Annotated in this window: 39 protein-coding genes and 1 pseudogene; 21 read left to right on the forward strand and 19 right to left on the reverse strand. The window is 61.2% G+C overall.

Translation table 11 applies throughout. The annotated features are described in order from the left end of the window. Window positions 1-98 (reverse strand): annotated as a pseudogene (locus BLP82_RS31775) (IS110 family transposase); the annotation flags it as partial. Between the two features lie 340 nt (window positions 99-438). On the opposite strand from BLP82_RS31775, the gene BLP82_RS26395 reads away from it, so the two are divergent. Beyond that, window positions 439-1,338, forward strand: a complete 900-nt coding sequence (locus BLP82_RS26395; RefSeq protein ID WP_092175280.1) for a hydroxymethylglutaryl-CoA lyase — start codon at window positions 439-441, stop codon at window positions 1,336-1,338. A 238-nt stretch (window positions 1,339-1,576) separates the two neighbouring features. Here BLP82_RS26395 and BLP82_RS30955 read toward each other — a convergent pair whose 3' ends face one another. Next, entirely contained in the window at window positions 1,577-1,948 is a 372-nt protein-coding gene (locus BLP82_RS30955) for a hypothetical protein (RefSeq protein ID WP_139197955.1), read from the reverse strand. Window positions 1,949-1,989: 41 nt separating this feature from the next. Beyond that, window positions 1,990-3,687 (reverse strand): AMP-binding protein, encoded by a 1,698-nt coding sequence (locus tag BLP82_RS26400; protein ID WP_092175283.1) that lies wholly within the window; start codon window positions 3,685-3,687, stop codon window positions 1,990-1,992. A gap of 194 nt (window positions 3,688-3,881) precedes the next feature. Here BLP82_RS26400 and BLP82_RS26405 point away from each other — a divergent pair, with 194 nt between their 5' ends. From BLP82_RS26405 to BLP82_RS26420, 4 genes are all read left to right on the forward strand, one after another. Continuing rightward, entirely contained in the window at window positions 3,882-5,045 is a 1,164-nt protein-coding gene (locus tag BLP82_RS26405; RefSeq protein WP_092175288.1) for an isovaleryl-CoA dehydrogenase, read from the forward strand. Between the two features lie 98 nt (window positions 5,046-5,143). Next, on the forward strand, window positions 5,144-6,748 hold the full coding sequence (locus tag BLP82_RS26410; protein ID WP_092175292.1) for a carboxyl transferase domain-containing protein: 1,605 nt from the start codon (window positions 5,144-5,146) through the stop codon (window positions 6,746-6,748). A gap of 13 nt (window positions 6,749-6,761) precedes the next feature. Continuing rightward, complete coding sequence (locus BLP82_RS26415; protein ID WP_092175296.1) at window positions 6,762-7,583, forward strand: gamma-carboxygeranoyl-CoA hydratase; 822 nt, start codon at window positions 6,762-6,764, stop codon at window positions 7,581-7,583. Continuing rightward, window positions 7,580-9,529 carry an acetyl/propionyl/methylcrotonyl-CoA carboxylase subunit alpha gene (locus BLP82_RS26420; protein WP_092175300.1) on the forward strand — a complete coding sequence of 650 codons (1,950 nt, stop codon included), beginning with the start codon at window positions 7,580-7,582 and terminating at the stop codon, window positions 9,527-9,529. The genes BLP82_RS26415 and BLP82_RS26420 overlap by 4 nt, the downstream gene beginning before the upstream one ends. Window positions 9,530-9,558: 29 nt before the next feature. Here the strand turns inward: BLP82_RS26420 and BLP82_RS26425 are convergent, their stop codons facing one another. Next, entirely contained in the window at window positions 9,559-10,206 is a 648-nt protein-coding gene (locus tag BLP82_RS26425) for a LexA family protein (protein ID WP_092175304.1), read from the reverse strand. 130 nt (window positions 10,207-10,336) lie between these two features. On the opposite strand from BLP82_RS26425, the gene BLP82_RS26430 reads away from it, so the two are divergent. Beyond that, window positions 10,337-10,678 (forward strand): DUF6124 family protein, encoded by a 342-nt coding sequence (locus BLP82_RS26430; RefSeq protein ID WP_092175309.1) that lies wholly within the window; start codon window positions 10,337-10,339, stop codon window positions 10,676-10,678. Window positions 10,679-11,185: 507 nt separating this feature from the next. Beyond that, complete coding sequence (locus tag BLP82_RS26435) at window positions 11,186-12,337, forward strand: M14 family metallopeptidase (RefSeq protein ID WP_092175313.1); 1,152 nt, start codon at window positions 11,186-11,188, stop codon at window positions 12,335-12,337. A 193-nt stretch (window positions 12,338-12,530) separates the two neighbouring features. Here the strand turns inward: BLP82_RS26435 and BLP82_RS26440 are convergent, their stop codons facing one another. After that, window positions 12,531-13,067, reverse strand: a complete 537-nt coding sequence (locus BLP82_RS26440) for a cytochrome b (RefSeq protein ID WP_060738303.1) — start codon at window positions 13,065-13,067, stop codon at window positions 12,531-12,533. After that, on the reverse strand, window positions 13,064-14,146 hold the full coding sequence (locus BLP82_RS26445) for a catalase family peroxidase (RefSeq protein ID WP_092175317.1): 1,083 nt from the start codon (window positions 14,144-14,146) through the stop codon (window positions 13,064-13,066). The genes BLP82_RS26440 and BLP82_RS26445 overlap by 4 nt, the downstream gene beginning before the upstream one ends. Before the next feature lie 168 nt (window positions 14,147-14,314). On the opposite strand from BLP82_RS26445, the gene BLP82_RS26450 reads away from it, so the two are divergent. Together BLP82_RS26450 and BLP82_RS26455 are read left to right on the forward strand one after the other, a co-directional pair. Continuing rightward, the gene (locus BLP82_RS26450; RefSeq protein WP_092175321.1) at window positions 14,315-14,821 is read left to right on the forward strand and encodes a sigma-70 family RNA polymerase sigma factor; all 507 of its coding nucleotides are present in this window, start codon (window positions 14,315-14,317) and stop codon (window positions 14,819-14,821) included. After that, window positions 14,818-15,570 (forward strand): anti-sigma factor family protein, encoded by a 753-nt coding sequence (locus BLP82_RS26455; RefSeq protein WP_092175324.1) that lies wholly within the window; start codon window positions 14,818-14,820, stop codon window positions 15,568-15,570. The genes BLP82_RS26450 and BLP82_RS26455 overlap by 4 nt, the downstream gene beginning before the upstream one ends. A 132-nt stretch (window positions 15,571-15,702) precedes the next feature. Here BLP82_RS26455 and BLP82_RS26460 read toward each other — a convergent pair whose 3' ends face one another. Next, window positions 15,703-16,539: an IclR family transcriptional regulator gene (locus BLP82_RS26460; protein WP_092175328.1), complete on the reverse strand. Its 837-nt coding sequence runs from the start codon at window positions 16,537-16,539 to the stop codon at window positions 15,703-15,705. 245 nt (window positions 16,540-16,784) lie between these two features. On the opposite strand from BLP82_RS26460, the gene BLP82_RS26465 reads away from it, so the two are divergent. The 8 genes from BLP82_RS26465 (at window position 16,785) to BLP82_RS26500 (ending at window position 25,087) form a co-directional block, all read left to right on the forward strand. After that, complete coding sequence (locus BLP82_RS26465) at window positions 16,785-17,810, forward strand: ABC transporter ATP-binding protein (protein WP_092175332.1); 1,026 nt, start codon at window positions 16,785-16,787, stop codon at window positions 17,808-17,810. Beyond that, entirely contained in the window at window positions 17,807-18,676 is an 870-nt protein-coding gene (locus BLP82_RS26470) for an ABC transporter permease (protein WP_092175335.1), read from the forward strand. Before BLP82_RS26465 ends, BLP82_RS26470 begins: the two co-directional genes overlap by 4 nt. 6 nt (window positions 18,677-18,682) lie before the next feature. Then, window positions 18,683-19,477: an ABC transporter permease gene (locus tag BLP82_RS26475; RefSeq protein ID WP_072405341.1), complete on the forward strand. Its 795-nt coding sequence runs from the start codon at window positions 18,683-18,685 to the stop codon at window positions 19,475-19,477. 7 nt (window positions 19,478-19,484) lie between these two features. Continuing rightward, window positions 19,485-19,775: a (2Fe-2S)-binding protein gene (locus BLP82_RS26480; RefSeq protein ID WP_092175339.1), complete on the forward strand. Its 291-nt coding sequence runs from the start codon at window positions 19,485-19,487 to the stop codon at window positions 19,773-19,775. Between the two features lie 166 nt (window positions 19,776-19,941). Then, complete coding sequence (locus BLP82_RS26485; protein WP_092175343.1) at window positions 19,942-21,297, forward strand: FAD/NAD(P)-dependent oxidoreductase; 1,356 nt, start codon at window positions 19,942-19,944, stop codon at window positions 21,295-21,297. After that, a complete protein-coding gene (locus BLP82_RS26490) occupies window positions 21,294-22,409 on the forward strand; it encodes an NAD(P)/FAD-dependent oxidoreductase (protein ID WP_092175347.1) in 1,116 nt (371 codons plus the stop codon). The genes BLP82_RS26485 and BLP82_RS26490 overlap by 4 nt, the downstream gene beginning before the upstream one ends. A gap of 18 nt (window positions 22,410-22,427) precedes the next feature. Beyond that, a complete protein-coding gene (locus BLP82_RS26495) occupies window positions 22,428-23,489 on the forward strand; it encodes an ABC transporter substrate-binding protein (protein ID WP_072405345.1) in 1,062 nt (353 codons plus the stop codon). A 272-nt stretch (window positions 23,490-23,761) separates the two neighbouring features. Beyond that, window positions 23,762-25,087, forward strand: a complete 1,326-nt coding sequence (locus tag BLP82_RS26500) for a leucine-rich repeat-containing protein kinase family protein (RefSeq protein WP_092175351.1) — start codon at window positions 23,762-23,764, stop codon at window positions 25,085-25,087. A gap of 202 nt (window positions 25,088-25,289) precedes the next feature. Here BLP82_RS26500 and BLP82_RS26505 read toward each other — a convergent pair whose 3' ends face one another. Further along, window positions 25,290-25,994 (reverse strand): YebC/PmpR family DNA-binding transcriptional regulator, encoded by a 705-nt coding sequence (locus BLP82_RS26505; protein WP_003183149.1) that lies wholly within the window; start codon window positions 25,992-25,994, stop codon window positions 25,290-25,292. A gap of 219 nt (window positions 25,995-26,213) precedes the next feature. Here BLP82_RS26505 and BLP82_RS26510 point away from each other — a divergent pair, with 219 nt between their 5' ends. After that, window positions 26,214-27,617 (forward strand): type VI secretion system Vgr family protein, encoded by a 1,404-nt coding sequence (locus BLP82_RS26510; protein WP_092175355.1) that lies wholly within the window; start codon window positions 26,214-26,216, stop codon window positions 27,615-27,617. A 123-nt stretch (window positions 27,618-27,740) separates the two neighbouring features. Next, window positions 27,741-28,289 carry a cytochrome b gene (locus tag BLP82_RS26515; RefSeq protein WP_092175359.1) on the forward strand — a complete coding sequence of 183 codons (549 nt, stop codon included), beginning with the start codon at window positions 27,741-27,743 and terminating at the stop codon, window positions 28,287-28,289. 7 nt (window positions 28,290-28,296) lie between these two features. Here BLP82_RS26515 and BLP82_RS26520 read toward each other — a convergent pair whose 3' ends face one another. Then, complete coding sequence (locus BLP82_RS26520) at window positions 28,297-29,205, reverse strand: 1-aminocyclopropane-1-carboxylate deaminase/D-cysteine desulfhydrase (RefSeq protein WP_092175363.1); 909 nt, start codon at window positions 29,203-29,205, stop codon at window positions 28,297-28,299. Between the two features lie 183 nt (window positions 29,206-29,388). Continuing rightward, complete coding sequence (locus BLP82_RS26525; RefSeq protein ID WP_092175367.1) at window positions 29,389-31,428, reverse strand: oxidoreductase; 2,040 nt, start codon at window positions 31,426-31,428, stop codon at window positions 29,389-29,391. Between the two features lie 337 nt (window positions 31,429-31,765). On the opposite strand from BLP82_RS26525, the gene BLP82_RS26530 reads away from it, so the two are divergent. Continuing rightward, entirely contained in the window at window positions 31,766-32,896 is a 1,131-nt protein-coding gene (locus BLP82_RS26530) for a carbon-nitrogen hydrolase family protein (RefSeq protein ID WP_092175372.1), read from the forward strand. A gap of 2 nt (window positions 32,897-32,898) precedes the next feature. Further along, window positions 32,899-33,936, forward strand: a complete 1,038-nt coding sequence (locus tag BLP82_RS26535; RefSeq protein ID WP_092175376.1) for an AraC family transcriptional regulator — start codon at window positions 32,899-32,901, stop codon at window positions 33,934-33,936. A 279-nt stretch (window positions 33,937-34,215) separates the two neighbouring features. Here BLP82_RS26535 and BLP82_RS26540 read toward each other — a convergent pair whose 3' ends face one another. From BLP82_RS26540 to BLP82_RS26585, 9 genes are all read right to left on the reverse strand, one after another. Next, window positions 34,216-35,094 (reverse strand): DUF2242 domain-containing protein, encoded by an 879-nt coding sequence (locus BLP82_RS26540; protein WP_092175380.1) that lies wholly within the window; start codon window positions 35,092-35,094, stop codon window positions 34,216-34,218. A 331-nt stretch (window positions 35,095-35,425) separates the two neighbouring features. Beyond that, window positions 35,426-37,297 carry a SurA N-terminal domain-containing protein gene (locus tag BLP82_RS26545; protein WP_092175384.1) on the reverse strand — a complete coding sequence of 624 codons (1,872 nt, stop codon included), beginning with the start codon at window positions 37,295-37,297 and terminating at the stop codon, window positions 35,426-35,428. A gap of 224 nt (window positions 37,298-37,521) precedes the next feature. Continuing rightward, a complete protein-coding gene (locus BLP82_RS26555) occupies window positions 37,522-37,794 on the reverse strand; it encodes an HU family DNA-binding protein (RefSeq protein WP_003183171.1) in 273 nt (90 codons plus the stop codon). Window positions 37,795-37,943: 149 nt separating this feature from the next. Further along, window positions 37,944-40,340, reverse strand: a complete 2,397-nt coding sequence (gene lon, locus BLP82_RS26560) for an endopeptidase La (protein WP_014339302.1) — start codon at window positions 40,338-40,340, stop codon at window positions 37,944-37,946. A gap of 161 nt (window positions 40,341-40,501) precedes the next feature. Continuing rightward, window positions 40,502-41,785 (reverse strand): ATP-dependent Clp protease ATP-binding subunit ClpX, encoded by a 1,284-nt coding sequence (clpX, locus tag BLP82_RS26565; protein WP_024778305.1) that lies wholly within the window; start codon window positions 41,783-41,785, stop codon window positions 40,502-40,504. 107 nt (window positions 41,786-41,892) lie between these two features. Beyond that, window positions 41,893-42,534, reverse strand: a complete 642-nt coding sequence (gene clpP, locus BLP82_RS26570; RefSeq protein WP_003183177.1) for an ATP-dependent Clp endopeptidase proteolytic subunit ClpP — start codon at window positions 42,532-42,534, stop codon at window positions 41,893-41,895. A gap of 93 nt (window positions 42,535-42,627) precedes the next feature. Further along, window positions 42,628-43,938, reverse strand: coding sequence for a trigger factor (tig, locus tag BLP82_RS26575; RefSeq protein WP_060738324.1), 1,311 nt, complete (start codon window positions 43,936-43,938; stop codon window positions 42,628-42,630). 647 nt (window positions 43,939-44,585) lie between these two features. Continuing rightward, complete coding sequence (locus BLP82_RS26580; RefSeq protein ID WP_092175387.1) at window positions 44,586-45,095, reverse strand: lysis system i-spanin subunit Rz; 510 nt, start codon at window positions 45,093-45,095, stop codon at window positions 44,586-44,588. Next, on the reverse strand, window positions 45,092-45,517 hold the full coding sequence (locus tag BLP82_RS26585) for a cell wall hydrolase (RefSeq protein ID WP_092175390.1): 426 nt from the start codon (window positions 45,515-45,517) through the stop codon (window positions 45,092-45,094). Before BLP82_RS26585 ends, BLP82_RS26580 begins: the two co-directional genes overlap by 4 nt. Window positions 45,518-45,702 lie beyond the last annotated feature (185 nt).

Genomic DNA, 45,702 nt, shown 5'->3' on the forward strand with positions numbered 1-45,702 from the left:
GCTTCCAGTCGATCTGTTTCTGCGTGATAAATCACCAACTCATCTTTGGCGACATCAACACCCACGATCGGCTTTGCGACAGAAACCGGCATTGCCATTGAAAATCCTCCGGGCTAAGGTTTGAACACTTGAAGGGTTCACCCAGAGGCGCAGGCTTGTTCCTATCGTCGGTCTAGGCCAGATGCATTCTTTATCGGCGCTTGGGTGAAAGGAGGAGGGGTGAAATCTCCCACGGTCTGTACTGCGGCTAACAGTCAGAATCGAGCTTTGTCCCTCCTCCTCCCTTCAAGTCCTACCATACAAGCGAGCTTGCTCGCGATAGCGTCGGATCAGTTGGAGTTGATGTGGCTGACACACCGCTATCGCGAGCAAGTTCGCTCCCACAATGGGTTCATCATTGCGCTCGACATATTGGCAACTCACCACAGGTCAATCCCCATGTCCCTCCCCTCCTTTGTACGCTTGATCGAAGTCGGCCCCCGCGACGGGCTGCAGAACGAAGCACAGCCCATCAGCGTCGCCGACAAGGTGCGCCTGGTGGATGCCCTGAGCGCCGCCGGCCTGGGCTATATCGAAGTCGGCAGTTTCGTCTCGCCCAAGTGGGTGCCGCAAATGGCCGGGTCCGCCGAGGTGTTCGCGCAGATCCAGCGCAAGCCCGGTGTGACCTATGGCGCCCTGGCGCCTAACCTGCGGGGGTTCGAAGATGCGCTGGCGGCAGGCGTGAAAGAGGTGGCGGTGTTCGCCGCCGCGTCCGAAGCGTTTTCCCAGCGCAACATCAACTGCTCCATCAAGGACAGCCTGGAGCGCTTCGCGCCGATCATGGCGGCCGCAAAACAGCACGGTGTCAGTGTGCGCGGCTACGTGTCCTGCGTGCTGGGTTGCCCCTATGAAGGGGCGGTCAAGCCTGAGCAGGTGGCGTGGGTCGCCCGGGAACTGTATGCGATGGGCTGCTACGAGGTCTCCCTGGGCGACACCATCGGCACAGGTACCGCTGGCGCCACACGCAGGCTGTTCGAGGTGGTAGGCGCCGAGGTGCCTCGGGACAAACTCGCTGGACACTTCCACGATACCTACGGCCAGGCCATGGCCAATGTCTACGCCAGCCTGCTGGAAGGCATCGCGGTGTTCGACAGTTCCATCGCCGGCCTTGGCGGTTGCCCGTACGCCAAGGGCGCCAGCGGTAACGTCGCCACCGAAGACGTGCTGTACCTGCTCGACGGGTTGGGTATCGAAACCGGTGTCGACCTGGACGCACTGATCGCCGCGGGCCGGCAGATTTGTGATGTGCTCGGTCGCCCGACGGGTTCGCGCGTGGCCAAGGCCCGCAATGCACACTGAGGTGTTACCGCCGGCTTTGTAACAGCGGCGAAACGAGTAACACGGAAACAATTTGTCAGGTTTGGTCGGTCAGATTTTTCGGCCAAAAAACACAACTACTTGATTTATATAGACTTTTAAAAGTTGGCACGCCACCTGCTATATCTCTTGCATAACAAGAATAAAAAAACGCAGCAAACCCAATAAAAACAAGACGAAACGACTCTGACATAACAAAAACAACACGGCAGAGACGCAGCTAACAGATTTTTTTGGAGAAGATGTGCTTTTCAGGGTGCTTCCAGGAGCAACCCGCAACCGGGCAGAGAACAATAAAACTACCTTCAGGTAGCTCCCGAATCGGTTGGATCGCCAGGCGAAAAAGCAGATCAGCGCTCAAAAAAATACGTTTGCTCTTGATCCCGGATGGGGATCGCCAAAAACAGCGGTAAAGGGCCACGGCTACCAAAAACAACAACAGGCCGCCCCTCAATAATAAAAAAAGAGCACGCGACGACAAAATTAAAGGGGAGCTTCGGCTCCCCTTTGTGCTTTCTGCCGTTTGGATTTTTCTTGTGGGAGCGGGCTTGCTCGCGAAAGCGGTGTACCACGCAACATAAATGTTGACCATGCCGCCGTCTTCGCGAGCAAGCCCGCTCCCACAGATGTGCCTCAGCCGTCGCTATCGCGCAGCTCTTCGATACTGATTTCGCGCATGCGGAATTTCTGGACCTTGCCGGTGACCGTCATGGGGAATTCTTCGACGAATTTGAAATGTCGCGGCGTCTTGAAGTGGGCGATGCGCTCCTTGCACCAGGCTTGCAGCTCTTGCTCGGTGGCGCTGTGACCAGGATGGAACTTGATCCATGCCACGATTTCTTCGCCATAGCGTGAGCACGGGATGCCGATCACTTGCACGTCCGCCACCGCCGGGTGGGTGAAGAAGAACTCCTCCAGCTCACGGGGGTAAATATTCTCCCCGCCACGGATGATCATGTCCTTGTTCCGCCCGACGATGCAGACGTAACCCTGCTCGTCCATGGTCGCCAAGTCGCCGGTGTGCATCCAGCCATCCGGGTCGATGGCATCGGCGGTGCCCTTGGGGTTGTTCCAGTAGCCGAGCATTACGCTGTAGCCGCGGGTACACAATTCGCCGACAGCGCCCCGCGGGACGAGATTGCCCGCCTCATCGATAATCTTGCTTTCCAGTTGCGGCTGGGTGCGGCCGACGGTGGTTACACGCAGTTCCAGTTCATCTGAAGGACCGGTCTGCAACGACACCGGGCTGGTTTCCGTCATGCCGTAGGCAATCTGCACTTCGGCCATGTGCATTTCGTTGATGACCCGTCGCATCACTTCGATGGGGCATGTGGCCCCGGCCATGATGCCCGTGCGCAGGCTGGACAGGTCGAAGTCGCCCCGCTGCGGCTGGTCCAGCAGGGCGATGAACATCGTGGGCACGCCATACAACGCAGTGGCTTTTTCCTCGGCCACAGCCTTGAGGGTCAGCAATGGGTCGAAGGCATCGTTGGGGTAGATCATGGTGCTGCCATGGGTCATGCAGCCCAGGTTACCCATGACCATGCCGAAGCAATGGTAGAGCGGCACCGGGATCACCAGCCGGTCACCAGCCGTCAGGCCCAGGCTTTCGCCAACCATGTACCCGTTGTTGAGAATGTTGTGGTGGCTGAGGGTTGCGCCTTTGGGAAAGCCCGTGGTGCCGGAGGTGTACTGGATATTCACCGGCTGATCGAACCGCAGGCTGGATTGACGCTCGGCCAGTTGTCCAGGCGTCACCGTCGCGCCCAGGGCGGCCAGTTGCGACCAGGGCAGGAAGCCTGAGGGTGGCTGGGAATCGAGGCTGATCACGCCGCGCAACTCCGGCAGGCGCTCACTCTGCATCTGGCCGATCGGTTGCTCTGCCAGCTCCGGTGCCAACGCTTGCAGCATGGCGTGATAATCCGAGGTCTTGAACGCCCCGGCACACACCAGCCATTGGCATCCGGATTGTTTGAGCACGTATTCGAGTTCGGAAACGCGGTAGGCCGGATTGATGTTGACCAGAATCACGCCGAGCTTCGCGCTGGCGAACTGGCTGATACACCACTGGGCACAATTGGGCGCCCACACACCGAGGCGATCACCGGTTTTCAAGCCTAGCGCCAACAAGGCTCGGGCATGCAGATCGACGGCCTCGGCCAATTGTTGCCAGGTATAGCGCAGCGATTGATGGCGAACCACCAACGCCTCGCCCCCCGGATAACGGGCCACCGTCTGGTCGAAAACCTCGCCGATGGTTTGGGCCAGCAAGGCCTTGGCTGCGGAACCACGCGTGTAGCTGAGCTGCGAATGCGAACCGGGTTGATCCATGACGCCCCCTCTTGTCTTTATTAGTGGGTGTAGCGATAACCTGATGCAACATGCCTTGGTGGGCACTTACTCTGGCTCAAGTTGACGTTAACGTAAAGGGCGATTGACAGCTTCTCGCCGCAGGCTTACGTTAACGTAAAGGTGAGAGCCACTCCCCCGCTCTCCGCACCCGATAAAAAAGCCAAAGGTGTCCCATGAGCTACCCATCCCTGAACTTTGCCCTCGGCGAAACCATCGACATGTTGCGCGACCAGGTGCAGGCCTTCGTCAAGGCCGAGCTGTCACCCCGGGCAGCGCAGATCGATATCGACAACCTGTTTCCCGCCGACATGTGGCGCAAGTTCGGTGACATGGGCCTGCTGGGCATCACCGTACCGGAAGAATACGGCGGCGCTGGCCTGGGCTACCTGGCCCACGTGGTGGCGATGGAAGAAATCAGCCGCGGCTCGGCCTCGGTCGCCCTCTCCTACGGTGCCCACTCCAACCTCTGCGTGAACCAGATCAACCGCAACGGCAATCACGAACAGAAAACCAAGTACCTGCCCAAGCTGATCAGCGGCGAACACATCGGCGCCCTGGCGATGAGCGAACCGAACGCCGGCTCCGACGTGGTTTCGATGAAACTGCGAGCCGACAAGCGTGGCGACCGCTACGTGCTCAACGGCAGCAAGACCTGGATCACCAATGGTCCCGATGCCAACACCTACGTGATCTACGCCAAGACCGATCTGGAAAAGGGTCCTCACGGCATCACCGCCTTCATCGTCGAGCGCGATTGGAAAGGCTTCAGCCGCAGCAACAAATTCGACAAGCTCGGCATGCGCGGCTCCAACACGTGCGAGCTGTTTTTCGATGACGTCGAAGTGCCGGAAGAAAACATCCTCGGCGCGCTCAACGGAGGCGTGAAAGTCCTGATGAGCGGCCTCGACTACGAGCGCGTGGTGCTGTCCGGCGGCCCGACCGGGATCATGCAGGCCTGCATGGACCTGATCGTGCCCTACATCCATGACCGCAAACAGTTCGGCCAGAGCATCGGCGAATTCCAGCTGATCCAGGGCAAGGTCGCGGACATGTACACCCAACTCAACGCCAGCCGCGCCTACCTGTATGCGGTGGCCCAGGCTTGCGAGCGCGGTGAAACCACCCGCAAGGACGCCGCCGGGGTGATCCTCTACAGCGCCGAACGCGCCACACAAATGGCCCTCGACGCCATCCAGATCCTGGGAGGCAATGGCTACATCAATGAATTCCCCGCCGGTCGTCTGCTGCGTGACGCCAAGCTGTACGAAATCGGTGCCGGCACCAGTGAGATTCGTCGGATGTTGATCGGCCGCGAACTGTTCAACGAAACGAAATGAATTTCGTCAGCGACGAGCGACAAGCTTCAAGCGGCAAGCGAACTGCGCTCTTGCTTGCAGCTTGTGGCTTGAAGCTCAAAGCTGCTACGGAGTAGCCCATGATTCTGCACACTCAGCTCAACCCGCGTTCGCCGGAGTTCATCGCCAACCGCGAGGCGATGCTCGGACACGTCGAGGCCCTGCGCACCCTGCTCGCGCAAATCCGCCAGGGCGGCGGCCTCAAGGCCCAGGAGCGGCACACCTCGCGGGGCAAGTTGCTCCCCCGTGAACGCATCAACCGGCTGCTGGATCCGGGCTCGCCGTTTTTGGAAATCAGCCCATTGGCAGCCCACGAAGTCTATGGCGAAGACGTGCCGGCGGCCGGCGTGATTGCCGGCATCGGCCGCGTGGAAGGCGTCGAATGCATGATTGTCGCCAACGACGCGACGGTCAAAGGTGGCTCCTACTACCCATTGACGGTGAAAAAACACCTGCGCGCCCAGACCATCGCCCAGCAGAATCGCTTGCCGTGCATTTACCTGGTGGATTCCGGCGGTGCCAACCTGCCGCGCCAGGATGAAGTGTTCCCCGACCGCGAGCACTTCGGCCGGATCTTCTTCAACCAGGCCAACATGAGTGCCCAGGGCATCCCGCAGATCGCCGTGGTCATGGGTTCCTGCACCGCCGGCGGTGCCTATGTGCCGGCCATGGCGGACGAGGCGATCATGGTCCGCCACCAGGCGACGATTTTCCTCGCCGGCCCACCCTTGGTGAAAGCCGCCACCGGCGAGGTGGTCAGTGCCGAGGACCTGGGCGGTGCCGATGTGCACTGCAAGATCTCCGGCGTGGCGGATCATTATGCCGAGAGCGACGAACACGCCCTGGCCATCGCCCGACGCAGCATTGCCAACCTCAACTGGCGCAAACTCGGCGAGCTGCAGCAACGCCAGCCCATCGCCCCACTGTATTCGAGTGACGAGCTGTACGGTGTGGTGTCGGCCGATGCCAAGCAGCCGTTCGATGTGCGGGAGGTGATCGCGCGCCTGGTGGACGGTTCGGTGTTCGATGAGTTCAAGGCGCTGTTCGGCACGACCCTGGTGTGTGGTTTCGCTCATTTGCATGGCTACCCGGTCGCAATCCTGGCCAACAATGGCATTCTCTTCGCCGAGGCCGCGCAGAAAGGCGCGCACTTCATCGAACTGGCGTGTCAGCGGGGGATCCCGCTGCTGTTCCTGCAGAACATCACCGGTTTCATGGTCGGGCAGAAATACGAAGCCGGCGGCATCGCCAAACATGGCGCAAAACTGGTGACCGCGGTGGCCTGCGCCAAGGTGCCGAAATTCACCGTGATCATCGGCGGCAGTTTCGGCGCGGGTAACTACGGCATGTGCGGCCGCGCCTATGACCCGCGATTCCTGTGGATGTGGCCAAACGCGCGGATTGGCGTAATGGGTGCCGAGCAGGCGGCCGGCGTGCTGGTGCAGGTCAAGCGTGAACAGGCCGAACGCAGTGGCCACCCTTTCAGCGCCGAGCAGGAAGCCGAGATCAAGCAACCGATCCTCGATCAGTACGAAGAACAGGGGCACCCCTACTATTCCAGCGCGCGACTGTGGGACGACGGCGTCATCGACCCGGCCCAGACCCGCGATGTACTGGGCCTGGCCTTGTCCGCGTCACTGAACGCGCCTATCGAACCGAGCCGCTTCGGCGTGTTCCGGATGTAAACGAGGAATGCCCATGGATAATTTCAACACCCTCGAACTGCACAGCGACCCACGGGGCGTTGCCACCCTGTGGCTCAGCCGCGAGTCGAAAAACAACGCGTTCAACGCCGAAATGATCCGCGAACTGATCCTCGCCCTGGACCACGTCAGCAGCGATCCTAACCTGCGCTTCCTGCTGATCCGCGGTCGCGGCAAGCATTTCAGCGCCGGCGCCGACCTGGCCTGGATGCAGCAATCGGCCGAGCTCGACTACCACACCAACCTCGATGACGCTCGGGAACTGGCAGAGCTGATGTACAACCTCGCCAAACTGAAAATTCCTACGCTGGCCGTCGTCCAGGGTGCGGCGTTTGGTGGCGCACTGGGGCTTATCAGTGCTTGCGACATGGCCATTGGCGCCGATGAAGCACAGTTCTGCCTGTCGGAAGTGCGCATTGGCCTGGCACCGGCGGTGATCAGCCCGTTCGTGGTGCAAGCCATCGGCGAACGGGCGGCGCGTCGTTATGCCCTGACGGCTGAACGCTTCGACGGCCAACGTGCGAAAGAGATCGGCTTACTGTCGGAAAGTTACCCAGTCGAGACCCTGGACCAGCAGGTCGAACAGTGGATCGACAACCTGTTGCTCAACAGTCCGGCCGCCATGCGCGCCAGCAAGGAACTGCTGCGTGAAGTCGGCAACGGCGCCCTTACCCCGGCGCTGCGGCGCTACACCGAAAACGCCATCGCCCGCATCCGCGTCAGCCCGGAGGGCCAGGAAGGCCTGCGCGCCTTCCTGCAAAAACGTGCGCCGAACTGGCAAGCCGAGTCGAACCATAACAAGGAGCCGCGTCGATGAGCGCCCCTGCCCTCACCACGTTGCTGGTGGCCAACCGTGGCGAAATCGCCTGCCGCGTCATGCGCACCGCCAAGGCCATGGGCCTGACCACTGTTGCCGTACACAGCGCCACCGACCGTGATGCCCGCCACAGCCGTGAAGCCGACATTCGCGTCGACTTGGGCGGCAACAAGGCCGCCGACAGTTACCTGCAAATCGACAAACTGATCGCCGCAGCGAAAGCCAGCGGCGCCCAGGCCATTCACCCCGGTTATGGCTTTCTGTCCGAAAACGCCGGGTTCGCCCGGGCGATTGAAAATGCCGGGCTGATCTTCCTCGGCCCACCGGCTTCGGCCATCGACGCCATGGGCAGCAAATCGGCGGCCAAGACGCTGATGGAAACCGCCGGCGTGCCCCTGGTACCCGGTTATCACGGCGAAGCCCAGGACCTGGAGACCTTTCGCGACGCCGCCGAGCGCATCGGCTACCCGGTATTGCTCAAGGCCACTGCCGGCGGTGGCGGCAAGGGCATGAAAGTCGTCGAGGACGTCAGCCAACTGGCCGAAGCCCTGGCCTCGGCCCAGCGCGAAGCACAGTCCTCGTTCGGCGATTCACGGATGCTGGTGGAAAAATACCTGCTCAAGCCGCGCCATGTGGAGATCCAGATATTTGCCGATCAACACGGCAACTGCTTGTATCTCAACGAGCGCGATTGCTCGATCCAACGCCGCCACCAGAAAGTCGTGGAGGAAGCCCCCGCCCCCGGTCTGACCCCGCAACTGCGCCAGGCCATGGGGGAAGCCGCCGTGCGCGCCGCCCAGGCGATCGGCTATGTCGGGGCCGGTACGGTGGAGTTCCTGCTGGATGCCCGGGGCGAGTTTTTCTTCATGGAAATGAACACTCGGTTGCAGGTCGAGCATCCGGTCACCGAGGCGATCACCGGGCTGGACCTGGTGGCCTGGCAGATCCGCGTCGCCCAAGGCGAGCCATTGCCCATCACTCAAGCGCAAGTGCCGCTGCTCGGTCACGCCATCGAAGTGCGGTTGTATGCCGAGGACCCGGGCAACGATTTCCTGCCGGCCACCGGGCGCCTGGCGTTGTATCGCGAATCGGCCGAGGGGCCGGGTCGGCGGGTCGACAGCGGGGTTGAAGAAGGCGATGAAATCTCGCCATTCTACGACCCGATGCTCGGCAAGCTGATTGCCTGGGGTGAAGACCGTGAGCAGGCACGCTTGCGACTGTTGAGCATGCTCGATGAATTTGTCATTGGCGGGCTGAAAACCAATATCGGGTTTCTGCGCCGAATCGTCGCCCATCCCGCCTTCGCGGCGGCAGAGCTGGACACCGGATTTATCCCACGTTACCAGGCGCAATTACTGCCAGAGCCCGGCGAATTGGATGACGCGTTCTGGTTCGCCGCCGCCCAGGGGGTCGCCTTGAGCCTGGCACCGCGAGTACGCGGCGATGACGCCGGCTCACCGTGGGCCAGCACCACCGGGATGCGGCTGGGGTTGCCGAGGGAAACCACCTTGCACCTGAGCTGTGAAGGCCGGGATCGTGCGCTGACGCTGGACGTCACAGCCCATTGCGCGGAACTCAAGGGGGAACAACTGACTATCGAGCACCATGGTCTGCGCCGCAGCCATCGGGCCATTCGCCAGGTGGACAGCCTGTACCTGCAATGGGAAGGTGACTTGCGCCGGATCGACCTGCACGACCCGCTGGCCGCCGCCGAAGCCAGCCACAGCCATCAAGGCGGCCTGGCCGCGCCCATGAACGGCAGCATCGTGCGGGTCTTGGTGAGTGTCGGCCAGACGGTGGAAGCCGGGGCTCAACTGGTGGTACTGGAGGCCATGAAAATGGAGCACAGCATTCGTGCGCCCAAGGCCGGTGTGATCAAGGCGCTGTATTGCCAGGAAGGCGAAATGGTCAGCGAGGGCAGTGCCCTGGTGGCGTTCGAAGAATAGGAATCGGCCCGCTCCCAGGGCCGATCCAGTCAGAACCTGATGGTGGCCTGCACCACCACACCGATGATGCGGCATTGCTCGGTGTACAGGTTTTTCGGGTAAGTCGGATTGAGCGGAACCAGGTAACGCTGCCCGCTCTCTTCGATCAATTTGCGAAAGGTCGCGTCACTGCTGCCGGGCAGGCAGGCGACCACCAGTTTGCCGGGCACCGCCTCGATGGCCGGATCCACCAGGATCGACATGCCCTCGGGAATGCTCAACCCACTGGGTGCGGTCATCGCATCGCCCACCACCACCAGCCAGAATGCGTCGCCCTGGGCGTGGTAGTCCGTCAGTTCGTAGCGCGCCTGGCTGTAGGCGCCGGGATCGCCTTCGCGAACCTCGCCAACCTCGTGCCACTCACTGACCGGGTAACGGAAGTACGGATTGTACTTCTGCGCCAGGGCCATGCCTTCTTCGGTGGAGGTGTCCGGCTCGCGGATCACCATGGCCACTTCCAGAAACTCCAGCCCCAGCTCCCGCAGAACCCGGTTCATGTCGTCGACACTGGGCTGCCGGCGCTTGGTCAGCCAATGGCCGACGCCGCCCTGGGACATTCCCAACCGCTCTGCGAGCACCACTTGCGTGATGCGCAGCTCCTTCATTTTGGCCTTGACCAACTCTATCCATTTATCCATGTGCGGCACGATACGTGGGTGGCTCCGACCCGCAAAACACAAATTGTAGTATTTAAATTGTCGTCACAATTACGGTAAGTACTATTCTGGATTCAGGCCTTCAGCCCCTCACACGGAGATTTTCATCACCATGGACACACCCAATACAGACCAGCCCAGCAGCCCTTTCGACGGCACGTTCCCTTCACTGCAGGATTGCCCGGCAGCCAAACGCGCCCTCGATTACTACTTGAAACCAGGTGTTTCGCCAGCCCAGGCAGAACATCGTTTTTTCGAGGTCAGCCACAGCGTCAGCGCAGAGGAAGCCCTGGTCCATGCGTGCGACCTGCTGCGCTGTGCAGCGGCAACCGCCCATGAGTCGGCCAACCAGTTAGACGGTTCGAGCCGTGACTTGGCATTTTCAGTGGTGCACATGATCGATCTGGTCAAGGTGATGCTTGACCGATCCCTGGATAGCTACCCTACTCGCTAGCGGTAACCCTCGGGAATGTCGTGGCGAACGCGGACGACGAGAAAATTTTTTTCCAATCGATGCGATAAAACCATTTGACTTGCAAATGATAATGATTATTATTGCATCAGCTGGTCGCGAGATCAGTCGATAGACCAGAAGACCTTAGGTCGGACTTCTGGAATATCTCCTCATCAGGCTAATCACGGTTTTTGACCCGGCTTTTTGCCGGGTCTTTTTTTGCCGATTTTTCGGCTTATGTCTTCAGGCTAATGAAGTCTTTTAGGGTGCTGCCAATTCGTTGGCGGCGATGATAGCAAATGAATATCCGTTTACAAGCGTCCCCCCGCCACACAGGCGAAAACTATCGACATCCAGCACTTGAGAATCAATTGCAGACTCTCTAAGCTGGCTCGGCGTCCAGGGAGGACGCCCCCTCGTTTACGTGACGTAAATCGCCCCGGTTTCCCCTTTCTTGCGTGTTTCTTGCGTGTAAAGTAACGGCCATGAAAATCCTTTCCAGGAATCGTGACCGTGGCTAAATCTTCCTTTGATATCAGCGCCAATTTCGACAGCGGCAACATCGAAGTCGTCGACATCAGCAACCCGTTGCAGTCGTTGCTCAAGATCAGGCCCGACACCCGCAGCGCCCATTTCCAGTGGTTCCACTTCAAGGCCAGCGGCTTGCACGTCGGCCAGGAATATTCCTTCCGCCTGCTCAACGCCAGTCAATCGTCTTACAACAAGGCCTGGACGGGCTACCAGACCGTCGCCTCCTACGATCACGTCAATTGGTTCCGCATTCCGACCCAGTTTGAAGGCGACGCCCTGCGCTTTCATCTGGAAGCCGAACAACCCCACGCCTGGTTCGCCTACTTCGAACCCTACAGCCGTGGCCGTCATGACTGGCTGATCGAGCAAGCGCAGCACAAGGCCGGCACCGAGCTATTGGCCGTTGGTAAAAGCGTGGAAGGCCGTGACATTCAATTGCTGCGCAAGGGCAGCGGTGCCGAAGGCCGGCGCAAAATATGGATCATCGCCCAGCAGCACCCCGGCGAGCACATGGCCGAATGGTTCATGGAGGGCGTGATCGAACGCCTCCAGCAGCATGACGATGGGCAACTGAACCGGTTGCTCGCCAAGGCCGACCTGTACCTGGTGCCGAACATGAACCCGGACGGCGCGTTCCACGGTCATCTGCGGACCAACGCCATGGGCCAGGACCTCAACCGCGCATGGCAGAACGCCAGTCCAGAAATCAGCCCCGAAGTCTTTTTCGTACAGCAGCAAATGGAAAAGTACGGCGTCGATCTGTTCCTCGACGCTCATGGCGATGAGGAAATCCCCCATGTCTTCACCGCCGGTTGCGAAGGCAACCCAGGCTACACGCCGCGCATCGCCGAACTCGAAGAGCGCTTTCGCAGCCATCTCAAGCACCAGACCAAAGACTTCCAGACCGCTCACGGCTACACCCGCGATGAACCGGGCCAGGCCAACATGACCCTGGCCTGTAACGCGGTCGGGCAGAAATATGACTGCCTGTCCCTGACCCTGGAAATGCCATTCAAGGACCATGACGATCACCCGAACCCGATCACCGGCTGGTCTGGCAAACGTTCGATGCAACTGGGCAAGGATGTGTTGAGCACCATCGAGGCCATGGTTGACGAATTGCGCTGATCCAATGATCTGATCAGAGGCACTGTGGCGAGGGAGCTCGCTCCCGCTCGGCGATGTAGGAGCTGGCGAAGCCTGCGATCTTTTGATCTTTCACTGAGGAATCAAGTGTCAATTGAAAGATCGCAGCCTCGCTTCGCTCGGCAGCTCCTACAAACGCCACCCGGCGGGAGCAAGCACCCTTGCCATGACTTCATCAGCCCTTGCCGCGCAACATACTGTCCAACACCTCATCCCGGCGCACCCACGCGTGAAACAGCGCCGCCGCCAGATGCACCAGCACGGTCAGGAACAACAAGTAAGCCAGGTACCCGTGGGCCTTGCGCAGCAGTGCGAACGTCTGGGCGTGGGCGGGCAGGATCGAAGGCAGTTGCAACCAATTACCGAGCATCACCGGATCCCCCGCCGCCGAAATCATGCCCCAACCCAACAGGGGCAGAACCAGCATCAAGGCGTACAACAGCACATGGGAAACGTTTGCCGCCAGCACTTGCCAACCCGGCAGATCGGCCGGCAGCGGCGGTTGGCGGGTAGTAAAACGCACCACCAGGCGCACGATCACCAACAGCAAAATCGCGATGCCCAATGGTTTGTGCAACTGCAGCAGCCATTCATGGCGCGCGGACACTGAAGCGACCATGCCGGCGCCGATAAACAGCATGGCGATGATCATCAATGCCATCAGCCAGTGCAGCAGCCGAGCCAGCGGTGCGAAGTGACGAGGGGCGCTCATGGGCGTGACTCCTGGGTGGCGGGCAATTGGCTCACTTCGCTGGTACGACGCAGATAGGAACTGGCATAAGCAGCGGAACGCGCGACCAACAGCGGATCGTCAGACCCTTCGATCCCTTGGGGCAGGATCAGCGGGTCATAGTTGATATCGCGGCATTCGCCGTTGTCCTGCGCCTGGGTGCGCTCCAGCACCAGCGTGCCGGCGTTGAGCACCTTGCGGTCAGCGGGCCAGGCCTTGCTGGCGTCGTTCACCGGGTCCCCCGGGTTGGCCAAGGTGATGTTCAGTTGCCAGCGCAATGGCCCGGCGGCGAGACGCTTCGCCAAGTCGTGTTCAAGGAAGTCGGCACCCTGGGGTGGCGTCGCATCGGCAGCGTCCTGGCTCAGTGGTACCACGCCCCAGCGCACGGCCTGGCGCTGCCCGGCGGGGTTGACCAGATAGAAGGCGTTGATGCCGTTGTAGGTTTCGGTGGCATAGCTGGCCGACGGCTTGGCGGTCTTGATCCATTGCAGGAACGGCACGGCCTCGGGATGCCCGGCAAAAAAAGCCGGTACAGCCGCGGGATTCGGTTTCCCTGTGGCAGGGTCCGGCGACTGGGCTTGCTGGAGCTGGTAGAAGGCTTCCGGCGTGCCCACCGGAAACACAGGCATGCTGTTCATGCCGGTGCGCCATTGCTGGCCGTTGGCCTGGGTAAAACGCAGCGCCAGGCTGCGAATCGGCACACTGCCATCCGGTGCATAAGGGTTGCCGCTCGGCAAGGCGAAACGCCCAACCACGGGCGTTTGCGGCAGCGAAAACACCTGGGCGCTGGAATAGGCGCTGACCTCGCCCGAGCTTTGGAAATAACCCGCGACGCAGACTCCTTTCGAGTGGTTGCGTCGAAAGCCCGGGTGAACGCCGTTGTTTTTTTCCAAGACATTGACCAGCGCTTCCGGTGTCAGGCGCTGTGGGTCAAGGCTGCCATTGACGTAGGCAAACAGTCCGGCCAGCGCGGCGACAATCACCGCAATGCCGCTCAGGCGCAGTGTCAGGGCGGCGGCACTCAAGGGCGGCCGGCTCGACGAGGGTGAAGGATCAACCATGAGAAAGCTCCAGGGCTCGAGGCCATTTGTTGGAAATGGATCCGTCAGACGAAGACCTGGCAGGTTTATTCCCACGCCTCGTATTTATTTTTCCTGCACTGGAATAATCTCGTTCGCGGGTCGTCTTTCCAGTCCCGGCGCAGTGACTGCCTACAGAAGCCACCTTCCATGAATGCACTAGACGAACAGTTGCGCGAACTCCTCCCCAGGCTACGGCGCTTTGCCGTGTCGCTGACGCGCAACCCGAGCAACGCCGACGACTTGGTGCAGATGTGCCTGGAACGGGCGTTGTCCAAATGGAACGACAAGCGTCCGGACGGCGATCTGCGAGCCTGGCTGTTTTCGATCCTGTATCGGCAGTTTCTCGACGGCCATCGCCGCTCCCGCCGGTACGCGCGCATGCTGGAGTTTTTCACCGGCCGCGACGATGCCCACCCTTCGGCCGAACGCAGCGTGATCGCACAGTCGTCTTTGCAGGCCTTCGATCAGCTCACGACGGAACAGCGTGCGCTGTTGTTATGGGTGTCGGTGGAAGGCTTGAGTTACCAGCAAGTCGCCGACATCCTCGGCGTACCGACCGGCACGGTGATGTCCCGCCTGTCCCGCGCCCGCCAGGCCCTGCGCCAACTCAGCGATGGCGAAATCACCCGCCCCACCCTGCGGATACTCAAATGATCAGCATGCCCCCCAGCGAAAGCGACCTGCACGCCTACGTCGATCGTCAACTGAGCGAGGCCGACCAGCGCCTGGTCGAGACCTACCTGGCCAACCAGCCCGAAGTCGCCGCCCGTATCCGGGCCTGGCAACAGGACGCACAGCACCTGCGCACGGCCCTGAGCGGAGCCTTGCAACAACCGTCCAACCCGGACCTCGACCCGGCCATGATTCGCCAACGCCTGAAACATCGCTCCCATCGCCACCTGGCCAGCGCCGCGGTGTTGCTGCTGGCGGTCAGCGTGGGAGGCTTCGGTGGCTGGCAGGCGCGGCAAATGACCCTGCTCAGCGCCGTTGCGCCCATGGCCGATGCCCTCCAGGCATACCGGTTGATTGCCCAGCAGGGCATCCTTCCAGCCGATTACCAGAGCGGCGACGAGCAGCACATGCAAGATTGGCTCGACCGCTACTTCACCCAGGCCGACCGGCTGCCCAACCTGTCCGGCGCCGGCTTCAAACCGGTCAGCGGGCGATTGCTCAGCACCGAGCAAGGCGCAGCGGCGATGGTGGTCTATCAGGACCCCAGCGGTCAGAAAATCAGCTTCTACGTGCGCCCACCCGGCCCGAAAAACTTCCTGCTGCCCCGGGGCAGTCGCCGCGATGGCGAGCTGGAAGCCGAGTACTGGTCCGGGCCGGGCTACAACTATGCGATGGTCATACCGAGTGACACGCCGACAATGCAAAGACTTAAGCAGACATTGGACTTCTGAGCATCACCATCCCCTGTGGGAGCGGGCTTGCTCGCGAAGGCGGTGTGTCAGGCGACATCATCTTGGCAGATACACCGCTTTCGCGAGCAAGCCCGCTCCCACAAGGGATTTGTGGAAGGCTTCAAGGTGTGTTCACCCCTGCCCGAACACCTGCGAAGGCCTGCGCAGCAACGGGTCGAACGGGTTGATCCGCGGCCCGATCAGGGCCGCCTCGCGCTTGAGCATGTCCACCACCGTCGGCAGGCGATCGGGCCCCAACCGGTCGCTCACGGTTGCCACGCTCAAGGCGGCCACGGCCCGGCCATCACGGTCCAGGATCGGCACAGCCACCCCGGCCATGCCTTGCAGTACGCCGGTGTTGCGCCCGGCGTAACCCAGCGCGCGCACGTTCTCCACTTCCGAACGCAGGAAGACTTCGTCGTACAGATGGAAATCCTTGAGCCGTGGCAGGTTGTATTGAATCACCGTGTCGCGCTCCTCTTGCGGCAGGAACGCCAGGATCGCCAGGCTGCCCTGCCCCACGCCCAACGCCACGCGGCCACCAATGTCACCGGTGAACGTGCGGATCGGAAACGGTCCCTCGCTGCGGTCCAGGCAAATGGCATCGAAACCACTGCGGGCGAGCAGAAACAGCGAGTCCCCCAAGGACGCCGACAACCGCAGCATGGCCGGGCGCACCAGGTCGCGCAGATTGCCGGTATTGCCGGCGCGGGCCGCCAGGGCGAAGAACTCCAGGCTCAGGCGATAGCGTTTGCTGCTGGCATCCTGCTCGACCATGCCCTCGTCCATCAGGCTGCGCAGCAAGCGATGCGTGGTGGGCTGGGACAGGCCGATGCGCTGGGCCAATTGCGTCACTCGCTCACCGCCTTCGGCGGTGTCACCCAAGCTGCGCAACACGGCAAACAGCCTGGAGACCGCTCCGACACCGACTTCGCCCTTGCCATTATTCCGATGAGTGGAATCAAACATGTAATTTCTCATTATTAAATTTACTCACTGAATGAAACTGAAAATAGTCTTCATCTCAGTGAAATAGTCCATTGAGCCCATCCTATTCTTCGTCCTACTCTTCGTCCAGACAGGGGCGATTCGAACAACAGCGGCAGCCGACTCGAGGTCGAGCGCCAACGCACCCCAGCAGCACCCTTTCGTATCTGCCCATAAAAAAGCGCGCCCTTGCGGCGACGCATAACAATCCCAGGTGGAGCGCAGCGATGGCTTTTGTGCAACTTGAAGGACTTGGCAAACGCTACGGTGACATCGATGCCGTGGTCGCCACCAACCTGTCGGTGGAAAAAGGCGAGTTTGTCTCGCTACTGGGGCCTTCCGGCTGCGGCAAGACCACGACCCTGCAAATGATTGCCGGCTTCGTCGAAGTCAGCAGCGGGCGCATCCTGCTGGACGGGCGCGACATTACCCACGCCAAGCCCGCCAGCCGTGGCCTGGGGGTGGTGTTCCAGAGCTACGCGCTGTTCCCCCATATGACCGTCAAGGACAACGTCGCCTTCGGCCTGCGCATGCGCAAAGTGGCCAACGCCGAACTGCAACAACGGGTGGACCGGGTGTTGAAACTGGTCCGCCTGGACCGCCACGCCGACCGCTACCCGAGAGAACTCTCGGGCGGTCAGCGCCAACGCGTGGCACTGGCCCGGGCTTTGGTGATCGAACCGCCGGTGCTGTTGCTCGACGAGCCACTGTCCAACCTCGACGCCAACTTGCGCGAAGAGATGCAATACGAAATTCGCCGCATCCAGCGCGAAGTCGGAATCACCACACTGATGGTGACCCACGACCAGTCCGAAGCCCTGTCGATCAGTGACCGGGTCGTGGTGATGCAGGCCGGGTGCATCACCCAGATCGATGCGCCGTACACCCTTTACGAGCACCCGCGCACCGAGTTCATTTCCAGCTTCGTCGGCAAAGCCAACCTGCTGCCCGGTGTGCGGGACAGTGCGGGCGTCGTTCAAGCATGCAGCCAGGCCGATGGCGAGCTGACCCTGAGCCTGCGCCCGGAAAAAATCGACCTGTGCGAGGCCGGTTCAGGGCGACTGCAAGGCACCCTCGTCAGCCGTTTTTTCCTGGGCAGCCAATGGCTGTACGGTGTGTCCACCGGCCTGGGTGAACTCTGCGTGGTGCGCCGCAACGACGGCTCGGCGCCCTTGGTCGAAGGCACGGCGGTGGGCCTGGACTGGGATCCGGCACTGCTGCGGGTGCTGAGTGTGGACGAGGTACCGGCATGAAGCTGATCGATGCGATGCGCCGCGGTCGGCAAGGCTACCTGATGTCCGCGCCGGCCCTGGCCTTGTACCTGGGCTTGCTGGTAATTCCCTTGGGCTTGACCTTGGTCCTGTCGTTCAACGTCTTCGACTACAGTTCGGGCATCGACGGCGACGCCTACACGCTTGAGCACTACACCAGCCTGCTGGGTGATCCGTACTTCTACGAGATCTTTTTGCGCACATTCTGGATCAGTGCCCTGACCACTGTTTTGTGCGTGCTGATCGGCGTGCCCGAGGCGTACATCCTAAGTCGCATGGGCGCGCCGTGGCGCTCGATTTTCCTGATCCTGATTCTCACGCCACTGCTGATTTCGGTGGTGGTACGAGCCTTCGGCTGGAGCCTGTTGCTCGGCGCCGACGGCCTGATCAACCAGGCCCTGCAAGCCTTCGGCGGTGCGCCGGTGAAGCTGCTCTATACACCGTTCGCCGTGGTCATCGCCCTGGTCCACGTGATGTTGCCGTTCATGATCATTCCAGTCTGGACCTCGTTGCAGAAACTCGACCCGGCCGCCGAACAGGCCGCGCTGTCCCTGGGGGCGAGCCAGTTCACGGTGATCCGCAAAATAGTGTTGCCGCAAATCATGCCCGGCGTACTGTCCGGCACCCTCATTGTGTTCGGCCTCGCCGCCAGCTCCTTCGCGATTCCCGGCCTGCTCGGCGGACGGCGCTTGAAGATGGTCGCCACGTTGATCTACGACCAGTACCTGTCGGAGCTGAACTGGCCGATGGGGGCAGCCATCGCCGTCGCGCTGCTGCTGCTCAACCTGCTGATCATGCTGTCGTGGAACCGGATGATCGAAGGCCGCTACAAGAAGTCATTGGGATAATTCGTCATGTCCAGAAACGGTCCTTTCGCGCTGCTGTTCCACGCCTTGGTGGTGGTCTTCATGCTCGCGCCGCTGGTGGTGGTCTGCCTCGTCGCCTTCACCCCGGAAAACACCCTGAGCCTGCCGACCACCGAATTTTCCCTGCGCTGGTTTCGCGCGGTGTTCGAGCGCGCGGATTTTGTCGACGCGTTCTACAACAGCTTGGTCCTGGCGTTCTGCGCGGCCTCACTGGCGACGCTGATTGCGGTGCCGGCGGCCCTGGCGATCACGCGGCTGGAGTTCCCGGGCCGGGATTTCTTCAACGGCTTGTTCCTGTCACCGATCATCATTCCGCACTTGGTACTGGGGGTCGCCTTGCTGCGCCTGTTTGCGCTGATGGGCGTGAACGGCAGCTTCGCCTGGCTGATCTTCGCCCATGTGCTGGTGATCACGCCGTATGTGCTGCGCCTGGTGCTGGCCTCGGCCATCGGCCTGGACCGCAGCGCCGAACAGGCCGCGCAATCGTTGGGGGCCGGGCGCTTCACACTGTTCCGGCAAATCACCTTGCCAATGATCCTGCCGGGGGTGGCCGGGGGCTGGCTGCTGGCGTTCATCAATAGTTTCGATGAAGTCACGCTGTCGATCTTCGTCACCTCGCCGGCCACGCAAACCTTGCCGGTGCGCATGTACGTGTACGCCACCGAATCCATCGATCCGATGATGGCGGCGGTCTCGGCGCTGGTCATCGGGCTCACCGCGCTGACCATGATTCTGCTCGACCGGGTCTATGGCCTGGATCGGGTCCTGGTAGGCAAACAATGAGGGTGTCATGGCACTGCTGAAACGACTGGCCGAAGGCGACCGCCCGGCCCTGGACTTCACCCTCGACGGCCAGCCCGCCACCGGGCTGCAGGGGGACACGCTGCTGACCGCCGTGCTGACCTGCAGCGAACACCTGCGCGGCAGTGACTTCAGCGCCGAGCCCCGGGCCGGCTTCTGCCTGATGGGCGCCTGCCAGGACTGCTGGGTGCGCCTGGGCGACGGTCGCCGCGTACGCGCCTGCTCGACCCTGCTGGAAGCCGGGCAGCACATCAGCCGCGAACCGGGGCGCCAGGTATGAACATTGTCGACAGGCCGAGCCTCATCGCGAGCAAGCTCGCTCCCACAGGGGATTTGCAGCGTGCACAAGATAAAGCATCACCCCAAATCAAATGTGGGAGCGGGCTTGCTCGCGATGACCGTTTCGACAACCCCACGAATCCCCCGGCCCTGCCCGTGAGGTGGCGATGAAACCGATAGCCATCATCGGCGCCGGCCCGGCCGGTATCCGCGCCGCGCAGACCCTGGTCGCCCATGGCGTGTATCCCGTCCTGCTGGACGAAGCCGCTCGCGGTGGCGGGCAGATCTATCGGCCTCAACCGGCCAACTTCAAGCGCTCGCCCACCAAGCTCTATGGCTTCGAAGCGCACAAGGCCAGCGCCGTCCACCAGACCCTCGACGAGTTGCGCGAGCAGCTCGATTACCGTCCCGACACCCTGGTGTGGAACGCCGAAGCCGGTGTGCTGGACACTTTGCATGAAGGTCGCGCCGATCGTCTTGAATACGCCAGCGTGATCGTCGCCACCGGCGCCACCGACCGGATCCTGCCCGTACCTGGATGGACCCTGCCCGGGGTGTACAGCCTGGGCGCGGCGCAGATCGCGCTGAAATTCCAGGGGTGCGCCATCGGCGAACGGGTGGTGTTCGCTGGCAGCGGTCCCTTGCTGTATCTGGTGGCGTATCAGTACGCCAAGGCCGGGGCCAACGTGGTCGCGGTGCTCGACAGTTCGCCCTTCAGCGCCCAGGCCCGCGCCCTGCCCGGCCTGCTGGTGCAACCGGCCACCCTCGCCAAGGGGCTCTACTACCGTGCCTGGCTGACCGCCCACGGCATCAGTGTGCACCAAGGCGCGAATCTGTCGCGTATCAGCGGGGAACGCCGGGTCCAGTCGCTAAAATGGCGCAACGCAAAAGGCGAGCAAACCCTCGATTGCGACGCGGTGGCCTTCGCCCACGGCTTGCGCAGCGAAACTCAACTGGCCGACCTGCTGGGCTGCGAGTTTTCCTGGAGCGCCCTCAACCGCGCCTGGCTGCCACTGCGGGACCACGCTGGACGCAGCAGCGTACCGGGGGTTTACCTGGCGGGTGACGGTGCCGGAATCATGGGTGCCGACGCGGCGGAAATGGCCGGTGAACGGGCGGCCCTGGCCTTGCTCGAAGACCTCGGCTACTCGACCGACCCGCAGCGTTGCACGCAACTGGAAGAAGCCCTTGAGCGCATCGGCCGATTCCGGGAAGGCCTGGAGCGCGCATTTGCCTTTCCTGAACACTGGGCCGCCGACGCTGCCGATCACCTGATGATCTGCCGCTGCGAAGAAGTCAGCGCCGGCGATATCCGCCGGGTGGTGGGCGAAGGCCATTGGGAGATCAACCGGGTCAAGGCCCATTGTCGGGTCGGCATGGGCCGTTGCCAGGGGCGGATGTGCGGCGCCGCTGCCGCGGAGATCATTGCCTGCGAAAGTGGCCGCGCTGTCGCCAGCATCGGCCGCTTGCGGGCCCAGGCACCGATCAAACCCGTGCCGTTCGGCCTGGAGGTCGAGCCATGATCGAAGTGGATGCAGTGATCATTGGTGGCGGTATCGTCGGCGCCTCGGCCGCGTTGTTCCTGAGCCAGGCCGGACGCCGGGTGGCGTTGCTGGAGCGCGACTTCTGCGGCTCGCACTCCAGCGGCGTGAACTACGGCGGTGTGCGCCGCCAGGGCCGCCCCCTGTCGCAACTGCCCCTGTCGCAACGGGCCCATGAAATCTGGCGCCAGTTGCCCCAGTTGATCGGCATCGACGGCGAGTACCAGCGCAGCGGTCATCTGAAGCTGGCCCGCAGCGCCGAAGACTTGCAAGCGCTGCACGACTACGCCGTCGCCAGCCAAGGCTTCGGCCTGGATTTGCGACTGCTCGATCGCACGGCCCTGCGCCGGCGTTTTCCGTGGGTCGGCGCCGTCGCGGTGGGGGCGTCGCTCTGCCCGGATGACGGCCATGCCAATCCGCGCCTGGTATCCCCAGCCTTCGCCCAGGCCGCTCGCCGACAGGGGGCGCAAATCCATGAACAATGCACTGTCAGCAACGTGGTGCACGACAGCCAACGCTTTGTCGTACAGACCGCAGCGGGCCTGACGTTCCACGCGCCCTGGCTGCTGAACTGCGCCGGAGCCTGGGCCAGCCAGTTCGCCGCGCAATTCGGCGAAGCGGTACCGATGCACGCCGGGCACCCGGCGATGCTGGTCACCGAACCCTTGCCCCTGGTCATGGACGCCAGCACCGGCGTCGAGGGTGGCGGTATCTACGCCCGCCAGGTCTCGCGCGGCAATTGCGTACTGGGAGGCGGCCAAGGCTTTGCCTTGGATGCCGCTCGCGCCCGGCCCGGCCAGAACGCCGTGCTGGAAATCCTGCGCCAGGCCGTCGAGCTCTACCCGTTTTTGGAGGGCGCCCAGGCGATTCGTACCTGGAGCGGCACCGAAGGTTACCTGCCCGATCGCCAACCAGTGATCGGCCACAGCAGCACCCAGCCCGGTCTATTGCACGCGTTCGGCTTTGCCGGCGCGGGTTTCCAGATCGGTCCGGCGGTGGGCCAGGCACTCACCGAGATCATCTGCAGCGGGGCTTCGACCACGCCGCTGGATGCGTTTTCCATCACCCGGTTTCACTCCATCTCCGTTGCTTGATAGAGGAAGGTCGCGCCAATGAATAACGTCAAACGCAGTGCACTGTTCGGTTTCTGCTCGCTGGGTTCCGCTTGCCTGGGCGCCCTGCTCCCGGTCACCCAGGCGTTGGCCGAGCCGACGCTTTACCTGGGCATGAACGGCGGCACCATGGAGCGGCTCTACGCCGACAAGGTCTTGCCGGCGTTCGAGAAAGCCAACAATGTCAAAGTGGTCATCGTGCCCGGCACCTCCGCCGACATCCTGGCGAAAGTCCAGGCCAGCAAAGGCAACCCGCAGATGCACGTGATGTTCCTCGATGACGGCATCATGTACCGCGCCATCGCCATGGGGTTGTGCGACAAGCTCGAGGACAGCCCGACCCTGGCGCAGATCCCGGCCAAGGGGCGTATCAAGGACCAGGCCGTGGCCGTCAGCCTCGGGGTGACGGGGCTGGCCTACAACACCCGGCTGTTCAAGGAAAAAGGCTGGAATACGCCCACTTCATGGATGGACCTGGCCGATCCGCGCTTCAAGGACAAAGTGGTGTTCCAGTCGATGGCCTCGTCCACCTTCGGCCTGCACGGCTTTTTGATGTTCAACCGGATCCAGGGCGGCAGCGAAACCGACGTCGAGCCAGGTTTCAAGGCGTGGCCGAACACGGTGGGGCGCAACGTGCTGGAGTACATCCCGAGCTCGGCGAAGATATCCGAAATGCTACAGACCGATGAAGCCGCGCTGTTCCCACTGACACCGACTCAGGTGACCGCGCTGAAACTCAAGGGCATGCCCGTCGAATATGCCCAGCCGAAGGAAGGCGCCGTGGTCCTCAACGTCGCCGAATGCACCATCGCGCAAAACACCCAGCCGGAACTGGCACAAAAGCTCGCCGCTTTCCTGCTGACCCCGCAAGCCCAGGCCATTGCCCTGGAAGAAGGCGACCAGATCCCTTCCAACCCCAACACCCCGACCACCGACAAGACCCGTGGCCAGGTGGAGGCGATGAAGCAATACCTGGAAACAGCGATTGCCGTGGATTGGGACCAGGTCAACGAACAACGCCCGGCCTGGAACGCCCGTTGGAACCGCAGCATCGAGCGCTAGAGGGAATTTTGCAGTTATCATGCGGCCATCTCACAATCAATTGAACCGATGACCTGTGGCGAGGCAGCTTGCTCCCGCTGGGTTCTGTAGGAGCTGGCGGAGCCTGCGATCTTTTGATCTTTCACTTGGGCCTCAAGCGCTAGGGGAAAGATCGCAGCCTCGTTGCACTCGGCAGCTCCTACATAGCTCCTACAGCGCCCCCCAGCGGGAGCAAGCTCCCTCGCCACAGGTGTGTCCGCGTTTTTTCTTCTTGATCAACAGCGAACCCTGCCATGCACACCCTCGCCCAACTACGCGCCGGCCAGCTCTCGGGCATCACCCGGCTGGACCTGGCCTGCGGCTTGACGGAGTTTCCCCGGGAAATCTTCGAGCTGGCCGATTCCCTCGAGATCCTCAACCTCAGCGGCAATCAGTTGGACACGTTGCCCGACGACCTGCATCGGCTGGCTCGCCTGCGTGTGCTGTTCTGTTCCGACAACCGCTTCACTGAACTGCCCGAATGCCTGGGCCGTTGCAGCGCATTGACCATGGTCGGTTTCAAGGCCAACCGCATCACCCGCGTCACGGGCGCCGCGCTGCCACCACGGCTGCGCTGGCTGATCCTGACCGACAACGACGTCAGCCACTTGCCGGATGAGCTGGGCCAACGCCCGCACCTGCAAAAACTGATGCTGGCCGGCAACCGTTTGCAGCAGTTACCGGCGAGCCTGGGCCAGTGTCATCGCCTGGAACTGCTGCGCATCGCCGCCAACCAATTGACCGAACTGCCGCAATGGTTGCTGGAGCTGCCGAGCCTCGGTTGGCTGGCCTACGCCGGCAACCCACTGGAAACCCAGGCCGATGCCGCAGCCTTGAACACCACGACCCCCATCGACTGGTCGCAACTGACGCTGCAACGACAACTGGGCGAAGGCGCCTCCGGAGTGATTCACCAAGCGATCTGGCAGGCGCCCGGCCAAGTGGCGCGAAACGTCGCGGTGAAGCTGTACAAAGGCCAGATGACCAGCGATGGCTCCCCCCTGCATGAAATGCATGCCTGCATCACCGCCGGTCGACACCCGAACCTGATTGACGTGTTGGGCCAGGTCGCCGGGCACCCCGAGCAACAGGCCGGGCTGGTCATGGCACTGATCGAGCCCAGCTATCGCAACCTCGCCGGGCTGCCGAGCCTGGCGTCATGCACCCGCGACGTGTATGCCGATGAACTGCGCCTGAGCGCTCCGGTGGCCTTGCGCATCGCCCACGGCATCGCCTCGGTGGCGGCGCACCTGCACCGCCAGGGCATCACCCATGGGGATCTGTACGGGCACAATATCCTGTGCAATGACCAGGGCGATTGCCTGCTGGGGGACTTTGGCGCGGCGTCGTTCCACGCCACTGCAGACACCTTGCAAACCCGCGCACTGCAACGCGTCGAGATGCGGGCCTTCGGGATTCTGCTGGGGGAATTGCTGGCACGGATCGAACCGACGCCCAGTGCGCAGGATCTTGCATGGCTGCTGGATTTGGAGGCGCGCTGCTGTCAGCCGGAGGTGCTGGCACGGCCGGGGTTCGATGAGATTGAAGGCTTGCTGCGCGAGTTCAAACACAGCGGTTGAGCCAGCAGCACCAACCCGTCAAGCACACCACCTATTGTGGCGAGGGGATTTATTCCCGCTGGGCTGCGCAGCAGCCCCCTAAATCCTGCAGAGTCAGCCAGACATACTCAAGTCGTCTGGTTTTAGGGCCGCTTCGCGGCCCAGCGGGGATAAATCCCCTCGCCACATGTCCATCATGTCCCTGACCCAAACAGCGTGGTGCTTAACCCGCCAACCCGACAAACATGTCCTGCACGTCATCATGGTTGTCGAGGCCTTCGAGGAAGGCTTCGACTTCAGCCATCTGCTCGTCGGTCAAGCCGCTGACCGGATTCTTCGGCTGATAGCCCAGCTTGGCCGACAATACGGTGAAGCCCTGCTCCGGCAAGGCCTTCTGCACGGCATCGAGGTCGGCAGGATCGGTGAGAAACAACGTCGCGCCGTCTTCGCCCGGCTCGAAATCCTGGGCACCGGCCTCGATGGCGGCCATTTCCGGATCGGCGTCCGGGCTGTCCGGCGCGGCTTCGATCATGCCGACATGGTTGAAGTCCCACGCCACCGAACCCGAGGCACCCAGTTGGCCCTTGCGGAACGCGACACGAATTTCGGCGACGGTACGGTTGATGTTGTCGGTCACGCATTCAACGATCAGCGGCACCTGGTGCGGCGCGAACCCTTCGTAGGTGACGCGGTGGTATTGCACGGTTTCACCGAGCTGGCCGGAACCTTTCTTGATCGCACGTTCCAGGGTCTCGCGGGGCATCGAGGCCTTCTTCGCCTGCTCGACCACCAGACGCAAGTGCGCGTTGGTCGCGGTATCAGCACCGTTGCGCGCGGCAATGGTGATTTCCTTCACCAGTTTGCCGAAGATCTTGCCCTTGGCATTGGCAGCCGCTTCTTTGTGTTTAACCTTCCACTGTGCGCCCATTACTCACTCTCTTGTCTGACGCGCCGAGACATCTGCCGGCCGGCGCTGTGGCGCAAGTTTATACGGCCTAAACCGGCTGATCGACCAAAAAATTCAGCCTGCCGGATCGACATTTTCACAGTGTGTTGTAGGGCTTTTCTGAAATAGCGGCTCGCGAGCACCGTTCCCCCCCATGGTTTCGTACCCTCTGGGCCTCTGTCCCTGCCAGTAGGAGGCGCGATGCGCAACGACACGGAAAGTCCCTTCAGCCTGACGCTCACGCAAAACGACTTGCAGCTGCAAGTCTTGCGCTTCAATGGCCGCGAAGCCCTCAACCAGCCGTACCGCTTTGACCTCGAGCTGATCTGCCTGGCCCCACCGATAAACCCCGACCTGCTATTGGGGCAACCGGCATTCCTGCGCCTGGACGGCGAGTCGGGCATCCATGGGGTTGTCCACAGCGTCAGCCTGAGTGCCTCGGCACCGCGGCGCATCGGCTACCGCTTGACGTTGGTGCCCTACCTGCAGCGATTGGAACAAGGCCCGCGGCGCCGGGTTTTCCATCGGCTCAGCGTGCTGCAGTTGCTGCAGCGCCTGCTGGAAGACAACGCTCTGCCCGCTGACAGTTACCGTTTCGAGCTGCCCCATGGGCAGTATCCGTGTCGCCCATTCTGCATCCAGTACGACGAAAGCGACCTGGCCCTCCTGCAACGCCTGTGTGAGGAAGAAGGCATTCATTACCACTTCGAACACACTCCCCAGGGCCACACCCTGGTGTTTGCCGAAGACCCGAAGAGTTTCCCCGCACGCTCCGTCGAGCTGCCCCTGCGCCCGAACGACAACTCGATACCGGCCATCAAACGCTTGTATATGCGCCACCACGCGACGGTGCCTGGCGTGCCTGTGGGGTTCCGTGACCGGGGAGCGACCGAAACCGAGGCCCCGGCGGCGAATCAACCCCTCGGGCAGATCGACCATGAGGCCATGCACGGCGACCCGGCCCTGACTCACCGTTACCAGGCCGGACGCCGCCATCTGGAGCGGTTGCGCTGTCGGCAACGGGAAATCCATGGCCACAGTGATCAACCGGCCCTGCACAGCGGCGACATCGTGCCGATCTGCGAACACCCGGTTTCCACCTTCAACGATCAATGGCTGATCACCGAGGTCCAGCATCGCGGGCGGCAGTTTTCGATCCTTGAACCGGACCTGCCCACCACACCGTCGGCCCGTGACTACCGCAACCGCTTCACCGCCATTCCCTGGTCCACCGTGTTCAGGCCGGCCCTCAAGCACCCCAAACCGTGTATTCCCGGCTATCACCTGGCCCATGTACTCGGCCGCACCGGCCAGCCGGCCCCGTTCGATGAGCACGGCCAAGTGAGTGTCAGCCTCTGGGCGCCGGACCAGGAAGGCATCACGCTGCCCGTGTCGCGACTGACGCTGGGCGACAGCCCTCCCCTGATGGCCGGCAGCGAAGTGCTGGTGAGCTTTCTCGATGGCGACCCCGACCGACCGGTGCTGTGCCCAGGGGCGGTCGATATCGGCGCAGGACCCGCCACCCCACCGAAACCGTCCCGTGGCAATCATGATGCAAGGCTGCTGTTGGACTGGCTGCTGAACCCACCAGACTTCACACCCTGATCCTGCCCTTTGGATTCTTGCCGGCAAACCTGATCTGGCTCATGCAAACCCAACGAAACGGGCTTACAGTAAAGATACGCCGCGCTAGACGGCGCTCTACCCTGATTGTTGGAGATACCCGCAATGCCCTGGAAAAACTCGGAAAGCCGCTACAGTACCGTCACGGTAACCTTGCATTGGTTGATGCTGGTCCTGCTGGCCGTGGTTTATGCCTGCATTGAGTTGCGGGGAATTTTTCCCAAGGGCAGCGGCGGCCGGACATTGATCAAGGAAGCGCATTTCATGCTCGGCCTGACGGTGTTCGTGCTGGTCTGGCTGCGCCTGTTCGCCCGCAGCATGGGCAGGGCACCGGCGATTTTTCCGGCATCGCCTGTCTGGCAAACCGTCCTCGCCCGCCTGATGCACTGGGCGCTGTACCTGTTCATGATCGCCATGCCGCTGCTGGGCTGGCTGATCACCAGCGCCGAAGGGCACCAGGTGATGTTCTACGGTTTCGATCTGCCGTTGCTCATCGATCAAGACAAGGATTTCGCCAAGCAACTGGAAGGCTGGCACGTGCTGGGCGGCACCATCGGCTATTGGTTGATTGGCCTGCATGCCTTGGCGGGGCTGTATCACCACTACGTGGTACGGGACAACACGCTGCTGCGGATGATGCCCAAACGCGGCTGATTGCCCGTCAATCGAACCCTCGGCGGCCTTGCAAACCGCCGGTGTGGACAAAGACCAGGCGCATACCGGGGGCAAAGTCCCCCGCCTCGACCCGCGCCTTGAGCACCATCAAGGCCTTGCCGGTGTACAACGGCTCCAGTTCGATGGCCGTCGTGGTTTCGATGAAGGCCGTGAGCTCGGCATCGACCCGGGCGAACCCGCCACGACTGCCGTCGAACAACTCATGACGCGGGCTGCAAAGCCCTGCTTCCCCCACGATGCGCTCGACCTGCCGGGCCACGCCATGGTCCGAGGGCACGGCCAGCACGCCGTAGACCGGGCGCTCGCCCGCTTCGGCCAGCACCAGTCCGGCCAGCGATGTCCCAGTGCCGCAGGCCAACCACCAGCCGTGATAATCCGCCCATCCCAGCGCTGCCAGTTGTTCACGGACACTGGCCACCCACGTCATGCAACCTTGCGCCCCAGGCAAACCCGAACCGCCCTCGGGCACCGGATGCAAATGTGGGTAGCGGAGCTGCCACGGTCCCCAGAAATCCGCTGCGTGCCGCTCTCGGTATCCGCCATAACCCAACCAGTGCAGGTCCATGCCAAACGCTTTCAGGTCGCGCACCGTCGGCGTCTCCTGGGGATGACCGCGCAACAGCCCGGCCGTGGGAAAGCCGAAGCGCTTGCCGGCCGCCGCCAACGCATGCAAATGATTGGAATAGGCACCACCCAGGCTCATGATCCCTTCGGCACCGACCTCATGGGCGGCGCGCAGATGATGGACCAGCTTGAACCACTTGTTGCCGCTGATCAGCGGATCGATCCGGTCCAGGCGCAACACCGCCACTTCGATACCGGCACGGGCGAGCCAATCCAGGTGAAGGGGTTCGAGTCGGGGTTGGGGATGCCAGTCGAGGGCGGGAAGCAGCATGGCGGCAGGCCGGGTGGAAACAGGCCGGTATCTTAACAGCTGGCGGGGGACTTCAGGTTCACCCCTCCCCACTGTGGGAGCGAGCTTGCTCGCGATAGCGACAGATCAGCCAACATCCATGCAACTGACTCACCGCAATCGCGAGCAAGCTCGCTCCCACAAGGGTTTTCCTGGGATTGAGCCTTACAACTGCGCCGCCAACCGCGACCCCTGGTTGATCGCCCGCTTGGCATCCAGTTCCGCCGCCACGTCGGCACCGCCAATGAGGTGAACGGTCTGCCCCGCCGCTTCCAGGCCTTCCTGCAGCTCACGCAGTGGATCCTGGCCGGCGCAGATCACGATGTTATCCACCGCCAGTACTTGCGGCTCGCCGGTTTCGCCGATGCGAATGTGCAGTCCCTCATCGTCGATCTTCAGGTACTCGACACTGTTGAGCATCTGCACCTGCTTGTTCTTCAGGCCCGTGCGATGAATCCAGCCGGTGGTCTTGCCCAGGCCGTCACCGACCTTCGAGGTCTTGCGTTGCAGCAGGAACACCTGGCGCGCCGGTGCATGGGGTTCAGCCTTGATCCCGGCCACGCCGCCACGGGCCTCGAGGTGGGTGTCGATGCCCCACTCCTTCCAGAACGCCTCGCGGTCCTGGCTGGTGGCGACGCCCTGGTGAACCAGGAACTCCGACACGTCGAAGCCAATACCGCCGGCACCGATCACCGCGACGCTGCGGCCCACCGGCTTGCGCTCGAGGATCACGTCCAGGTAGCTCAAGACCTTGGCATGCTCCACCCCGGGAATCGCCGGCACGCGTGGGGCGATGCCGGTGGCGAGAATGATCTCGTCGTAGCCGCCCGCCACCAATTGCGCCACATCCACCCGGGTGTCGAGGCACAGCTCGACATGGCTGGTCTGCAATTTGCGTTTGAAATAGCGCAGGGTTTCGAAGAACTCTTCCTTGCCCGGCACGCGCTTGGCAATGTTGAACTGACCACCGATTTCACTGGCCGAATCGAACAGCGTCACCTGGTGCCCACGTTCGGCCGCCACCGTGGCAGCGGACAACCCGGCCGGGCCGGCGCCGACCACGGCGATCTTCTTCACCTGGGTCACCGGCAAGTAGTTCAGCTCGGTTTCATGACAGGCCCGTGGGTTGACCAGGCAAGTGGTGAGCTTGCCGCCAAAGGTGTGGTCCAGGCACGCCTGGTTGCAGCCGATGCAGGTGTTGATTTCATCGCTGCGACCGGCAGCGGCCTTGTTGACGAACTCTGGATCAGCCAGGAACGGCCGCGCCATGGAGACCATGTCGGCATCGCCTTCGGCCAGGATCTGCTCGGCCACTTCCGGGGTGTTGATGCGGTTGGTGGTGATCAGTGGGATGTTCACCGAACCGCGCAGCTTGGCCGTCACTTTGCTGAACGCCGCCCGGGGAACCTTGGTGGCGATGGTGGGAATTCGTGCTTCGTGCCAACCGATACCGGTGTTGATGATCGTCGCGCCGGCCTGCTCGATGGCCTTGGCCAACTGGACGATTTCGTCCCAGGTGCTGCCGCCGTCCACCAGATCGAGCATCGACAGGCGAAAGATAATGATGAAATTCGGGCCTACCGCTTCGCGCACCCGGCGGACGATCTCCACCGGCAGGCGCATGCGGTTTTCATAGCTGCCGCCCCAACGGTCGGTGCGGTGGTTGGTGTGGGCCGCCAGGAACTGGTTAATGAAATAACCTTCCGACCCCATGATCTCGACGCCATCGTATTCGGCCTTCTGGGCCAGGACCGAGCAGGTGACGAAATCGCTGATCTGCTTCTCGATTCCCTCCTCGTCCAGTTCCTTGGGCTTGAACGGGTTGATCGGCGCCTGGATCGCGCTCGGTGCCACTTGCTTGGGGCTGTAGGCATAGCGCCCGGCGTGAAGAATCTGCATGCAGATCTTGCCACCGGCTTCGTGCACGGCCCGGGTCACGATCCGGTGCTTGAGCGCCTCTTCTTCGGTGGTCAGCTTGGCCGCGCCGGAGTAGACACCGCCCTCGTCGTTCGGCCCGATCCCGCCGGTGACCATCAGGCCCACGCCGCCCCGAGCGCGTTCGGCAAAATACGCCGCCATGCGTTCGAAGCCACCGGGTTTCTCTTCCAGGCCGGTGTGCATCGAGCCCATCAGGGTACGGTTGCGCAACGTGGTGAAACCCAGGTCCAGCGGGGCCAGCAGATGCGGGTAATGGGAGGCGGTCATCGATAACTCCACAACGGGCGATCACGGAAAAAAGCGCAAGCTCTGCGGCGTGCGTCTGTCATGGCCCACAGCGTAAGAGTCCGGATGCGGGCGCTCAATGACCGTAACTGACAAGTTAATGATCCAAATGCGCAGCGCACCGATCAGCTGTCGGGGGATCGAAGGTCACCCGGCACCTCATCAATGCCATTCAGGTGATTCCCTGGACACCTTTTGCATGTGCTTGCCGTGCGTACAAATCAGCCCGCCCTTCGCTAATCCCTTGTTTTCCCGTACCCTGCCCCGTAGCTCCTGATGAAAAATCACGAACCTGCACACGGCCGCTGACTGTTCCCCCATGCGCAAATTTCTGTACCTGCTGTTTTCACTGGCCTTGATTGCCGCCCTGATCACCTACGCACTGTGGACGACCGATCGTCCAGCGGGTCATTACCTGTCAGACCTGCGTATCAACCTGGCGGTCGACCAAGGCACGCCCGCCGACCGCGGCAACCTGCTGGGCATCCAGCCTGAACTGTTCCCCACCGACTACCAGAGCCCCGAGCGCCTGCACCGCAAACTGGCGGCCTACCTCCAGGCAGCTCGCGACCAGGGTTTTCTCAATGCCAAGACCGTGGTGGTCCTGCCCGAGCACATCGGCACCTGGCTGATGGTCGGCGGCGAAAAAGACGAGTTGTACCAGGCCACCACCCTGAAGGAAGCCATGCACTGGCTGGCGGTCAGCAATCCGCTGGCGTTTATCCAGGCGCTGGTCAGCGCCCAAGGCGATAACCGCCTGGAGGATGCCTACCTGCGTATGAAAGCCGAAGGCATGGCCCGCGACTATCAAGCGCTGTTCGGCGGACTGGCCAAGGAGTTCGGCATCACCCTGGTGGCCGGCTCCATCGTGCTGCCCGAGCCCAGCGTCAGCGACGGCGAACTGAAGATTGGCCGCGGCGCGTTGTACAACAGCAGCCTGGTGTTCAGCAGCGATGGCCGACCGATCGGCCAGCCGCAACGCCAACGACATCCGGTATTCGAACAACAGGATGTGCTGGGCGCCGACCATCCGCCCCCCCCGCTCGTCATCGACACCCCTGCCGGGCGCCTGGGCGTGCTGATCGGCAGCGACAGCTGGTACCCGCTCCATTACCGGCAGCTCAACGAACAAGGCGCGCAACTGATCGTGGTGCCCGCCTTCATCATCGGTCGCGGCGCCTGGGACAAGCCCTGGAGCGGTTATAAGGGCCTGTCCACACCGAGCGAAGTGAGCCTCAAGCCCGGTGAAGTGAGCGAGGGGCAAGCCTGGCATCGCCTGACATTGACCGGCCAATTGCCCATCAGCCAGGCCCGGGGCGGTGTCAGCGTGTTCCTGCGTGGCCAGTTCTGGGACAGCGGCAGCGCCGGCCAGAGTTTCATCAGCCACAACGGCCAGCACTTCCCCGATGGCGAAGCCCGTGGCGCGCGCCTGCTTAACCTGTGGTTGTGACCATGAAGCCGCAGCCGATGCGCCTGGGGGACCTGTCAGTAGGCTTCGTCCACAGCCTGGCTGACGCCATTGCCAGCCATGGGCAAGACCCCAAGCCTTTGCTGGAGCAGTACGGCCTCGATGCCGCGCGCCTGGCCGAGCCCGGCGCACGCCTGTCGATCCCACGCTACATGCGCCTGGGCCACGCTGCGATTCAACAGACCCAGGACCCGGCCCTGGGCCTGCGCATGGGTCAGCTCGGGCGCTTGAGCCAGGCTGGGCTGGCGGGCGTTACCGCAGCCCAGGCGCCGACCGTGCGCGAGGCGGCCCGCTGCATGATCCGCTTCGAGCCGCTGTATGGCTCCAACTATCGCGGCCAATCGAGTTTTCATGAGGATGCCCGCGGCGCTTGGCTACGGTTCTACTCCATCAGCCCGTATAACGCCTACAACCGCTTTGTCGTGGATTCGATCATCGCCGGCTGGCTGGCCCAACTGTCCAGCGTCAGCGGCATCGCGCTGCGGCCCGAACGCATCGAAATCGAATTCGAGGAACCGGCGTACCTGGAGGCTTACCGCACGCTCGGTGACTGCCCGATCCAGTTTGGCGCCGAACAGAATCAACTGCGACTGGGCCTGGACAGCCTCGCCCTGCGCAACCCACAGCATTGCCCCAGCACCTGGCACCATATGGTTCAATTGTGTGAACGGGAACTGGAACAACTGACCCGCACCCGCAGCCTGCGTGAGCGCATCATTCAATTGCTGGGACCATTGCTCAGCGGGGGCCGGGAACCCGACCTGGAAGAAGTGGCGGCCCGCCTGAAACTGCCGACCTGGACCCTGCGGCGCAAGCTGGCCGAGGAAGGCACGCAATTTCGCGCCATCCTCAACGACACCCGCCGCGACCTGGCCATGACCTACATACGCGATACCGAACTGGCGTTCGGCGAAATCGCCTACTTGCTGGGGTTTGCCTCAGCCGAGGCCTTTCAGCGAGCCTTCAAGCGCTGGAATGACCAGACGCCTGGGGAGTTTCGTCGTAGTCACAGAGGGCGTTGAGTTTCAAGCGCTAGCTTGCTCTCTCACAACTCCGTTGCATCTTCGGCGGGTTCCAGCGGGTCCAGTTCATAGGCCTGGTATTCCAGCAGCTCTTCCTGATAATCATCCATTACGTGTCCTTCCCCTGTCATTGAATCCAATGCCTGATGGCGCTGGCATCAGCATAAAGCTGCTTTATGAACAAAACATGAAGCAAAGGCTTCATGAATTAAACGTAGCACAGGGTCGGGAAATTACCGCGTGAAGTGTGACAGGGCGTAACACCCTGCCACGGGGACCTCAGGAAGCCGGAAGCGGCTGGATCGGCTCGCTCGGGGCCGGTAACGAGCTGGACGGTGGTGGTGGCGGTGTCACGGTTTCCGACGTCGGCGCAGACTCGAACGACTCAGGCGCAATCGGCGCTGGCTCGCTCGGCGGTGCGACGGGCTCCGACACCGCAGGGGCGGTTTCGACGGGGGCCGGTGCAGCCTCTTCTACCGGAGTGGCTGCTGGCGCAGGCGCAACAGGTTCCGACGCAGGCGCAGCAACTGGAGCCGGCATCAAGGCGGCCGGTTCAGCCTTGGTTTCCGGGACACCCAGCTCCGTTTTTGGCTTATCGGCATTCTCGGCCTTCTCGGCAGCTTTCTTCGCTTCGGGGGGCAGGAACAGCTCCACCAAGGCAAAGAAACGCTCATAGAACTTGGCTGCCGACACGGTTTCGCTGGCGACCTTGACCATCGAATCGTCCGAAGAGCCGATCGGCATCGACACCGAACCCAGCACACCCACACCCAGGCTGGCGGAGTTGTTGGTTTTCTTCAGGGCATAACGGTCCTGCAAGGCGTTGGCGAACATGGTCGCACGATGTCCGGCACCGCCGTCCTCGGCACAGACCAGGTTGAAACTGATCTCCATGTGGGTCTCGCCGGTCTGCTGGAAACTCTTGTGGCCACTGACCAGCTTCGGATCGCTGCTGGTGATGATGTAGCCCTGGCTAAGCAACGCCCGGCGCCCGGCCTCGCAGGTCGCCGCGTCGCTCACTGGATAAGTGCGCGAGAACGTCCCGGAATCATCGAAGTTCTCGTGCTCGTAGATGGCGGCTTTCTTCGACGAGCAACCGGCTGCGGCGGCCAGCACCAATGCAAGCCCGACGGTGCGCATGTGAAATGATTTGAACATTGAACATCCTGAGAGAAACGGTCCGGGGCGTATTGTGCAACAGAACGCGACCTGGCAGCGTGGCTAATCTTGTTTCAAGGGGGTTACAAGTTTACTGGGGGTTGTTTGCAGGAAAAAGACGCTAGGGCGGTAGATCGACGAACACCCGCCTTTGGGCAACAAGCAGATACAAAAACCCTGGCATTTTGGCCTGATGCCGTTCACTTGAGCCGTTACCGAAGACATCGATATTCCCCCAAAAACCCAAAAAAACGGCGCTTCCCATTTCTGAAGAAGCGCCGTTTTTTCAAGTGAGCAGCATCACAGCCAGGTTTGAAAAAGCATCAAGCGATTAGAAACGCTTGATATCCGCCTGACTCTCCAACTGCTTGCGATAGGCCGCGAAGTCCTGCTGACCCACACGGGACGCAAGGTAGCGACGATATTCCGCTTTCTCTTCGTCAGTCGGTGCCGCCGCTTCGTTCACGCCGTTCAGACGCACGACCACCAGACTGCCGTCAGGCAAGGTCACGCTGCTGAACGTCGGCTTGTCCTTGGACTCTGGCTTGGGCATGCGGAACAGTGCTTGCAGCACCGCTGGGTCGATGCCTTCCTGGTTGCGGGTGGCCGCTTCGATGGCCTTCCAGCCTTGGCCGTCAATCGGTTTGTCCAGTGCCGTCTTGCCGTCGCGCAGGCTGGCGATCAGCTCGTCGGCGCGGGTCTTGGCCGCTGCGCTGGCATGTTCCTTGGCCAACTGAGCACGAATCGGCCCTGCCACCTTGTCCAGCGGCAGTTGCTCAGGCTTGCGGTGCTCCTTGGCACGCAGCACCACGACGGTTTCCGGGTCCAGCTCGATAGCGGTGCTGTTGGCACCTTCATCCAGCACTTCCGGGCTGAACGCCGCAGTGACCACGGCGCGATTGGCCGCAATCCCTTCACCGCCTTCACGACCGAACGGGGCCGATGTGTGGACGGTCAACTTCAGGTCCTGGGCCGGCTGTGCCAGGTCGGACGCCTCGAACGAGGCATCCTCCAGTTGCTTGGTCGCCTCCACGAAACGCTGCTCCACCTGCTGAGTCTTCAACTCGCGAGTCAGCTTGTCCTTGAGACTGGCGAAAGTCGGCACTTCAGGCGCTTCGACACCCAGCAGCTTGATCAGGTGCAGACCGAAATCGGTGCGGACCGGTGCCGAGACCTGGTCCTTGCTCAAGGCGTACAAGGCCTTTTCGAATTCCGGATCGTAGACGCCTGGACCGGCATAGCCGAGATCGCCGCCATTGTTCGCCGAACCCGGATCCTGGGAAAACTCCTTCGCCAGGGCTTCAAACGACTCGCCTTTGGCCAGGCGAGCCTGAATCTCTTCGATCTTCGCCTTGGCCTGGGCTTCGGTCACCTTGTCGTTCACTTCGATCAGGATGTGCGCAGCGCGACGCTGTTCGGACAGGTTGGCGATTTCTTTCTGGTAGGCCGCTTGCAGGTCTTCGTCCTTGACGCTGACCTGATCGAAGAAAGAGGCTTTCTTCAGCTCGAGGTAATCGATGACCACCTGATCAGGCGTCATGAATTCCTTGGCGTGTTGGTCGTAGTAAGCCTTGACCTCATCATCGGTCAGCTTTACCGACGCAGGATCGGCCTTGATATTCAAGGTGGCGAAATCACGGGTCTGCTTTTCCAGGCGGGCGAATGCCAGCACTTGGGCATCGGTGACAAAACCGCTGCCCGCCAGACCGGCACGCAACTGACCGATCAGCATTTCCTGAGCCAGCATCTGGCGGAATTGCATACGGCTGTAACCCAGCTGGCGGATCACCTGATCAAAACGCTCGGCGCTGAATTTGCCATCGACCTGGAACTCAGGCGTCTGCAGGATGACTTGATCAAGCGCAGCTTCGGAGAAAGCGAATTTCGCATCGTGTGCGCCTTGCAACAGCAACTTGCGATCGATCAGGCCCTTGAGCGCCGAATCGCGCAGCATTTTTTCGTCCAGCAGAGAGGCGTCGAAATCCTTGCCCAGCTGTTGCATGAGCTGACGGCGTTGCATGTCGACCGCCTGGCTCAGCTCGTTCTGGCTGATTTTTTCGCCGTTGACCTTGGCCGCGTCATTGCTGTTGGTGGTGGCTTGAAAAATGGCATCGAAACCGGTCAACGCCATCAATGCGACGATGACCCCGATGATGGTCTTGGCAATCCAGCCTTGTGAATTGTCCCTGATATTCTGCAGCATGCGTCCCCCAGAAACGGTTGAACTTCAAATTTAGGCAACCGTGGAGCGTGGGTAGAATCCGGATAGAAGAAAGGCGCATCCGAGGATGCGCCTTCTCGTAACTGGCGGAGCGGACCGGGCTCGCACCTGCAAGCCCTGGCGTCACAAACCGGTAGCAACCGGTCGCATTACCGCTCCGCTGCCAAGCCAGGCATGACCCCGACCCGGATAAACTCAACGAAACCTTAGTTAACGGCTTCTTTCAGTGCTTTACCAGCTTTGAAACCTGGCTTTTTGGCAGCAGGAATTTCCAGCGTCTTGCCGGTCTGCGGATTGCGACCGGTACGAGCTGGGCGATCAGTCACGGAGAAGGTGCCGAAACCAACCAGAACAACGGAGTCGCCAGCCTTGAGAGCGCCAGTGACGGATTCGATTACAGCGTCCAGCGCACGGCCAGCAGCAGCTTTCGGGATATCAGCGGATGCAGCGATAGCATCAATCAGTTCCGACTTGTTCACTCTAAGTCCCCTTATATCTATTTGAGATGATTCTAAGTTTTTTTGGTGAAAGCAAAAACGAGTGCTGAATGGCCTGCAGACACTTAAGAGCCGCTTTATAACAAGGGCTCTAAAAAACTGTCAAGGAAGGCCCCCCAGGCAAATGCGTATTAATGCGTGCTAATTCTTTCCTTAGAGTCAGACTCTCGCTTTTCTTCCTTCGCGACAATCTCCGGAGCCACATCCGGCAAGGGCTCCGGCGCGTATTGCAGCGCAATTTGCAGGACCTCGTCAATCCATTTAACTGGTTTGATCTGAAGATCTTGCTTGATGTTGTCAGGAATTTCCTTCAGATCGCGGACATTCTCTTCGGGAATGATCACGATCTTGATCCCGCCACGGTGTGCCGCCAGCAGTTTTTCCTTCAGGCCGCCGATCGCCAGGACCTGGCCGCGCAGCGTGATTTCACCCGTCATGGCGACGTCAGCGCGCACCGGGATGCCGGTCAATGCCGAGACCAGGGCCGTGCACATGCCTACGCCGGCGCTTGGGCCGTCCTTGGGCGTAGCCCCTTCAGGCATGTGGATGTGCGTGTCGCGCTTCTCATGGAAGTCCAGGGGGATGCCCAGGCTCCGAGCACGACTGCGCACCACCGTCAGCGCCGCGGTGATCGACTCGACCATCACGTCGCCCAGGGAACCGGTCTTGATCAGTTGCCCCTTGCCCGGTACCACGGCCGCTTCGATGGTCAACAACTCACCACCGACCTGAGTCCACGCCAGGCCAGTCACCTGGCCGATCTGGTCCTGCTGCTCGGCCAGGCCGTAGCGGAACTTGCGCACGCCCAGGAAGTGCTCCAGCAGGTCCGCAGTGACCTTGACCGCGAAGCGTTTTTCCAGCGCGTGCTCCTTGACCGCCTTGCGGCAGACCTTGGCAATCTGCCGCTCCAGGCCACGCACGCCGGCTTCGCGGGTGTAGTAGCGGATGATGTCGCGAATCGCTTCCTCGTCGAATTCCAGCTCGCCTTTTTTCAGGCCATTGGCCTGGATCTGCTTGGGCGAAAGGTACTTCACGGCGATGTTGATCTTCTCGTCCTCGGTGTAGCCCGGTAGACGAATCACCTCCATCCGGTCCAGCAATGCCGGCGGAATGTTCATGGAGTTGGAGGTGCAGAGGAACATCACGTCCGACAGGTCGTAGTCGACCTCGAGGTAGTGATCGTTGAAGTTGTGATTCTGCTCAGGATCGAGCACTTCGAGCAACGCAGAGGCAGGATCGCCGCGCATGTCGCTGCCCATCTTGTCAATTTCGTCCAAAAGGAACAGCGGATTGCGCACGCCGACCTTTGTCATTTTTTGAATCAATCTTCCTGGCATCGAACCGATGTAGGTCCGGCGATGACCACGAATTTCCGCCTCGTCACGCACGCCACCCAGGGCCATGCGTACGAATTTACGGTTGGTGGCGTGGGCAATCGACTCGGCCAGGGAGGTTTTACCAACGCCGGGAGGACCGACCAGGCACAGAACCGGGCCACGAATTTTCTTCACACGCTTTTGCACGGCGAGGTACTCAAGGATGCGTTCCTTGACCTCTTCCAGACCGTAATGGTCGGCGTCGAGGATGTCTTCGGCGCGAGCCAGGTCCAGACGCACCTTGCTCTGGGCTTTCCACGGCACTTGGACCAGCCAGTCGATGTAGGAGCGCACCACGGTGGCTTCGGCAGACATCGGCGACATTTGCTTGAGCTTGTTCAACTCAGCCTGAGCCTTGGCCAAAGCATCCTTGGGCAAGCCAGCGGCATCGATGCGTTTTTTCAGCTCTTCGATTTCGTTGTGACCTTCGTCGCCATCGCCCAGCTCTTTCTGAATGGCCTTCATCTGCTCATTCAGGTAGTACTCGCGCTGGCTGCGCTCCATCTGCTTCTTGACGCGACCGCGAATACGTTTCTCGACCTGCAACAGATCGATCTCGCCGTCGAGCAATGCCAACACGTGCTCGACACGGGCCGACAGGTCGATGATCTCGAGGATTTCCTGCTTCTGCTCGATCTTGAGGGCCATGTGGGCCGCCATCGTATCGACCAGCCGCCCAGGCTCGTCGATGCTGTTGAGCGACGACAGGACCTCTGCAGGCACCTTCTTGCCCAGTTGCACGTATTGTTCGAACTGTGACAGCAGGCTGCGGACAAACACCTCTGATTCACGCTCGGGCGCATCGACTTCTTCGATCAGCGACACCTCGGCCCGGCAATGACCGTCCACTTCGCTGAAACGTTCGACAGTCCCGCGCTGCTCGCCTTCGACCAGGACCTTGACGGTACCGTCGGGCAACTTGAGCAATTGCAGAACCGTTGCAATCGTACCTACGCGATACAGTGCGTCTTCGCCGGGATCATCGTCGGCTGGATTTCTCTGAGCCAGCAGAAGAATCTGCTTGTCACCCGTCATCGCAGCCTCGAGGGCTTCGATGGACTTCTCGCGCCCCACGAACAGCGGGATAACCATGTGCGGATACACCACGACATCGCGCAATGGCAGGAGAGGCAATTCGATGGTTGTCTTCATGATTTCGCCTCTACGGCGGCCCTAGGGCCGGAAACAGATGGAAGTAAGCTTGAAACCAAGATGGGGGCAGCCTTGAAAAAAAACAAGCGCTAAGACACGTCTAAAACGCGCTAAAAGCAAAGGGGCCCGAAGGCCCCTTCTTTATTCCGGCAGCGGGACGCTTATGCGTCCGGTGCGGCCTTGGCAGCCGGCTCACTGTTTTCATAGATATACAGTGGCTTGGACTTGCCTTCTATAACGCTTTCGTCGATCACGACTTTACTCACCTCGGATTGCGAGGGGATCTCATACATCGTGTCGAGCAATACGCCTTCGAGAATCGAGCGCAACCCACGGGCACCGGTCTTACGCTCCAGGGCACGTTTGGCGACCGATTTCAGCGCGTCGGAACGGAACTCCAGGTCTACACCTTCCATTTCGAACAGCTTGGCATACTGCTTGGTCAGGGCGTTTTTCGGCTCGGTCAGAATCTGCATCAACGCCGCTTCATCCAGCTCGTCCAGTGTCGCCAGGACTGGCAGACGACCGACGAATTCCGGGATCAGACCGAACTTGACCAAGTCGTCAGGTTCGACTTCACGCAGGGACTCACCGACCTTCTTGCCCTCTTCCTTGCTGCGCACTTCGGCATTGAAACCGATGCCACCACGGGTGGAACGGTTTTGAATAACCTTTTCCAGGCCGGAGAACGCACCACCGCAGATGAACAGGATGTTACGGGTGTCGACCTGCAGGAATTCCTGCTGCGGATGCTTGCGACCACCTTGGGGTGGAACGGAAGCGACCGTGCCTTCGATCAACTTGAGCAAGGCCTGCTGCACGCCTTCACCGGAAACATCCCGGGTGATGGACGGGTTGTCGGACTTGCGGGAAATCTTGTCGATTTCATCGATGTAGACAATACCCATCTGGGCTTTTTCCACATCGTAGTCGCACTTCTGCAACAACTTCTGAATGATGTTCTCGACGTCTTCACCTACATAACCCGCCTCGGTGAGGGTGGTTGCGTCGGCGATAGTGAACGGAACGTTCAGCAAACGAGCCAGGGTTTCGGCAAGCAGGGTCTTACCCGAGCCTGTCGGGCCGATCAGCAGGATGTTGCTCTTGCCGAGTTCGACCTCGTCATTCTTTTTGTCACGCTGGTTCAGGCGCTTGTAGTGGTTGTACACCGCTACGGCCAGTACCTTTTTCGCACGCTCCTGACCAATCACATACTGATCAAGGATGCCGCTGATTTCTTTAGGCGAAGGCAATTTATGCGCGCTGCTCTCGGCCTGGGCTTCCTGCACCTCCTCGCGGATGATGTCATTGCACAGGTCGACGCACTCGTCGCAAATGAAGACCGAGGGGCCGGCAATCAATTTGCGCACTTCATGCTGGCTTTTGCCACAGAAGGAGCAATAAAGCAGTTTGCCGTTGTCCTCGCCGTTGCGGGTGTCAGTCATTCGATCGATCCAAATCCGATAGGCTTGCAACACAAGATGAAGGCAATTGCGGGCTTTTTCAAGCCCGCAGGCGGCCGGTCATCCCAACCACCTGCATTTTGAGCGGCTTAGGCAGGCATTTGACGCTTGTTGATCACAGAGTCGATCAGGCCGTATTCGGCCGCACGCTCGGCGCTCATGAAGTTGTCACGTTCGGTATCGCGCTCAATGGTTTCGAGGCTCTGGCCGGTGTGATGGGCCAGCAACGAATTCAGGCGCGAACGAATGTGGAGGATTTCCTTGGCATGGATGTCGATATCCGACGCCTGGCCCTGGAAGCCACCCAACGGCTGGTGAATCATCATCCGCGAGTTGGGCAGGCAGTGACGCTTGCCCGCTGCGCCGCCGGCCAGCAGGAAGGCCCCCATGCTGCAGGCCTGACCGATGCAGATGGTGGAAACGTCAGGCTTGATGAACTGCATGGTGTCGTAGATCGACATGCCCGCAGTCACCGAACCGCCAGGTGAGTTGATGTACAGATGGATATCCTTGTCCGGGTTTTCCGCTTCAAGGAACAACAGCTGCGCCGCGACCAGGTTGGCCATGTAGTCTTCAACGGGGCCGATCAGGAAGATGACGCGTTCCTTGAGCAGACGCGAGTAGATGTCATAGGCACGTTCGCCGCGGGCGGACTGCTCGATAACCATCGGGACCAGGCCGCCTGCGGCCTGGATGTCAGAGCTCTGCTGATAAAAAGAATTGCGGGACATGTCTCGCAGTCACTCCCAAATAGTTATGTCTTGAATACGCATAAGCCAGCACGAAGGCTGGCTTATGGGTGTTTATTTCTTACCGCAGAACCATCAATCGGCTTGTGGAGCTTCCACCGGCTTGACCGCTTCTTCGTAAGAGACCGCTTTATCGGTCACGCTAGCTTTCTGCAGAACAGTATCCACAACTTGTTCTTCCAGCACAACCGAACGGACTTCGTTCAGTTGCTGGTCGTTCTTGTAGTACCAGGACACGACTTGCTCAGGCTCTTGATAGGCCGAGGCCATTTCCTGGATCAGCTCACGAACGCGGGCTTCGTCAGGCTTGAGCTCGAACTGCTTGACCACTTCGGCCACGATCAGGCCCAGCACGACGCGACGCTTGGCTTGCTCTTCGAACAGCTCGGCCGGCAGTTGGTCCGGCTTGATGTTGCCGCCGAACTGCTGAACAGCCTGCACGCGCAGACGGTTCACTTCGTTGTCCAGCAAGGCCTTTGGCACTTCGATCGGGTTGGAGGCCAGCAGACCGTCCATGACCTGGTTCTTGACCTTGGACTTGATGGCCTGGCGCAACTCGCGCTCCATGTTCTTGCGAACTTCGGTGCGGAAACCTTCCAGACCGGTTTCCTTGATACCGAACTGGGCGAAGAACTCTTCGTTCAGCTCAGGCAGTTTCGGCTCGGAAACGCTGTTGACGGTCACGGTGAACTCGGCGGCTTTGCCAGCCAGGTCCAGGTTCTGGTAATCCTCGGGGAAGGTCACGTTCAGAACGCGCTCTTCACCGGCCTTGGCGCCAACCAGGCCGTCTTCGAAGCCAGGAATCATGCGACCGGAGCCCAGTACCAGCTGGGTAGCCTTGGCGGAGCCGCCAGCGAACACTTCACCGTCGACCTTGCCGACGAAATCGATGTTCAGTTGGTCTTCGTTCTGGGCAGCGCGCTCGGTCACTTCAAAACGGGTGTTCTGCTTGCGCAGGATGTCCAGCATCTTGTCCAGGTCCGCATCCGACACGTCAGCGCTCAGGCGCTCGACAGCGATGGACTCGAAACCGGCAACCGTGAACTCCGGGAACACTTCGAACGTGGCGACGAACTCCAGGTCCTTGCCTTTTTCCAGCACTTTAGGCTCGACGGACGGTGCGCCAGCCGGGTTCAGCTTCTGCTCGACGACCGCTTCGTAGAACGAAGACTGGATCACGTCGCCCACGGCTTCCTGACGCGCATCAGCTTCGTAACGCTGACGGATCACGCTCATTGGCACTTTGCCTGGGCGGAAACCTGGGATTTTGGCCTTTTGGGCAGTCTGCTGCAGACGCTTGTTGACCTGAGTCTCGATGCGCTCAGCCGGCACGGTGATGCTCATGCGGCGCTCAAGAGCAGAAGTATTTTCAACAGAAACTTGCATGGATATTCCTCGTTGCACAGACGTTGGCCGGGCGTTTCCGACCCCAGAATCAAGGGCATGCATTCTAGTAGGTCAAACTCAAGAAGTCACCCTACTGAAAACGCGCTGGAAACAGGCGCCGGATTTAGGATGGGGCAAACAGTCATGCCCCACCCGGATTGCAAATACAGTCGATTCAGTCCAAGGCTCTGCGCCAACGCTTCTATATATAGAAGCGGCTTGTCCGGTCACGCAGCGCCCCGCCCCACCAAGGAGACCAACGGGCATACCGCGCATCATCACGAAACACATTCGCGACAAACCGACCGCTGCGCACAACCGCAAAAACAGCACCGACGCCAAACACAGAACCACCAAAAACAAAAACGGCGCAGCCCCTTTCAGGTACTGCGCCGTTTTCTGCTATTTAAATAGCCACTTGTATGGTGCGGACGGAGAGACTCGAACTCTCACACCTTGCGGCGCTGGAACCTAAATCATGCGCCTTTAGGTAAAGACAAGCAATATCAATAGGTTACGACGCCCGCAATCGTCACAACCGTTCAGATTTAGCGCTTCATGTCACATCGTATCACGGCGTGTGACACATTCTCATCACACAGCCTTTTTATCCCCGCCTCCGGCGTCCTGCCGAACGATCACAATCCCTATTTATTCAACTCACGCACATACGCCTGGCATGCCTTCAGCGCAATCAACCCCCTGTCGCCGGCGTCGGTGATGGCGACAATTCTTTGAGCATGCGCTGGGTCAAGTTGGGCTCGACGGGCTCCATGAACCACGCCGACGGCGCCGGTGGTGGCAGGCACTGCGTTGCAACTGGTTGGATCCTCGAGGAGGACTGACAGCCGGACATCAGCAGTGGCAAGGCGATCGCGCAGGCGATCTTGGTCACGTTGGGCATTGGTCAGTTCCTTGTGGTGGGTTTGTTCGCTGGCCGACAGCCGCTGTTCCAGGCTCAGGCGCTTATCCTGCTCGACGCGGGCCTGGGCGGCTGCGGCACTGCTGATGGCTGCCAGGTCGGCCTGGTGCAAGCCGGCCTGCTCCGCCAACTTCATTCCGTAGCGCCAGTCCTGAACCGTCCATGTCCCGACCACCGCGATCAGCACGAGCGCCAGCATGCCAACGGCCCAGGCCTTCAAGCCCACGGGATTCATGGCACATCCTTGAAGAACACGTGATTACCCAGCCGCAAGGTCTGCGTGGCCTTGGCCGACCAGGCCGGAGCCTTCGGCATGGTCGTGGCGTAGTAGTGAGTCGCGCCCTTCGTGATGTCGGCCTCGGTGCCGGAAATCACCAGGTCGGCCGCACGCTGCGCCTGGGCGAACTGCTTCGGCGGAATCGGCTTGGCGCCGCTCAGGTAGGGATAGTTCAGGTCGTTCTTGTTCCAGCAGCTGAACTGGTACGGCTTCAGGCACACGCCGGCATAACCCTCGCCCCACCACGAGCGGTCCCTGCCGTCGTTCACGCGGTTGCGGATGGTCCAGGCCACGGCGATCTGACCGGCCAGGCCTTCCCCGCGGGCCTCTCCCCACAAGGTGCGAGCCAGGATGTCGCGATCCCTTTCGGAAACAGTCATAGTTTTTCTCCAGGCAAAAAAAATCCCGCTCGTTGGCGGGTGGTAAATTGGGGGTGCGGCCTACGCGGGCAGGTTCAGTGACGGGAGTCCATTGAGAAACTCTTCAACGCCAGGCTGTGGCCGGTCGCCAGACAGCACTAGGTTGACCTGCTCATTGGCGTAGGCCCACACCAGGCTGCGCCAAG

Source organism: Pseudomonas sp. NFACC37-1, from assembly GCF_900101575.1.
Classification (GTDB): Bacteria; Pseudomonadota; Gammaproteobacteria; order Pseudomonadales; family Pseudomonadaceae; genus Aquipseudomonas; species Aquipseudomonas fluorescens_AA.

Excerpts from the sequence above, each read along its gene's own strand:
- BLP82_RS26395 (WP_092175280.1), top strand. The coding sequence starts at position 439 with ATGTCCCTCCCCTCCTTTGTACGCTTGATCGAAGTCGGCCCCCGCGAC.
- BLP82_RS30955 (WP_139197955.1), bottom strand. The coding sequence starts at position 1,948 with ATGGTCAACATTTATGTTGCGTGGTACACCGCTTTCGCGAGCAAGCCC.
- BLP82_RS26400 (WP_092175283.1), bottom strand. The coding sequence starts at position 3,687 with ATGGATCAACCCGGTTCGCATTCGCAGCTCAGCTACACGCGTGGTTCC.
- BLP82_RS26405 (WP_092175288.1), top strand. The coding sequence starts at position 3,882 with ATGAGCTACCCATCCCTGAACTTTGCCCTCGGCGAAACCATCGACATG.
- BLP82_RS26410 (WP_092175292.1), top strand. The coding sequence starts at position 5,144 with ATGATTCTGCACACTCAGCTCAACCCGCGTTCGCCGGAGTTCATCGCC.
- BLP82_RS26415 (WP_092175296.1), top strand. The coding sequence starts at position 6,762 with ATGGATAATTTCAACACCCTCGAACTGCACAGCGACCCACGGGGCGTT.
- BLP82_RS26420 (WP_092175300.1), top strand. The coding sequence starts at position 7,580 with ATGAGCGCCCCTGCCCTCACCACGTTGCTGGTGGCCAACCGTGGCGAA.
- BLP82_RS26425 (WP_092175304.1), bottom strand. The coding sequence starts at position 10,206 with ATGGATAAATGGATAGAGTTGGTCAAGGCCAAAATGAAGGAGCTGCGC.
- BLP82_RS26430 (WP_092175309.1), top strand. The coding sequence starts at position 10,337 with ATGGACACACCCAATACAGACCAGCCCAGCAGCCCTTTCGACGGCACG.
- BLP82_RS26440 (WP_060738303.1), bottom strand. The coding sequence starts at position 13,067 with ATGAGCGCCCCTCGTCACTTCGCACCGCTGGCTCGGCTGCTGCACTGG.
- BLP82_RS26445 (WP_092175317.1), bottom strand. The coding sequence starts at position 14,146 with ATGGTTGATCCTTCACCCTCGTCGAGCCGGCCGCCCTTGAGTGCCGCC.
- BLP82_RS26450 (WP_092175321.1), top strand. The coding sequence starts at position 14,315 with ATGAATGCACTAGACGAACAGTTGCGCGAACTCCTCCCCAGGCTACGG.
- BLP82_RS26455 (WP_092175324.1), top strand. The coding sequence starts at position 14,818 with ATGATCAGCATGCCCCCCAGCGAAAGCGACCTGCACGCCTACGTCGAT.
- BLP82_RS26460 (WP_092175328.1), bottom strand. The coding sequence starts at position 16,539 with ATGTTTGATTCCACTCATCGGAATAATGGCAAGGGCGAAGTCGGTGTC.
- BLP82_RS26465 (WP_092175332.1), top strand. The coding sequence starts at position 16,785 with ATGGCTTTTGTGCAACTTGAAGGACTTGGCAAACGCTACGGTGACATC.
- BLP82_RS26470 (WP_092175335.1), top strand. The coding sequence starts at position 17,807 with ATGAAGCTGATCGATGCGATGCGCCGCGGTCGGCAAGGCTACCTGATG.
- BLP82_RS26475 (WP_072405341.1), top strand. The coding sequence starts at position 18,683 with ATGTCCAGAAACGGTCCTTTCGCGCTGCTGTTCCACGCCTTGGTGGTG.
- BLP82_RS26480 (WP_092175339.1), top strand. The coding sequence starts at position 19,485 with ATGGCACTGCTGAAACGACTGGCCGAAGGCGACCGCCCGGCCCTGGAC.
- BLP82_RS26485 (WP_092175343.1), top strand. The coding sequence starts at position 19,942 with ATGAAACCGATAGCCATCATCGGCGCCGGCCCGGCCGGTATCCGCGCC.
- BLP82_RS26490 (WP_092175347.1), top strand. The coding sequence starts at position 21,294 with ATGATCGAAGTGGATGCAGTGATCATTGGTGGCGGTATCGTCGGCGCC.
- BLP82_RS26495 (WP_072405345.1), top strand. The coding sequence starts at position 22,428 with ATGAATAACGTCAAACGCAGTGCACTGTTCGGTTTCTGCTCGCTGGGT.
- BLP82_RS26500 (WP_092175351.1), top strand. The coding sequence starts at position 23,762 with ATGCACACCCTCGCCCAACTACGCGCCGGCCAGCTCTCGGGCATCACC.
- BLP82_RS26505 (WP_003183149.1), bottom strand. The coding sequence starts at position 25,994 with ATGGGCGCACAGTGGAAGGTTAAACACAAAGAAGCGGCTGCCAATGCC.
- BLP82_RS26510 (WP_092175355.1), top strand. The coding sequence starts at position 26,214 with ATGCGCAACGACACGGAAAGTCCCTTCAGCCTGACGCTCACGCAAAAC.
- BLP82_RS26515 (WP_092175359.1), top strand. The coding sequence starts at position 27,741 with ATGCCCTGGAAAAACTCGGAAAGCCGCTACAGTACCGTCACGGTAACC.
- BLP82_RS26520 (WP_092175363.1), bottom strand. The coding sequence starts at position 29,205 with ATGCTGCTTCCCGCCCTCGACTGGCATCCCCAACCCCGACTCGAACCC.
- BLP82_RS26525 (WP_092175367.1), bottom strand. The coding sequence starts at position 31,428 with ATGACCGCCTCCCATTACCCGCATCTGCTGGCCCCGCTGGACCTGGGT.
- BLP82_RS26530 (WP_092175372.1), top strand. The coding sequence starts at position 31,766 with ATGCGCAAATTTCTGTACCTGCTGTTTTCACTGGCCTTGATTGCCGCC.
- BLP82_RS26535 (WP_092175376.1), top strand. The coding sequence starts at position 32,899 with ATGAAGCCGCAGCCGATGCGCCTGGGGGACCTGTCAGTAGGCTTCGTC.
- BLP82_RS26540 (WP_092175380.1), bottom strand. The coding sequence starts at position 35,094 with ATGTTCAAATCATTTCACATGCGCACCGTCGGGCTTGCATTGGTGCTG.
- BLP82_RS26545 (WP_092175384.1), bottom strand. The coding sequence starts at position 37,297 with ATGCTGCAGAATATCAGGGACAATTCACAAGGCTGGATTGCCAAGACC.
- lon (WP_014339302.1), bottom strand. The coding sequence starts at position 40,340 with ATGAAGACAACCATCGAATTGCCTCTCCTGCCATTGCGCGATGTCGTG.
- clpX (WP_024778305.1), bottom strand. The coding sequence starts at position 41,785 with ATGACTGACACCCGCAACGGCGAGGACAACGGCAAACTGCTTTATTGC.
- clpP (WP_003183177.1), bottom strand. The coding sequence starts at position 42,534 with ATGTCCCGCAATTCTTTTTATCAGCAGAGCTCTGACATCCAGGCCGCA.
- tig (WP_060738324.1), bottom strand. The coding sequence starts at position 43,938 with ATGCAAGTTTCTGTTGAAAATACTTCTGCTCTTGAGCGCCGCATGAGC.
- BLP82_RS26580 (WP_092175387.1), bottom strand. The coding sequence starts at position 45,095 with ATGAATCCCGTGGGCTTGAAGGCCTGGGCCGTTGGCATGCTGGCGCTC.
- BLP82_RS26585 (WP_092175390.1), bottom strand. The coding sequence starts at position 45,517 with ATGACTGTTTCCGAAAGGGATCGCGACATCCTGGCTCGCACCTTGTGG.